The organism is uncultured Chryseobacterium sp. (genome assembly GCF_936933875.1).
Classification (GTDB): domain Bacteria; phylum Bacteroidota; class Bacteroidia; order Flavobacteriales; family Weeksellaceae; genus CAKZIK01.
This window is the reverse complement of sequence record NZ_CAKZIK010000026.1, coordinates 1-47,442: the sequence shown is the minus strand read 5'-3', so window position 1 is coordinate 47,442 and position 47,442 is coordinate 1. Positions and strand designations below refer to the sequence as shown.

The 47,442-nt window shown below is 35.7% G+C and carries 43 protein-coding genes and 1 tRNA gene; 26 read left to right on the top strand and 18 right to left on the bottom strand.

The features are described 5' to 3' along the window. From Q0252_RS04340 to Q0252_RS04275, 14 genes are all read left to right on the top strand, one after another. A partial coding sequence (locus Q0252_RS04340; RefSeq protein WP_297984181.1) for a dihydrolipoamide acetyltransferase family protein occupies positions 1 to 1,523 on the top strand: 1,523 nt, incomplete at its 5' end. A 490-nt stretch (positions 1,524 to 2,013) separates the two neighbouring features. Further along, positions 2,014 to 2,679 carry an ABC transporter ATP-binding protein gene (locus tag Q0252_RS04335; protein WP_297984179.1) on the top strand — a complete coding sequence of 222 codons (666 nt, stop codon included), beginning with the start codon at positions 2,014 to 2,016 and terminating at the stop codon, positions 2,677 to 2,679. 66 nt (positions 2,680 to 2,745) lie between these two features. Further along, on the top strand, positions 2,746 to 3,423 hold the full coding sequence (radC, locus tag Q0252_RS04330) for a DNA repair protein RadC (protein ID WP_297984177.1): 678 nt from the start codon (positions 2,746 to 2,748) through the stop codon (positions 3,421 to 3,423). Next, entirely contained in the window at positions 3,420 to 4,313 is an 894-nt protein-coding gene (locus Q0252_RS04325; RefSeq protein WP_297984175.1) for a hypothetical protein, read from the top strand. Before radC ends, Q0252_RS04325 begins: the two co-directional genes overlap by 4 nt. Next, the gene (locus tag Q0252_RS04320) at positions 4,310 to 5,248 is read left to right on the top strand and encodes a phytanoyl-CoA dioxygenase family protein (protein ID WP_297984173.1); all 939 of its coding nucleotides are present in this window, start codon (positions 4,310 to 4,312) and stop codon (positions 5,246 to 5,248) included. The genes Q0252_RS04325 and Q0252_RS04320 overlap by 4 nt, the downstream gene beginning before the upstream one ends. A gap of 38 nt (positions 5,249 to 5,286) precedes the next feature. Then, positions 5,287 to 5,796 carry a hypothetical protein gene (locus Q0252_RS04315; protein ID WP_297984171.1) on the top strand — a complete coding sequence of 170 codons (510 nt, stop codon included), beginning with the start codon at positions 5,287 to 5,289 and terminating at the stop codon, positions 5,794 to 5,796. A 9-nt stretch (positions 5,797 to 5,805) separates the two neighbouring features. Beyond that, on the top strand, positions 5,806 to 6,417 hold the full coding sequence (locus Q0252_RS04310; protein WP_297984169.1) for an inorganic pyrophosphatase: 612 nt from the start codon (positions 5,806 to 5,808) through the stop codon (positions 6,415 to 6,417). A 350-nt stretch (positions 6,418 to 6,767) separates the two neighbouring features. Further along, a complete protein-coding gene (locus Q0252_RS04305) occupies positions 6,768 to 9,524 on the top strand; it encodes a sodium-translocating pyrophosphatase (protein ID WP_297984167.1) in 2,757 nt (918 codons plus the stop codon). Positions 9,525 to 9,688: 164 nt separating this feature from the next. Beyond that, positions 9,689 to 10,780 (top strand): DNA polymerase III subunit gamma/tau, encoded by a 1,092-nt coding sequence (dnaX, locus tag Q0252_RS04300; protein WP_297984165.1) that lies wholly within the window; start codon positions 9,689 to 9,691, stop codon positions 10,778 to 10,780. Positions 10,781 to 11,061: 281 nt separating this feature from the next. After that, on the top strand, positions 11,062 to 11,400 hold the full coding sequence (locus Q0252_RS04295; protein WP_297984163.1) for a hypothetical protein: 339 nt from the start codon (positions 11,062 to 11,064) through the stop codon (positions 11,398 to 11,400). 78 nt (positions 11,401 to 11,478) lie between these two features. Beyond that, on the top strand, positions 11,479 to 12,555 hold the full coding sequence (locus Q0252_RS04290) for a chorismate mutase (protein WP_297984160.1): 1,077 nt from the start codon (positions 11,479 to 11,481) through the stop codon (positions 12,553 to 12,555). 76 nt (positions 12,556 to 12,631) lie between these two features. Next, positions 12,632 to 13,336 (top strand): Fic family protein, encoded by a 705-nt coding sequence (locus tag Q0252_RS04285; protein ID WP_297984158.1) that lies wholly within the window; start codon positions 12,632 to 12,634, stop codon positions 13,334 to 13,336. Further along, the gene (rsgA, locus tag Q0252_RS04280) at positions 13,329 to 14,261 is read left to right on the top strand and encodes a ribosome small subunit-dependent GTPase A (RefSeq protein ID WP_297984156.1); all 933 of its coding nucleotides are present in this window, start codon (positions 13,329 to 13,331) and stop codon (positions 14,259 to 14,261) included. The genes Q0252_RS04285 and rsgA overlap by 8 nt, the downstream gene beginning before the upstream one ends. Before the next feature lie 180 nt (positions 14,262 to 14,441). After that, the gene (locus tag Q0252_RS04275; RefSeq protein ID WP_297984155.1) at positions 14,442 to 14,861 is read left to right on the top strand and encodes a nucleoside-diphosphate kinase; all 420 of its coding nucleotides are present in this window, start codon (positions 14,442 to 14,444) and stop codon (positions 14,859 to 14,861) included. Between the two features lie 48 nt (positions 14,862 to 14,909). Here the strand turns inward: Q0252_RS04275 and Q0252_RS04270 are convergent, their stop codons facing one another. From Q0252_RS04270 to Q0252_RS04260, 3 genes are all read right to left on the bottom strand, one after another. Next, on the bottom strand, positions 14,910 to 15,191 hold the full coding sequence (locus tag Q0252_RS04270; protein ID WP_297984153.1) for a hypothetical protein: 282 nt from the start codon (positions 15,189 to 15,191) through the stop codon (positions 14,910 to 14,912). A gap of 18 nt (positions 15,192 to 15,209) precedes the next feature. Beyond that, complete coding sequence (gene rpe, locus Q0252_RS04265; protein ID WP_297984151.1) at positions 15,210 to 15,860, bottom strand: ribulose-phosphate 3-epimerase; 651 nt, start codon at positions 15,858 to 15,860, stop codon at positions 15,210 to 15,212. A 100-nt stretch (positions 15,861 to 15,960) separates the two neighbouring features. Next, entirely contained in the window at positions 15,961 to 17,037 is a 1,077-nt protein-coding gene (locus tag Q0252_RS04260; RefSeq protein ID WP_297984149.1) for a M42 family metallopeptidase, read from the bottom strand. A gap of 56 nt (positions 17,038 to 17,093) precedes the next feature. On the opposite strand from Q0252_RS04260, the gene Q0252_RS04255 reads away from it, so the two are divergent. Then, positions 17,094 to 17,801, top strand: a complete 708-nt coding sequence (locus Q0252_RS04255) for a DUF4294 domain-containing protein (RefSeq protein ID WP_297984147.1) — start codon at positions 17,094 to 17,096, stop codon at positions 17,799 to 17,801. A 3-nt stretch (positions 17,802 to 17,804) separates the two neighbouring features. On the opposite strand, the gene Q0252_RS04250 is transcribed toward Q0252_RS04255, so the two are convergent. Together Q0252_RS04250 and mnmD are read right to left on the bottom strand one after the other, a co-directional pair. After that, positions 17,805 to 18,224, bottom strand: coding sequence for an NUDIX domain-containing protein (locus Q0252_RS04250; protein WP_297984146.1), 420 nt, complete (start codon positions 18,222 to 18,224; stop codon positions 17,805 to 17,807). Then, positions 18,224 to 18,898, bottom strand: a complete 675-nt coding sequence (gene mnmD, locus Q0252_RS04245) for a tRNA (5-methylaminomethyl-2-thiouridine)(34)-methyltransferase MnmD (protein ID WP_297984144.1) — start codon at positions 18,896 to 18,898, stop codon at positions 18,224 to 18,226. The genes Q0252_RS04250 and mnmD overlap by 1 nt, the downstream gene beginning before the upstream one ends. A gap of 83 nt (positions 18,899 to 18,981) precedes the next feature. Between mnmD and Q0252_RS04240 the strand changes: the two genes are divergently transcribed. The 3 genes from Q0252_RS04240 to Q0252_RS04230 all read left to right on the top strand — a co-directional run bounded on the left by Q0252_RS04240 (position 18,982) and on the right by Q0252_RS04230 (position 21,719). Next, positions 18,982 to 20,055, top strand: coding sequence for a branched-chain amino acid aminotransferase (locus tag Q0252_RS04240; RefSeq protein WP_297984142.1), 1,074 nt, complete (start codon positions 18,982 to 18,984; stop codon positions 20,053 to 20,055). A gap of 73 nt (positions 20,056 to 20,128) precedes the next feature. After that, positions 20,129 to 20,641 carry a hypothetical protein gene (locus tag Q0252_RS04235; protein ID WP_297984141.1) on the top strand — a complete coding sequence of 171 codons (513 nt, stop codon included), beginning with the start codon at positions 20,129 to 20,131 and terminating at the stop codon, positions 20,639 to 20,641. 46 nt (positions 20,642 to 20,687) lie between these two features. Next, complete coding sequence (locus Q0252_RS04230; protein ID WP_297984185.1) at positions 20,688 to 21,719, top strand: peptidylprolyl isomerase; 1,032 nt, start codon at positions 20,688 to 20,690, stop codon at positions 21,717 to 21,719. A 158-nt stretch (positions 21,720 to 21,877) separates the two neighbouring features. Here Q0252_RS04230 and Q0252_RS04225 read toward each other — a convergent pair whose 3' ends face one another. The 7 genes from Q0252_RS04225 to Q0252_RS04195 all read right to left on the bottom strand — a co-directional run bounded on the left by Q0252_RS04225 (position 21,878) and on the right by Q0252_RS04195 (position 29,350). Then, positions 21,878 to 23,236: a M20/M25/M40 family metallo-hydrolase gene (locus Q0252_RS04225; protein WP_297984140.1), complete on the bottom strand. Its 1,359-nt coding sequence runs from the start codon at positions 23,234 to 23,236 to the stop codon at positions 21,878 to 21,880. A 36-nt stretch (positions 23,237 to 23,272) separates the two neighbouring features. Further along, positions 23,273 to 24,517: a DUF1015 domain-containing protein gene (locus Q0252_RS04220; protein ID WP_297984138.1), complete on the bottom strand. Its 1,245-nt coding sequence runs from the start codon at positions 24,515 to 24,517 to the stop codon at positions 23,273 to 23,275. Between the two features lie 2 nt (positions 24,518 to 24,519). Next, positions 24,520 to 25,488, bottom strand: coding sequence for a D-2-hydroxyacid dehydrogenase (locus tag Q0252_RS04215; protein ID WP_297984136.1), 969 nt, complete (start codon positions 25,486 to 25,488; stop codon positions 24,520 to 24,522). A gap of 6 nt (positions 25,489 to 25,494) precedes the next feature. Then, positions 25,495 to 26,559, bottom strand: coding sequence for a 3-phosphoserine/phosphohydroxythreonine transaminase (serC, locus tag Q0252_RS04210; RefSeq protein WP_297984135.1), 1,065 nt, complete (start codon positions 26,557 to 26,559; stop codon positions 25,495 to 25,497). A 115-nt stretch (positions 26,560 to 26,674) separates the two neighbouring features. Next, on the bottom strand, positions 26,675 to 27,025 hold the full coding sequence (locus Q0252_RS04205) for a 4Fe-4S dicluster domain-containing protein (RefSeq protein ID WP_297984133.1): 351 nt from the start codon (positions 27,023 to 27,025) through the stop codon (positions 26,675 to 26,677). Positions 27,026 to 27,121: 96 nt separating this feature from the next. Beyond that, positions 27,122 to 27,676 (bottom strand): biliverdin-producing heme oxygenase, encoded by a 555-nt coding sequence (locus tag Q0252_RS04200; RefSeq protein ID WP_297984131.1) that lies wholly within the window; start codon positions 27,674 to 27,676, stop codon positions 27,122 to 27,124. A 3-nt stretch (positions 27,677 to 27,679) separates the two neighbouring features. Beyond that, positions 27,680 to 29,350: a GAF domain-containing protein gene (locus Q0252_RS04195; RefSeq protein WP_297984130.1), complete on the bottom strand. Its 1,671-nt coding sequence runs from the start codon at positions 29,348 to 29,350 to the stop codon at positions 27,680 to 27,682. Between the two features lie 142 nt (positions 29,351 to 29,492). On the opposite strand from Q0252_RS04195, the gene Q0252_RS04190 reads away from it, so the two are divergent. Together Q0252_RS04190 and Q0252_RS04185 are read left to right on the top strand one after the other, a co-directional pair. Then, a complete protein-coding gene (locus tag Q0252_RS04190) occupies positions 29,493 to 30,530 on the top strand; it encodes an acyl-CoA reductase (RefSeq protein ID WP_297984128.1) in 1,038 nt (345 codons plus the stop codon). 10 nt (positions 30,531 to 30,540) lie between these two features. Continuing rightward, complete coding sequence (locus tag Q0252_RS04185) at positions 30,541 to 31,389, top strand: aldose 1-epimerase family protein (RefSeq protein WP_297984126.1); 849 nt, start codon at positions 30,541 to 30,543, stop codon at positions 31,387 to 31,389. 169 nt (positions 31,390 to 31,558) lie between these two features. Here Q0252_RS04185 and Q0252_RS04180 read toward each other — a convergent pair whose 3' ends face one another. Beyond that, the gene (locus Q0252_RS04180; RefSeq protein ID WP_297984124.1) at positions 31,559 to 31,873 is read right to left on the bottom strand and encodes a DUF4286 family protein; all 315 of its coding nucleotides are present in this window, start codon (positions 31,871 to 31,873) and stop codon (positions 31,559 to 31,561) included. Positions 31,874 to 32,140: 267 nt separating this feature from the next. Here Q0252_RS04180 and gyrA point away from each other — a divergent pair, with 267 nt between their 5' ends. After that, positions 32,141 to 34,816, top strand: coding sequence for a DNA gyrase subunit A (gene gyrA, locus Q0252_RS04175; protein WP_297984122.1), 2,676 nt, complete (start codon positions 32,141 to 32,143; stop codon positions 34,814 to 34,816). 25 nt (positions 34,817 to 34,841) lie between these two features. Next, positions 34,842 to 36,221, top strand: coding sequence for a tetratricopeptide repeat protein (locus Q0252_RS04170; RefSeq protein WP_297984120.1), 1,380 nt, complete (start codon positions 34,842 to 34,844; stop codon positions 36,219 to 36,221). 46 nt (positions 36,222 to 36,267) lie between these two features. Here Q0252_RS04170 and Q0252_RS04165 read toward each other — a convergent pair whose 3' ends face one another. Continuing rightward, positions 36,268 to 36,921 (bottom strand): metal-dependent transcriptional regulator, encoded by a 654-nt coding sequence (locus Q0252_RS04165; RefSeq protein WP_297984183.1) that lies wholly within the window; start codon positions 36,919 to 36,921, stop codon positions 36,268 to 36,270. Between the two features lie 244 nt (positions 36,922 to 37,165). Here Q0252_RS04165 and rsmG point away from each other — a divergent pair, with 244 nt between their 5' ends. Together rsmG and Q0252_RS04155 are read left to right on the top strand one after the other, a co-directional pair. Beyond that, positions 37,166 to 37,801: a 16S rRNA (guanine(527)-N(7))-methyltransferase RsmG gene (gene rsmG / locus Q0252_RS04160; RefSeq protein WP_297984117.1), complete on the top strand. Its 636-nt coding sequence runs from the start codon at positions 37,166 to 37,168 to the stop codon at positions 37,799 to 37,801. A gap of 57 nt (positions 37,802 to 37,858) precedes the next feature. Continuing rightward, on the top strand, positions 37,859 to 40,552 hold the full coding sequence (locus Q0252_RS04155; RefSeq protein ID WP_297984116.1) for a PD-(D/E)XK nuclease family protein: 2,694 nt from the start codon (positions 37,859 to 37,861) through the stop codon (positions 40,550 to 40,552). A 105-nt stretch (positions 40,553 to 40,657) separates the two neighbouring features. On the opposite strand, the gene Q0252_RS04150 is transcribed toward Q0252_RS04155, so the two are convergent. From Q0252_RS04150 to Q0252_RS04140, 3 genes are all read right to left on the bottom strand, one after another. Further along, a complete protein-coding gene (locus Q0252_RS04150) occupies positions 40,658 to 41,839 on the bottom strand; it encodes an acyl-CoA dehydrogenase family protein (RefSeq protein WP_297984114.1) in 1,182 nt (393 codons plus the stop codon). Positions 41,840 to 41,872: 33 nt separating this feature from the next. Beyond that, entirely contained in the window at positions 41,873 to 42,631 is a 759-nt protein-coding gene (locus Q0252_RS04145) for an NUDIX domain-containing protein (RefSeq protein ID WP_297984112.1), read from the bottom strand. 322 nt (positions 42,632 to 42,953) lie between these two features. Further along, complete coding sequence (locus Q0252_RS04140) at positions 42,954 to 43,634, bottom strand: hypothetical protein (RefSeq protein WP_297984110.1); 681 nt, start codon at positions 43,632 to 43,634, stop codon at positions 42,954 to 42,956. Positions 43,635 to 43,887: 253 nt separating this feature from the next. Between Q0252_RS04140 and Q0252_RS04135 the strand changes: the two genes are divergently transcribed. Then, positions 43,888 to 43,972 (top strand) — tRNA-Ser (locus Q0252_RS04135). 303 nt (positions 43,973 to 44,275) lie between these two features. Here the strand turns inward: Q0252_RS04135 and Q0252_RS04130 are convergent. Beyond that, positions 44,276 to 44,818, bottom strand: coding sequence for an antirestriction protein ArdA (locus Q0252_RS04130; protein ID WP_297984108.1), 543 nt, complete (start codon positions 44,816 to 44,818; stop codon positions 44,276 to 44,278). Positions 44,819 to 45,172: 354 nt separating this feature from the next. Between Q0252_RS04130 and Q0252_RS04125 the strand changes: the two genes are divergently transcribed. Then, on the top strand, positions 45,173 to 47,442 hold a 2,270-nt coding region (locus Q0252_RS04125; protein ID WP_297984106.1), incomplete at its 3' end, for a P-loop NTPase fold protein.

Below are 47,442 nucleotides of genomic sequence, written 5' to 3'. Positions count from 1 at the left end.
TTCCGATCTATAAAGCCGTTCAGGATTTTGAATCTGAAGTGAACGGAACGCTTTTATACATCGGAACTGAAGAAGGAGGTTCTTCTCCTGTAGATACGGTTTTGGCAATTATCGGTAATGAAGGTGAAGATATTTCTGCCCTTACCGAAGCAAAAGTAGATGCCGGAGTTTCAGAAAAAGTGGAAGAAGCAAAAATCGACGAAGAACATAAAACCGAAAATGAATCTACAAGTGTGGAGCAAGTAACTGCAGAAATTCCTAAAGGAGTGGAAGTGATTACAATGCCGCGTCTTTCTGATACGATGACGGAAGGTAAAGTGGCGAAATGGCACAAAAAAGTTGGCGATGCTGTAAAAGAAGGAGATATTCTTGCAGAAATTGAAACAGATAAAGCCGTTCAGGATTTTGAATCCGAAGTGAACGGAACACTTTTATACATCGGCACGGAAGAAGGAGGAGCAAGTCCTGTTGATACCGTTTTGGCTATTGTTGGTCCGGAGGGAACTGATGTTTCGGGTGTTGTTGCAGGAGGTGGCAAAGTGCAATCAGCAATCAGCAATCAGCAATCAGCACCTGTGGTTTCTGAAGCGCCTAAAGGCGAAAGCGGAGAGCCGAAAGCCAATAATTCAACAGGTGACAGGGTGGCAATTTCTCCTTTGGCTAAAAAAATGGCTGAAGACAAAGGGATTGATGTAAAAACTTTACAGGGTTCGGGAGAAAACGGAAGAATCGTTAAAAAAGATATTGAAAATTATCAACCCGGAAGTGCAGTCATGGCGAGCGAGGCGAAGCAATCTGTGCCAGCTCCGGCTGCAGCACAAGTTGCGATGAACTTTGTACAAGGTGAAGATTCGGAAACGCCAAACTCTCAGGTAAGAAATATTATTGCAAAGCGCCTTGCTGAAAGCAAATTCACGGCTCCGCATTATTATTTGATGGTGGAAATCAACATGGATAAAGCGATTGAGGCCAGAAAAGAAATTAATTCCCTACCTGATACCAAAATTTCTTTCAACGATATGGTGATTAAAGCTACCGCAATGGCATTAAGAAAGCATCCACAGGTGAATTCTACGTGGCATGCTGATAAAATTGTTCACCACGGTAATATCAATGTTGGTGTTGCAGTAGCCATTCCGGACGGTTTGGTGGTTCCTGTTCTGAAAAATGCAGACCAAATGAACTACAACCAAATTTCTGCTTCCGTAAAAGATATGGCAGGAAGAGCAAAATCAAAAGGATTAAAAGCAAACGAAATGGAAGGTTCTACTTTCTCTGTTTCCAACCTTGGAATGTTTGGAATTGAAACGTTTACGTCCATTATCAATCAGCCGAACTCCGCTATTCTTTCAGTAGGTTCAATCATTGAAAAACCGGTGGTGAAAAACGGACAGATTGTTGTTGGAAACACTATGAAACTGTCTCTTGCATGCGACCACAGAGTTATCGACGGCGCAACCGGAGCACAGTTCCTACAAACTTTAAGAACTTATCTTGAGCAGCCTTTGACTTTATTGCTGTAGAAGAGATTTTGTAATGAGCGTTGTTAGCGCTTCAAGCGCTAACAACGCGGAAAATATAAGACCTCCTTTCATTTGAAGGGAGGTTTTTCGTTTGTGTATGAGAATACAATGTCAGCCGTAGTACTTCTTTGAAATAATTTCTTTTAATTTTGATTTGTTAATACCTCAGAAAATTTTGTATAATGATTGATAAACTAAGTGGAATTCGAATTCTCAGCATAATCTAAAAGCGAAATTTTATGACGCAGATAAATCTTCCATTTAACTCAGGAAATTACGGAAAAAGATTGTTGAAAAGTATAGCTAGAAGCGTGGTACAGATCTTTAGCGTGAGTTCGGGACCATCTTAATATTGGAGAAGAAAAAGCGCAAACAGAATCTCTGTAAAAATCCAGTACATAAAATTTTGAATCATCACGGTTTGTTCAAATGTATAAACTTTTTGTTGGATTAAAGCGTTGTTTCGGTACAAATCACTATTTTTGAAGCTATGATTAGAGCGAAAAATATTCATAAATCTTACGGAGATTTAGAAGTTCTGAAAGGAGTGGATTTGCATATTAAAGAGGGAGAAGTTGTTTCTATCGTCGGAGAATCCGGTGCGGGAAAATCGACATTGCTGCAGATTTTGGGAACTTTGGATTCCCCAACAAATCCTAATCAGTACAATACCGAAATTGCTTTGGCAGGCGAATCTTTTATTAATATGAAAGACCGCGAACTCTCGAGATTCCGCAATAAAAATATTGGGTTTGTATTTCAGTATCACCAACTTTTGCCGGAATTTTCTGCTTTGGAAAACGTGCTTTTGCCCACAAGAATTTCCGGAAAAAACGAGAAAGATTCTTTGGAAAAAGCCTATTCTCTTTTCGAAGATTTGAATATTGCACACCGTCTTCACCACAAACCAAGCGAAATGTCGGGTGGAGAAGCGCAGAGAACTGCGGTAGCGAGAGCGCTAATTAATTCTCCAAAAATTATTTTCGCCGATGAACCTACCGGAAATTTAGATTCCAAAAATGCGGACGATTTGCACAAAATGTTTTTCGATTTGCGCGACAAATACAATCAAACTTTCGTCATTGTAACACACAATCCCAATCTTGCCGACGTTACAGACCGAAAATTGGTAATGAGGGACGGACTGATCATTTAATTAAGAATTAAAAATTTACCTAATTCCTATTACCTATTACCTAATTGCTAACTAATCCCTTAAAAAATGTCCATAAAATTCCTAGCTGAAGACGACAGACCGAGAGAAAAATTTTTGCTCAAAGGTAAGAATGCGGTTTCTGATGCAGAATTACTGGCAATAATTATGGGAAGCGGAAGCAGAAATGAAAGTGTGGTGGAATTGGCGAGAAGGATTTTGGATTCTGTTGGAAATAATTTTCATGAGCTTTCTAAACTTTCTCTGCAGGATTTAATGAAGTTCAAAGGAGTAGGAGAAGCCAAAGCAATTTCTATCGCAACAGCTTTGGAAATTGGCAGAAGACGCGCTTCACAGGAAGTTCCCGAAAGAGTGAAAATTAACGACAGCAAAGATTTTTATTCAGTTTTACACCCCTATTTATCAGATTTGCAGACGGAGGAATTTTGGGTTGTTTTTCTCAACCAAAACAATAAAGTTTTAGGAAAATCGAGACTTTTTTCTGGAGGAATTAACCAATCGGTTGTTGATATCCGGATTTTGTTTAAGACTGCATTGGAATGTTTCGCCACCGCAATCGGCATTGCCCACAATCACCCTTCCGGAAATCTGAAGCCCAGCCAAGAGGATTTGCGAATCACCAAACAAATCAGCGATGCAGGAAAATTACTCAATATTCAACTTTTGGATCATTTAATTATTTCACAAAATTCTTATTTCAGTTTTGCTGACGAAAATTTGTTATGATTCGAAAACTAAAATTTCATCAAGTGGACTGGAAGAAATATTCCGAATGTATAGAAAATTCTGTACAGAAGAATATATTTGCTTCTTATGAATTCATGAAAGCCGTTAATGGCGAAAATTGGGACATATTAATTTGGGGAGATTATGATGTTGTTATGCCTGTTCCTTTTGTAAGGAAGTTTGGAGTGAAATTCGTCATACGACCGTGGTCTACTCAACAACTGGGCATATTTTCAAAAACTGATATTCCTACTGTAAATCAAAAATTTTTAAATTTTTTACATAAAAATTTCAATATTAGATATTATGCTTTTAATGAGAAAAATCAATTTTTAAACGTTGAAAATAATTTGGTGAATTTCACTTTATGTCCGGAACCGTATGAAAAAATCAGGTCACGATATTCAGTTCACAGGCGACGCAATGTAAGGATTTTGAATGGTTTTAAAGATCAATTTTCTTTTGGTGAGTCCGCGGATTTTAATAAGTTTAAGTATTTTTTTTTGAGAAACCAAAAAGGAGTGCCGCGTACTAAGCTCAAATTTTTTTGGACTAAACTTGAAAACCTTTTTACAAATGGCCTGCTCAAAATCTATTATATTACTCTTTCGGATGAATATTGTAGTGTTGCTTTCATTCTTAAAAAAGATAATCAGGAGTATATGGCAGTATTTTTAAATGACAAAAAATTTTCATCCTACAATTTTTCTTCTATTATGATAGACCAAATATTACAACGTAATATTGAATATAGTAATTTCAGCATGATGGGAAGCAATATCCCTGCTGTAGCAGATTTTTATAGAAGGTTTGGGGCAGAGGAAGTGAGGTATTATACTATAATTGCTTCGTTTACTAATGTAATAAAAAATAGATTTAAAAACCGATGAGTATTATCCAGTTTATTAGAAGTTTGAAGTTTCCTTATCTTGTTTATAATTTCTTCAACCGAAAAAAATTAAAACATAATATTCCGTTATACAGAAAATTAGGGCTTAATAAGAAATATTACTCTAGTATTTCCAGCAAAGATTTTGCAAAAATCGAAACTCCTGCCCGCAAATTTGATTTAAATAAAATTAAAAATACGTTTTTTTATAAAAACTTGTCTTCCGAAAACCGTGCAAGTATTGAAGACTATGACGAAAAAGGATATTTGGTTATCAGAAATTATTTAAAGGAAGAAACTGTTGATCAAATTAATCATGAAATTAGTCGTTTGCTAGAAGAAAAGAAAATTAAATTTCGTTACAGAAACAAGTTGATGTTTGCCATTCATCATTCAGCGTTGCTTAGGAATATTGCCGAAGATAAAATATTCACAGAGTTTTTATCCTTGCTTATGGATGGGAAAACAAAATTGTTTCAAAGTATTAATTTTATAATGGGTAGTCAGCAAAAAACGCATTCAGACAGTATCCATATGACTACTTATCCACTAGGTGGACTTTTGGGTGTATGGATTGCATTGGAAGATGTAGACGAGTCTAACGGGGCTCTGCATTATATTCCGGGAAGCCACAAGTTGCCATACTTTCTTAATAGTGATTATGATAATGAAGGGACCCCTTTTAAAATAGGAGGTAAAAGCTATATCGCATACGAGGAATTCTTGGATAAGAAACTAAAGGAATTGGGGCTGAAAAAAGAAATATTTCGAGCTAAAAAAGGAGATATGTTAATATGGCACGCGAATATACTTCATGGAGGAGAGCCGCATGCTGACCCTAATAAGACAAGAAAAAGCATGGTTTTTCATTATTTTGACGAAGAGAGTATCTGTTATCATGAAGTAACACAGCGACCAGCTTTATTTGAGATATAATTCATTTTAAATTAGTAATTTTGCACCTTAAAAAAATAATGATCGAATCGCCTTATTTTCCGTATGCTTTTGCTTTGTTGGTAGCATTGCCATTTTTGGTTTTCATCAGGCAGTTTGTTTTCAGTTATATTAAACTAAAGAATCAGGAAATAAAATTATTAACAATTAAAGGCAATTCCGAACAGCGGGTTCATGCATACGAGCGGCTCACCCTTTTTTTAGAGAGGTTAAAACCCTCGAATTTAGTCACAAAATTTGATAAAAATCTTGCTCCTCACGAATTTGTTTTTCTTATCGAAAAAACGATTAATGAAGAATTTGATTATAATGCATCGCAACAGCTTTATATTACAGCTAAAACTTGGAAAAATGTAGTCAATTGCAAAAATAATATGTTGCATTTGCTTCATAAAACCTATGAAAATTTAAGCGAGAATTCATCTTTGGATGATTATAAAACAATTTTTTTGATGAGTTATATAAATGAAGAGGATTTCATCGCAATTTGTTTAGAAGAATTAAGAAAAGAAAATTTAATAGTAAATTAATATAAATAAATGATACCAAATTTTAAGGCACATCCATGGCACGGAATTTCAGCAGGACAGGATGCACCGAACGTTGTAAACGTATTTGTGGAAATTGTTCCTTCAGATACCATTAAATACGAAGTTGATAAGCAAAGCGGTTACCTAAAGGTGGACCGTCCACAGCAGTTTTCTAATATTATTCCGGCTTTGTATGGATTTATTCCAAGAACATACTGTCATGATAACGTAAAAAAATTAGCTGTTGAAAGTGGTGCAACGGACGTTACAACTGGCGACCTGGATCCGCTTGATATTTGTGTTTTGAGTTCCCACAATATTCATGCAGGTGGAATGTTAATGGAAGCTATTCCAATCGGCGGTTTCAAAATGATTGACAAAGGTGAAGCTGATGATAAAATTGTCGCAGTAATGGTGGGAGATCACGCTTTTGGACATTTCAGAGATATTGCTGAACTTCCTGAAGCTGAAGTGAGAAGATTGATGCACTATTTCCTTACATACAAAAATTTACCGGACGAACCTGCAAAATGCAGAATCGAGGAAGTTTACGGCGCAGAACACGCAAAACTAGTAATAAAAGCTTCGCAAAAGGATTATGCGGACAAATTCGGCGGATAATCTTTTTTGAATTGAATATTGAAACACTCAGATTTTCTGAGTGTTTTTTTATTCCCCTCTCTCAGAGGGGTGTCAGTTCGCTTGCGAAATGACGGGGCGTTAAAATTTTGACACAAACATTACATATATTCTCAATTATTTCCTGATTTTCAAAACTGCGGTTTCCCCTCTCTCAGAGGGGTATCTGAATCAAAGATTCAGACGGGGTATTTAAAATATTTTCAAGATTTCTATTTTCAAAACCACTGAACCCCGATTTCAAAAAACACTGACTTTACGGATTTTTTAAAGAGTTTGTATTTCTATTTTCAATAATTTATTATATTTAGAAATTATTAACAAAACTCATTATGGATTTATTTTATTTAATTCCGGTCTTTGGAATTATCGCTCTGGCTTATACTTTTGTCAAGAGCTCATGGGTAAGCAAACAGGATGCAGGTAACGAAAGAATGCGCGAAATCAGTGGTCACATCGCAGATGGAGCAATGGCTTTTTTACATGCAGAATACAAAATTTTAGCTTACTTCGTAGTCATTGTCGCTATTCTTTTAGCAGTGATGGGATTCAGTAACGCCAACTCACATTGGAGCATCGGAATCGCATTTGTTGTAGGAGCAGTATTTAGTGCTTTGGCTGGTTACATCGGGATGAAGATTGCAACCAAAGCCAATGTAAGAACTGCAGAAGCTGCAAAAAGTTCTTTGGCAAAAGCACTGAAGGTTTCTTTTACCGGAGGTTCCGTAATGGGAATGGGTGTTGCAGGATTGGCAGTGTTAGGATTAGGAGCTTTGTTTTTAATTATTAAACAGATTTTTGCACCGGATTCTGCTGTTAACAGCCACGAAATGGAAAGAGCCATTGAAATCTTAACCGGTTTCTCTTTAGGTGCTGAATCTATTGCGCTTTTCGCAAGAGTTGGAGGTGGTATTTATACAAAAGCTGCGGACGTTGGAGCAGATTTGGTTGGAAAAGTGGAAGCAGGAATTCCTGAAGATGACCCCAGAAATCCGGCTACAATTGCAGATAATGTAGGTGATAACGTAGGTGATGTTGCAGGAATGGGAGCTGACTTATTCGGTTCTTATGTAGCAACAGTTTTGGCAACAATGGTTTTGGGTAGAGAAACTTTGTCAGAAGACGCTTTTGGAGGTTTTGCTCCAATTCTTTTACCTATGTTAATTGCAGGAGCTGGAATTATTTTCTCCATCATCGGAACATTCTTCGTGAAAATTTCTGAAGATGCAGAATTGGATACTCATAAAGTACAGAATGCATTAAATCTTGGAAACTGGGGAAGTATTGTCTTAACAGCGATTGTTTCTTACTTCTTGGTTAATTATCTGCTTCCTGAACAAATGGAACTTCGTGGACATGTCTTTACAAGAACGGGTGTTTTCGGAGCAATTATCGTTGGTTTGGTAGTGGGGACTTTGATGAGTATTATTACCGAATATTATACAGCAATGGGTAAAGGTCCTGTAAAAAGTATTGTGAAACAATCTTCGACAGGTCACGCAACCAATATTATCGGTGGACTTTCTGTTGGTATGGAATCTACGTTGCTTCCGATTTTAGTTTTGGCAGCCGGAATTTATGGTTCATACCTTTGTGCCGGACTTTATGGTGTGGCAATTGCTGCTGCCGGAATGATGGCTACAACAGCAATGCAGTTAGCAATTGATGCTTTCGGACCAATTGCTGATAACGCAGGTGGAATTGCAGAAATGAGTGAACTTCCGAAAGAAGTTCGTGAAAAAACAGATATTTTGGATGCAGTTGGAAATACTACAGCTGCAACAGGAAAAGGTTTTGCAATCGCTTCTGCAGCATTAACGGCTTTAGCATTATTTGCAGCTTTCGTTGGAATTGCAGGTATCGACGGTATTGATATTTACAGAGCTGATGTTTTGGCAGGATTATTTGTTGGAGGAATGATTCCATTCATTTTCTCGTCTTTGGCAATTACAGCTGTAGGAAAAGCGGCTATGGCAATGGTAGAAGAAGTAAGAAGACAGTTCCGCGAAATTCCGGGAATTTTGGAAGGAAAAGCACAACCCGAATACGAAAAATGTGTAGCTATTTCTACTGATGCTTCCATCAGAAAAATGTTGCTTCCCGGCGCAATCGCAATTGTTGCCCCGCTTTTGGTTGGATTTATTTTTGGACCCGAAGTTTTAGGAGGTTTCTTAGCTGGAGCTACAGTTTCCGGAGTATTGATGGGAATGTTCCAGAATAATGCAGGTGGAGCTTGGGATAATGCTAAAAAATCTTTTGAAAAAGGTGTTGATATTAATGGACAAACGTATTACAAAGGTTCAGAACCGCATAAAGCATCTGTAACCGGAGATACAGTTGGAGACCCTTTCAAAGATACTTCAGGGCCATCAATGAATATTTTGATTAAACTGATGTCTATTGTTTCTTTGGTTATTGCACCAACTTTGGCAACGCTTCATAAAGATAAAATTGATGAAAACAGAAGATTAAAAATGGAAAGTCTTACAGCTAAAATGGGTGCAGTATCCTTAACAACAGCCGGAGCTGCTGCGGCAACTGACCATGCAACTGTTGGAACTTCTGCTGTAACTCCTGTTGAACCAAAAGGCGCTTTAAATGCCGATGGAGATTATGTTTACGATATGGGCGAAATTGAGGAAGTAAGGTTGGATAACAAAGTAATTGCGATTGGTAAAAACTCACAGTTATATCCAATGTTGCAGGGAATTAAAATACAGGATAAATCTGTTTTGGGAGATTCAGCTTGGTTTACTATTGAGAATCTTTTTTTCGAAAGTGGCAGCAGCGATTTGAAGCCAGGTTCTGAAACAAGTTTGAAAACTTTAGCAGATATTTTGAATGCTTATCCAAATACGAAAGTGAAGTTAGGCGGTTACACTGACAACACAGGAAACGAGCAAAACAATTTGGCTCTTTCCAATCTTAGAGCAAAAACTGCGAAGTTGAAACTAATGGAAATGGGCATTTATTCAGACAGAATTGAAACGGAAGGTTACGGCTCCCAATTCCCGGTTTGCGACGCAAACGATACTGACGAATGTAAAGCGCAAAACAGAAGAATTGATGTAAGAGTGTTGAGCTTCTAATAAATACATCCACTTTGTCAAAGTTCAAAATCTTCGACAAAGTTTAAAACAAAAGAAAAACTCCCGAAATTGTCGGGAGTTTTTTCATTTTGAAATAGAAATTTTTGTTGAGAACTTTTTATTTTTCATTTTTGAAATCATATTAATTTCCCTATTTTTGACCAATGGAAAATTTCATCGTATCTGCAAGAAAATACCGCCCACAAGAGTTTGATACTGTTGTAGGACAGGCTCACGTAACCGATACTTTGGAACATGCCATTACCAACAATCAATTGGCGCAGGCTTTATTGTTCTGCGGTCCCCGTGGTGTTGGTAAAACTACCTGTGCAAGAATTTTAGCCCGAAAAATCAATGAAATTGATGGTTCTACCAGTGAAGACGGTTTTGCCTATAATATTTTCGAGCTTGATGCTGCTTCAAACAACTCCGTTGATGATATTCGAGATTTAACGGACCAGGTTCGTTTTGCACCGCAAGTCGGAAAGTATAAGATTTATATAATCGACGAGGTTCACATGCTCAGTTCTGCGGCTTTCAACGCGTTTCTGAAAACTTTGGAAGAACCTCCTGCACACGCAATTTTCATCCTTGCAACAACGGAAAAGCATAAAATTATTCCTACCATTCTTTCGAGATGTCAGATTTATGATTTTAAAAGAATTACCATTGAAGACATTCAGGAGCATTTGAAAAAAATTGCCGAGAAGGAAGGAGTGAAATATGAAGATGACGCACTTTATTTAATTGCCCAAAAAGCAGACGGTGCACTTCGTGATGCACTTTCAATCTTCGATAGACTCATAACTTTTTCCCAGGGAAATATTACTTTGGCAAAAGCTGCTGAAGTATTAAATATTCTGGATTACGACCAATATTTTGCAGTAGTTGATTCCGCTTTCGAAAACAATATTCCGGGAACACTTTCTGCTTTCAATGAAATTGTAAAAAAAGGTTTCGACCCACATATTTTTATTGCCGGATTGGGAAGTCATTTCCGCGATTTGATGATGGCGCAGAATCCTTCAACGCTAAGTTTAATTGAAGCCGGAGAAAAAACTAAAGCAAAATATGCTGAACAAAGCAAAAAATGGACACCACAGCAACTCATTGACGCTGTTGAAATCTGTAATTTTGCCGACATCAATTATAAAAATTCAAAAAATCCACGCTTAACGGTGGAGATTGCTTTGATGCAGCTTTCGAGTCTTTCTGCGAATGGCATCGATGTTAAAAAAAAAAGTTCAGAATCTTAGCACCGTTTCTTAAAGAAGTTTCTCAACAATTAATTCCGCAAAAAACTGAAGTTTCAGTACCAAAAGTTGAAAATAGACCTGTTTTTCAGACTGAAATCAAATCAGAGCCAAAACCTGAAGTTCAGGAAGTAAAAATTGCTACAGCAACAACACCGGTTTCGAAAGAGAAAAATCATTCAAAATTCAGCATTACTGCTGCTTTAACGAAGAAAGTAGAGGTTCAGGAAGAAAAAATTGAAAAGAAAGAAGAACTTCCAAGCAATCATTTCACTGAAACCGATTTGCAGAACGAGTGGAAAAAATTCCTTGATAAAATCCGTCAGACCGATATGGTTGTTTTCAGTGCGATTAATGGTTTCAGGCTTTCAAAATGGGACGAAAATACGGTGATGGTGAACTTTCCGTCTGAGTCTGCAAAGGTGGAATTCGAAAAAGTAAGAGCCGATTTTTTTAATCATTTTATGCACAAAGTCAATCATTTCAACATTAAGGTGGATTATACCATGGATGTCGCTCTGAAAAAAGAAATCATGACGAAGCGAAAACTTTTTGAGAAAATGGTCGAGATAAATCCTTTGTTGAAAGACCTTGACGATTTGATGAAGTTTGATTTTTCATAAATAATCCCTTTATTTGTATTGTATTATCAGATTAATTAATTGCGGAGTGCCGAAAGGAATTTGCAGAAAGAAACGAAGATGGAATTAAAAGACCTAAAAAACGAATGGATTAATGAGTTTTCAAAGCCATTAATTATTGCTGGACCATGCAGTGCAGAAAGTGAATCTCAAATGCTGGAAACGGCGAAAAGAATAAAAGAATCGGGTGCAAAAATTCCTGTTTTCCGTGCTGGAATCTGGAAACCAAGAACCAAACCGAATGGTTTTGAAGGAGTAGGAGTTATCGGCTTGAACTGGCTGAAAAAAGTAAAGGAAGAATACGGTTTCAAAACAGCAACGGAGGTTGCAAACGCGCATCACGTTTTTGCTGCGTTGGAAGCCGATGTTGATATTTTGTGGATTGGAGCACGTTCTACGGTAAATCCTTTTACAGTTCAGGAAATTGCAGTAGCACTTCGCGGAACCAATAAACCGGTGCTTGTAAAAAATCCTGTAAATCCGGATTTGGCGCTTTGGATTGGTGCTTTGGAAAGACTTTTAGGACAGGGCGTTGAAAATCTGGGAGCTATTCACAGAGGATTTTCAACTTACCAAAAAACCAAATACAGAAACATCCCGAACTGGCAAATTGCTTTGGATTTTAAAAATCAGTTTCCGAATATTCCGATGATTGTTGACCCGTCTCACATTTGTGGAAACAGAACCGAACTTGCAGATATCACGCAGGAAGCCATGAATGTTGGTTACCAAGGTGCAATGATTGAAACGCACTTCAGTCCAGATGAAGCCTGGAGTGATGCAGCACAACAAATTACACCGGAAACGTTGGCAACTATGATTAACGGAATTCAGGTAAGAAATTCCGGAATTACTGGCTACGAAAACGAAATGGGACAACACAGAACTTTGATTTCTGATTTGGATTTTCAACTGATTGAACTCTTGTCACAAAGGATGAAGGTTTCTGAAAAAATAGGAACCTTGAAAAAGGAAAACAACATCGCCATTTTCCAGCCGGAACGTTGGAAAATTATTACAGAATATGCCAATCAAAAAGCTTCTGAAACAGGAATGTCGCAGGAGTTTATCGAAAAAGTTTTCAAAGCGATTCATGAGGAATCTATTGAAGTTCAGAATAATGTGATGCTAAAATAAATTTTTTGTGCAAATTCTTTCGGCTCATCTTTTAGAATCTTACAGGGAAAAAATTGATTTTTCTTTGCTTGATTCCATGAACACAAATGCCGACGAAGAAATCAGTTTTGATTATTTCGATTTCTACAGTTCAGAATCTTCTGTTTATTCCTCAAAAATTGAAGGCGAAACTATTGAAGCTGACAGCTATTTTAAATACAAGTTGCTTCATGTGGATTTTCAAGGGGATTTAACAAAAAAAATTGATGATTTGTTTAACGCTTATTCTTTTATCAAATCAAATGCACTAACGTTTGAAAATGTTATAAATGCACATGAATTACTAAGCGGAAATCTTTTGCCAAAATCCCAACAAGGAAAAATTAGAACCAATTTGATATATGTTTTCAATGAAAAATCTCAAATTGAATATTTTGCAGCAACTCCGGAAACAGCAGAAGCCGAATTAGAAAAACTTTTTTCGAATATAGATTTTCTTTTGAATAAAAACCTTTCGGCAGAAGAAGTGTTTTTTTACGCCTCACAAATTCATTTGGTTTTTGTGAAAATTCATCCATTTAACGATGGTAATGGAAGAACTGCAAGACTTCTGGAAAAATGGTTTTTAATTAGTAAATTTGGGGAAAACGCTTTCTCTGTGCCACTCGAAAGAAATTACTATCAAAATCTTCAACAATATTATTCCAACATTAAGAAACTTGGTTTAGAATATGATGAATTGGATTATTCCAAAGCTTTGGATTTTTTATTAATGACACCATTTTCTCTAAAGAATGACTAAGAAAGGTCTCATCATCAAATCCACAGGAAGTTGGTATCAAGTTTTGGAATCTGATACTTCTAAAATTTATGAGGCCCGAATTCGCGGTAAATTTAAACTGATAAAAACGAGGCTTACAAATCCTCTCGCAGTTGGAGATTATGTAGAATTCCAACTCGAGAGCGATGATGTAGCCTGGATTACAAAGATTGAACCGAGAAAAAATTATCTCATTCGTAAATCGGTAAATCTTTCGAAAGAAGCGCATATTATTGCTTCAAATATTGATATTGCAGCTTTTATTTATACGCTGAAATCTCCGGAAACTTCTTTGGGTTTCCTTGACAGATTTTTAGCCTGTTGCGAGGCTTACGACATTAAACCTTTTATATTATTCAACAAAATGGATTTGCTTTCTGAAGAGGAAGCTGAAATTGTAGAGAATATTAAGGCTTTGTACGAGAATATTTGTTATTCAACACTTGAAATTTCATCCTATTCCAAACTGAATCTTGAAAAGTTAACAGAACTTATTAAAGATAAAACCACCGTGTTTTTCGGACATTCCGGAAGTGGGAAATCTACCTTGGTCAATGCTTTGCAGCCGGGCTTAGATTTAAAAACTTCTGAAATTTCAGAATTTCACAACAAAGGAAAGCATACTACAACCTTCGCTCAAATGCATTTTTGGCATTTTGGTGGCAACGTAATCGATACACCCGGAGTTCGGGAATTTGCGATGATAGATGTGAAAAAAGAGGAAATTCAGCATTACTTTCCGGAAATTTTTCAGACAGGCAGAAACTGCAAGTTTCACAATTGTATGCACATCAACGAACCTAAATGTGCAGTTATTGAAGCTATTGAAAATGGCGAGATTGAAGAAACGCGCTACATCACTTACCTAAAACTCATGGAAGAAGCGGAAGAGATTTCTGGTAAATAAAAAACCCAGCCGAAGCTGGGTAAAAACTAATAACCATGAAAACTCAAATTAAACATGAGAATCGTTAAAATACGTTGCAACTATCGTGCCAAAAATTTCAACTGAAAATCTCTGTTAGAATTTTCTACTGCAAAGTTAAAACATTTTTGTATTTTCGCGCCACAAAATAACAACATTATAATGTCAGGTAAATTAACATTCACAATGATTAAGCCGGATGCTGTTGCAGACGGACATATTGGTGCGATTTTAGGAAAAATTGCAGAAGCAGGATTTAAAATTAAAGCAATGAAGTTAACGCAACTTACGGTTGCTGATGCTCAAAAATTTTATGCAGTTCACTCAGAGAGACCTTTCTATGGGGAATTGGTAGATTTCATGAGTTCAGGACCAATCGTTGCTGCAGTTTTGGAGAAAGACAATGCGGTAGAAGATTTCAGAACTTTAATTGGTTCAACAAATCCAGCAGATGCTGCAGAAGGCACCATCAGAAAAATGTTTGCCAGAAGCGTTGGAGAAAATGCTGTACACGGTTCAGATTCTGATGAAAATGCTTTAATTGAAGCTAATTTCCATTTTTCAGGAAGAGAGATTTTCTAAGAATTTTGATATAAGTAAAAAAGTCCGAAAATAATTTTCGGACTTTTTTTATTTTCTCAAGGCTTCATCGATATCAGGAGAAGCATCAGTTCTACTTATAAAATGGGTTGTTCCGTGTTTTTTCTTTGTTCTGTTTGCCCACAGAATTCCTACGGTAATTCCTAAAAGCAAACAAATCGCAAAAAGATAATTTCCTAGAGTTTCATTCTCAAAAGAAAATTTAAAAGCCACACCAATGATTGCAAAAAGCAGGGTTGGCGAAAGAACAATCTTAAACCAATTGATCCATTCAATTCCGTTTTCAAAATTTGAAAATTTTTCTTGTTCCATTTTTTATTTAAAGATACATTAAATTTTCAACATTTCAATCGTTTTTTGCGGATCAGAAGTGGAAAAAACAGCATTTCCAGCCACCAGAACATCTGCACCGGCTTCAAAAAGTTTAGAAGCATTTTCCAGATTAACACCACCATCAACTTCAATTAGTGCTGTTGAATTATTGGATAGAATTAAATCTTTCGTCTCCGCAATCTTTTTATAGGTGTTTTCAATAAATTTCTGTCCGCCAAATCCCGGGTTTACGCTCATCAAAAGCACCAAATCTACTACCGAAATAATATCTTCCAACATTAAAACCGGAGTAGAAGGATTCAGCACAACACCTGCTTTTGCGCCTTTGTCCTGAATTAAATTGATGGTTCTGTGAAGATGGGTACAAGCTTCGTAATGTACAGAAACCAAATCTGCTCCCATATTGATGAATTCTTCCACATATTTTTCCGGTTCCACAATCATCAAATGGACGTCTACAAATTTTTTGGCGTGTTGCTGTACCGTTTTCATCACCGGAAATCCGAAAGAAATATTCGGGACAAATCTTCCGTCCATCACATCAACGTGAATCCAATCTGCCTGCGAAGTATTCAGCATATTGATGTCTCTTTCGAGATTCCCGAAATCCGCCGACAAAAGGGAAGGAGCGATTAATTTTGTTTTCATTTACTTTTTATTGGGTTTGATTTTGTGTGATTTTGTTTGAAATTGTTTGATGAATAATAACAAGTACGAATTGTGAACATCCATCATCCATCATCCATCATCAATGGTATTTCAGGTTCATCGTTGGTTTAATCTTCAACAAGCTCTCATAAATTAACTGAATAACATTTCCCACATCTTCTTTGGCAACCATTTCCACCGTTGTGTGCATATAACGCAAAGGAAGCGAAATTAAAGCACTTGGAGTTCCGCCGTTTGAGTGGGCAAAAGCATCGGTGTCTGTTCCTGTAACTCTGCTTGAAGCCGCTCTTTGATAAGGAATTTTTTTTGTTTTTGCTGTTTCCACAATCAATTCTCTAATCGTGTGATGAACCGTTGGAGCAAAGAAAACAACCGGGCCGTTTCCGCATTTTTGGTCGCCTTCTTTTTTCTTCTCAATCATTGGGGTAGAAGTGTCGTGCGTAACATCAGTCACAATCGCGATATTAGGTTTAATGGTATCTGCAATCATATCTGCGCCGTACAAACCAACTTCTTCCTGAACGGAATTGGTAATATATAAACCGAAAGGAATTTTTTTCTTGTTTTCCTTCAAAAGTCTTGCTACTTCAGCAATCATAAATCCACCGATTCTGTTGTCCAAAGCGCGGCAAACGAAATATCGGTCATTGAGTTCAAAAAATTCGTCGGGATACGTAATCATACAACCCACTTCAATTCCTAAATCTAAAACTTCCTGTTTTGAAGTCGCTCCGCAATCAATAAAAATATTTTCGATTTTTGGAACAGGCTCATTCGCATTTACGCCTCTTGTATGAATGGCAGGCCAACCAAAAACGCCTTTTACAATGCCTTTTTCCCCGTGAATATTGACGGTTTTTGATGGTGCAATCATTTGGTCCGATCCGCCGTTACGGATGACATAAATTAATCCATCGTCGGTAATATAATTTACGTACCAGGAAATTTCATCGGCGTGGGCTTCAATAACTACTTTAAATTCTGCTTCAGGATTGATGATTCCGTAGCAGGTTCCGTAATGGTCTGTCTCGGTTTTGTCAACGTAAGGTTTAATGTAGTTCATCCAAACTTTTTGGCCTTCGTGCTCGTAACCTGTTGGAGATGATGTGTTTAAATATTGTTCTAAAAATTTCAGGGATTTTTTATCAAATTTCATAAAAAAGGAATGAATTTTGTTTGTTTTGAAAGTTGTTTTTAATGTAGGTAAAAGTAATGAATTTTAACAAAATAATATTAATCTTTCTTTTGTTTTTGGGTCTTTCTGCGCAAGCGCAGGATATGGATTCGCTGTTGTCTAAACCTTTAAGCAAGTATCCTCCTGAATTAATTAAAAAGGATGAGTTTGGAAACCAATATTATTATGACGAAAGACAGAAAGCAAAAATTTATGAGATAGATGGCGAAACCGTAATCGTTCTTGATGAACTGATTTTGGTAAGTAAGCCGCGTTTTAACAATCAGCTCGACAGGAATTATTATTTCTTTTTGAATAAGAAGTTGAACCGCGTTTATCCGCTTTTTTTAACAGCTTTAGAGCAGTACAGAGATTTGAATTCTCAAATGTTAAGCATGGATGAAGAAGGACGCAGAAAGTTTTCTAGAGACAAACAAAATCAGTTGGCTGATCAGTATGAAGCGCAACTTCGAGATTTAACGACATCTGAAGGACAGATTTTTGCAAAATTAATGTATCGCGCAACCGGAAAATCGGTTTTTGATATCATTAAGGAATTGCGTGGTGGTTGGAGTGCTTTTTGGTGGAATGTAAAAGGAAATATTGCAGATGTTGATATTAAAGAACCTTACGACCCACACAAATACAGACACGACGAATTTGTGGAATCTTTATTACAAACCAACTGGAACTTAGGTTATTTACAACCTTATGTTGGCGCAAAAGATTTTAAAGTAAAAAAATAGAAATTAAAGGAATTTTTTCCTTAGTTTTTCGTAAACAATTCTGTCGATAGGCAGTGGGAATGGGTTTTCTTCGAGTTCGAGGGAAATCCATTCTGTTTTTTCGATACACGGGTCAATGATTAGCATTTCGTTTTCATCTTCGATTTCAGCTAAGTAATATACGGTCATCAGCTGTTCGTTCTCGCGAAATCTCGAAACCAAAAAATCTTCCTGAGTGTAGAAATGCTCAACATTTTTAATCTTAAGGTTGAGCTCTTCATCAAATTCTCGTTGAAGACATTCAATTGTTCCTTCACCATATTCCAAACCTCCTCCTGGAAGTTTCATCAGATGGTCTCCTGCATATTCTTCAAAAAGCACTAATACTTTTTTGTCTTTTACACACGCTGCGTAAACTCTGATGTTAAATTTATTGATGTTCATTATTTTTTTATTGCGTTAATCATTTCCCGTTTTCCTGGAGGTCCCTGCTTTTTCTCGACTTCAAAATTTAAATCCTGTAAAATACGTCTAACAGTTCCTTTAGATGAATAAGTAGTTAGAAGTCCGCCGATTTTCATTTTGTCTGAAACCTGCTCAAAGATAGGCTGTTCCCATAAATCGGGCTGAACTCGCGCCCCAAAACAATCGTAATAAACCAAATTGATTGGTGGGATATCTAAATTTTTCAGTTCAAAAAAGTCACACTCAAATTTAGTTAAAAAGAAATTAGGGAGGATCTCTGTTTCAGAATTCCAAGGTGAGGTGTGAATTTTTTCGTTAATCAATTCAAATTCAGGGTTGTTAAAAAGAGAAGGGTAGTTTAATTCCTTGACTTCTGTAGAAGAAACGGGATATTTTTCGATGGTGAAATATCTTAAAACATGATTTTTATCAGTTTTCAAAAATTCATCAATTGTAACTAAAACATTTAAACCTGTGCCAAAACCGAGTTCTAGAATATTAATTTCATAATCATATGTTAAATTTAATCCGTTTTTTATAAATACGTGTTCAGCTTCTTGAAGTGCACCATGTGAAGAATGATATCCTTCATTTAAATCATTGATAAATAATGTTTTAGAGCCGTCGTTGGTGCTTTTAATTTCCCTTTTCATTAAAGAATTTTATCAAAATTAAATTAAATTTTTCATATTAAAAAATTATTATATATTTGTTAAAATCAATTTATATTAAAAAAATGATAATTCAGAAAACAACCAATTCCAGACTTTCGGATTTCGACCCGGAAAATTTTTCTTTCGGAAACACTTTTATCGACCATATGGTGATTTGTGAGTTCGAAAACGGAAAATGGGGAGAAGTAAAGGTCATGCCTTACGGACCACTTCCTTTTTCACCTGCTATGATGGGTGTAAATTACGGACAGGCTTGCTTCGAAGGAATGAAGGCTTATAAAGATAAGGATGGTGATGTTTTTCTTTTCAGAGTTCAAAAGAATTTTGAGCGTATTAATAAATCTGCTAAAAGACTTGCAATTCCTGAAGTTACAGAAGAAATGTTTGTGGAAGGTTTGAAAGCTTTGGTTGATATCGACCGTGGTTGGATTCCTTACGGTGAAGGAAATTCTTTGTACATCAGACCGGTACTTTTCGCAACTGAGGAAGCTTTGAAGGCACGAGTTGCTAATAAATATATGTTTGCCATTGTTGCAACTCCGGCTAAAAGTTATTATGCTGAACCGGTTTCAGTAAAGATTTCAGATTATTATTCAAGAGCAGCAAGCGGAGGTGTAGGTTTTGCTAAAGCTGCAGGGAATTACGCTGCATCTTTCTATCCAACTCAGTTAGCAAATGAAGAAGGATATGAGCAAGTAATCTGGACAGATGACGCAACCCACGAAAATTTTGAAGAAAGCGGTACCATGAACGTTTTCGTAAGAATCAACGATACGATTTACACTCCGAAAACTTCTGATAAAATTTTGGATGGTGTTACGAGAGACAGCTTCATAAAACTTGCAGAAAGAAGAGGAATTAAAGTGGTTGTAGATGACGTAAAAGTTGCTGATGTAATTGCTGCGCAGAAAGACGGTTCTTTAAAAGAAATTTGGGGTGTTGGGACTGCCGTTGTAACAAGCGTTTTTAAAGCAATTGGCTATAAAGGTGAAAGACTTGAACTTCCTGTTTTAAGTATGGAAGAAAGTTTTGCATTAACGCTCCAGAAAGATTTAGTAGATATTCAAACTAACAAAGCGGAAGACCCTTTTGGTTGGCGAGTTTTGGTAGAGAAAAAAATATTGGAAACAGTATAATTAAAACCGGGAATTTTTTCCCGGTTTTTTCTTTATAAGAGTGCATTAAAATTCTTATTTTCGCATAAATTTTATGAAAAGTTTTTTCTATTTTTCTTTAATCATCGTTTCGTCCTGTGCAAAGCAGAATGCGCATCCTCCGGTTGGTGGTGTTCTGTCTGAAAAAGATTTGGCGGTTTCTCAGAACCGTTCAAAAAATCTTAATCTTCACGAACGAGCTCAAATCCAAGATTGGATTAATGGACAGAATGAAAAGTTCTATCCAATGGGTTTAAATTATTGGATTAATAAGGAAGGAGTAGAGAAAAATCCACGTAAAGACGATGGATATAGCGTTTCTTATCAATATGAACTTTATGATTTCGATATGGTAAAACTTTATGAAAATCCTGTGGTAAATAGAAATGTGGTCTTTGGAAAATTTGATGAGTTGAAAGCAGTGGATAATGCACTTCGTTATTTGAATCCGGGTGATGAAGTCACGCTTCTTGTGCCTTCGGTTCTGGCTTTTGGAACTTACGGTGATAACGATAAAATTCCATATGACATGCCCCTTATAATTAAACTGACAGTTTTTGAAAACTAATATGATAAACAAAAAATTATTAATAGCATTGGCGGGAATTTCGCTGATGAGTTGTACACCAATTTATAAAAAAATGAACGTAGACAAAGAAACTTATGAAGGCCTGAAAGACGGTTTGTATGCAAATCTGCAAACTTCGAAAGGAAGCATGATTGTAAAATTTGAAGACGAAAAAGCACCGGTAACGGTTGCAAACTTTGTTGGTCTTGCTGAAGGTAAAATAGATAATACTGCAAAACCAAAAGGAGTTCCTTTTTACGACGGAACAATTTTCCACAGAGTTATTGAAAATTTTATGATTCAGGGAGGTGACCCGAAAGGAACGGGAATGGGAGACCCGGGTTATAAATTTGAAGACGAGAAAAACGATTTGAAACACACTGGAAAAGGGATTCTTTCTATGGCGAATTCAGGTCCTAACTCGAACGGTTCTCAGTTTTTCATTACAGAAGTTGCAACTCCTTGGTTGGATGGAAGACACACGATTTTTGGAAAAGTAGTAAAAGGTGAAGATGTTATCGATGCAATTGCTGCTGTAGAAAAAGGAGCTCAGGATAAACCAAAAACGGATGTTGTTTTGGAAAAAGTTTCTGTTTTCGGAAAAGGTGATGAATACAAAAACTATGATGCTGCTAAAATTTTCAACGATGGAAAAGGAAAAATTCAGGAGAGCAATAAAGCGTTTGTTGCAAAACAGGAAGCTGAGGCTGCAAAAGCTTTTGAATCATTAAAAGCTGGAATGCAAACAACGCCTTCAGGTTTAATGTATAAAATTACCAAAAAAGGAACAGGTGCAAAAGCAGAAAAAGGAAACACTGTTTCTGTACATTATGCCGGGAAATTAACGAATGGAAATGAGTTCGACAATTCTTTCAAAAGAGGAGAACCTATTGAGTTTCCAGTAGGAATGGGTAATGTTATCAAAGGTTGGGATGAAGGAATTCTTCTCTTAAATGAAGGTGACGAAGCAACTTTCTTGATTCCGCCAGATTTGGGTTACGGAGCAAGAGGAGCAGGTGGAGTTATTCCTCCAAATGCTTGGTTAATCTTCGATGTTCAGTTGGTGAAAGCGAAGTAATTCGAATTCAAAATAGTAAAACAGTACAAAGAGAGTTTAATTACCTCGTGAATCCGAAGCATGCCAAGTTTTCGGAAGTTAAAAAAGAAGAGAGAGAAATTCAGTTTTGTCGAAAGACTATATTAAAACAAAAGAGCAGAAATTTCTGCTCTTTTGTTTTACCAGTTCTTATCCACCATATAAATCAGCTGTCCCATCACAATTGCTCCCAGCATTAATTCCCGTCGGTTTACTTTTTCAAAAGTATCTTCTTCCGTGTGATGAATGTCGAAATATCTTTGAGATTCCGGAGCCAGTTCAGCTAAAGCTGCTCCGTTTTCTTCCAAAGGTTCAATATCAGTTCCGGCATATCTCAAATCGAAATTATAAACGCCATACGGTAAAAATAATTTCTTCCAGGATTGTACTTGCTTAATTTTTGCATCATCCATTACCAAGCCAAATCCACGTGGCTGAAAACCACCACCGTCACTTTCTATCGCGAAAATATGTTTTTCATTTTTCTCTTTGGCCACTTGTGCATATTGGTTTCCGCCGCGAACACCGTTCTCCTCATTGGCGAAACAAACTACACGAATCGTATGATTATTTTGAATTCCCAATTTCTTAAAAGTTCTCAAGATTTCAATGCTTTGGACAATTCCGGTTCCGTCATCATGTGCGCCTTCTCCAACATCCCAGGAATCCAAATGTCCACCAACAACGATAACGCTTTGGTCTTTTTTCCCTGTAATTTCTCCAATGACAGTATGCGATAATTTTTCGCCTTTCATCGTGCAGTTGGAATTCAGTTTAGCAAAAACTTTTTCTGTTTTTAATGTTTTCTCTAATTCATCGGCACTTTTGGGACCTATTGCAACTGCAGGAATTTTTTTTGTATCGTCTTTGTCATAACGCATTGCTCCTGTGTGTGGAACATCATCAAATGTTGAAGACAGAGAACGAACGATCACCGCTTTTGCACCTTTTTTTCCTGCCCAGGAAGCAGCAGAACGTCTATAAATTCCGGCATCACCATAAGCTTGTCCGGTTGATATGAAAGTTTGATTAAATGGATAATTAAAGAAAACAATTTTTCCTTTAATCTTCGCTTCAGAAAGTTGATCGAAATCTGCTTTGTTTTTTACGAAAATAATTTCACCCTCAACGTCTTTTCCTTTTGTTCCTTCGGAATTTCCTAGTGAAAGCATTTTCAAGTTTTGCCATTTTCCGCCTGAATTTTTAATCTGTAAAGATTCTTTGCCACGTTCCCACACCGGAACCATTACTTCCTGAAGCCAAACTTTATCTGCACCGGCATCACGTAAAGTTTGCGCAGCCCATCCAACAGATTTTTCGTAAGCTTTGGAACCGCTTAAACGGTGGCCTATTTTCTTGGTTAAATATCTTAAATCTTCATAGCTTTTTCCGTTCGTTAAGATTTCGTCTGAAATTTTTTTAAACTGAACAGAATCCTGAGAAGTTTGGGAAAATAAAATTCCGCCCCAAAAGAGCGGAAGTAGGAGTAATTTCTTCATTGACTGATTTTGGTCTGACGAATTTAGAAAAATTTTTTATTTCATGTCGTACATTACAAGCGCTGTGATTAATTTAGGCTCAATTAATGTACATTTTGGTGGCATTTTGATGTTTTTATCAGATACTTTTACCAAATCGTTAAAACTTACAGGGTAAATACCAAAACCGGCAGCGTATTCTCCTGAATCTACTTCTTTTTTCAGTTCCAAAATACCATCAACAGTAGAGTTTCCTTTAATATAAGTTGTTTTATCGGTTGTTTTATAATTTTCAATTCCTAAAATTTCCTGGAAGATATATTTTTCAAGTAGGAAATGGTCCAAGTCTAAATTTTCGAAGTGGGCTTCTTTTCTCAATTCATGCTTCACGTGAAGGCTGTAGAATTTTCCATCCAAATAAAGGCTGAAGTGGAATTTCTGAGAAGGGAAGTATGGAGTTTCTCCTTTTTCGTGAATCAGGAACGATTTCTCTAATTTTTTAAGAAAATCTTGAGGTGTTAATCCATTCAAATCCTTTACCAAACGGTTGTAATCGTGTATTTTAATGGATTCTTTTGAAACGATATAGCTAAATACAAAATTGTAAGGTTCAGAACCGTTATGTTTTTTATTTTTTTCTTTAAGATGCTTTGCATTGAGCGCTGTAGAACCAATTCTGTGATGTCCGTCTGCAATGTAAAACGAATCAATCTGTTCCAAGACCTCCTTAAACTGCTGCATTTTCAAACGGTTGTCGATTTTCCAGATTTTATGTCTGGTTCCGTTTTCAGATACATAATTGATGACGGGGACGTTCTTTTCCTCGTGGTTCATCAATAATTCAACTTTAGAATTTGAATTGTAAGTTAGTAGAACCGGTTCAGCCTGAATATTGACTTTCTCCAGATAATGTGCTAATTTTTCCTTTCTTTCCGTAAGAGTAGATTCGTGCTTTTTGATCTTTCCATTTTGGAAATCTTCAACAGAAACCAAGCCTAAAAGTCCTCGAAATATGGTTTTATTAGGCAAAATTTGCTGATAAAGATAATAAGAGGAAGAATCCTGAACCAACACCTTATTATCCAACAATTCCTCGTAATTAGTTCGGATTTTTCTAAGGTTACGGTCAATATCCTTTGATTTGCTCACAACATACGGCTTAATCATCTGTATGTACGACAAATCTTCCTGAGATTTTTTGTTAATTTCCTCCTGCGTAAAGTTATCTAAAGGATGCGTCGGGAATTTGTCTATAAAATCATTTTGAGGACGCACTCCTCTAAAAGGTCTAAATATCGGCATAATTAGCTAAAATTTTCTTTCTTTTTAATGTCTATAATCTGTAATGCAAGTTCTGTTCCTATTTTTTCCTGAGCATCTAATGTATTTCCACCCAAATGTGGTGAAAGTGAGAGACTTGCGTTCATCAGAAGTGGCAATTCCGGTTGTGGTTCGTTTTCGAAAACGTCTAGAGCGGCTCCTGCAACTTTTCCTTCCTCAATAAAATCGAGTAGGGTAACTTCATTGATGACGCCTCCTCTTGCTGTATTAACGATGAAGACGCCGTCTTTCATCATTTCAAACTGAGGGGTATCGATAATATATTGGCTGGTTTTTGGCGTGTTGATGCTGATGAAATCAGTATCTTTTAAAAATTCGTTCCAATTGTTGGTGGAAGTAATTTCGAAATTGACTTTCTGACCATCAAAAAACTCAAGAGAAATGGTTTGTGTGTGTGGTTTTCTGGTAAGGACTTTTACTTTCATTCCCAAAGAAATCCCGATTTTCACTACTTCCTGTCCAATTCCTCCAAAACCAATAACGCCTAAAGTTTTTCCTTCAAGCTCATAAGCTTTTGAATATGATTTTTTCAATGCATTAAACTGAGATTCTCCTTCCAAAGGCATCATTCTGTTCGATTCGTGCAGAAATCTTGCAAGGCTGAAGAAATGCCCGAAAACCAGTTCTGCAACAGACCTGGATGAAGCATTCGGAGTGTTGATGACGTACAAACCTTTTTCAATGGCATATTCAACATCAATATTGTCCATTCCAACACCGCCACGTCCAACGATTTTTAATGAAGGACAGTCGTCTATTAAATCTGCAGGAACTTGTGTTGCACTTCTAACCAAAAGCACATCAATATTATTTTCGTTAATGAAGTTGGTTAAGTGTTCCTGCGACACTTTAGCTTCTACCAATTCGATTCCGGCTTCCTGAAGTGCTTTAATACCCGATGCAGAAATTCCGTCGTTTGCTAAAACTTTCATGAATGATTATTTTAAATTCTTCATTACATCCACCAAAACCTGAACACTTTCAATAGGTAAAGCATTGTACAAACTCGCTCTGTAACCACCTAAACTTCTGTGTCCGTTCAAACCGTTGATTCCTGCAGCTTTCCAGGCAGCATCAAATTCTTCTTTTTTAGATTCATCCAATAATTTGAAAGAAACATTCATTAAAGAACGGTCTTCTTTTGAGCAGAAAGTTTCGAATAAAGGATTGCTGTCGATTTCATCATATAATAATTTTGCTTTGGCTTCATTTCTTGCTTCAGCTCCAGCAATTCCACCATTTTTTTCTAAATGCTGTAATGTTAACAACGAAGCATAAACTGGAAATACGGGAGGTGTATTAAACATCGATTCTTTTGCAATGTGCAAAGAATAATCTAAGTATGATGGAATATCTCTTCCGGTTTTCCCAAGGATATCTTTTTTAACAACAACCAGAGTCGCTCCAGCTGGACCCATATTTTTCTGAGCTCCGGCATAAATCAAATCAAATTTTGAAAAATCGAGCTGACGCGAAAATATATCAGAACTCATATCGCAAACCATCAAAGTATCCACTTCAGGAAACTCTTTCATCTGCGTTCCGTAAATGGTATTGTTAGAAGTACAGTGGAAATAATCGTATTCTGAACCTACTTTAAAATCTTTCGGAATGAAAGAATAATTCTCAGCTTTTGAAGAACCCACAACATCTACTGTTCCTAATTTTTTAGCTTCTTTAATAGCACCTGCAGCCCAAGTACCCGTATCAAGATAAGCAGCTTTTCCGTTTTCAGCTTTCATCAAATTCATCGGCGTCATCAAAAACTGAAGACTTGCGCCACCTCCCAAATAAATGACTTCGTAATCATCACCTAAATTCATCAATCGCTTTACAATTGCTCTTGCTTCTTCCATTACCGGAAGGAAATCTTTGCTTCGGTGTGAAATCTCAAGAATAGAAAGTCCGATTCCGTTAAAATCCAGGATTGCTTCTGCAGATTTTTGGAAAACTTCCTGCGGCAAAATACATGGTCCTGCGCTGAAATTGTGCTTTTTGCTCATAGCTTTTAAAATTTTCATTTACCGCAAACTGCGGCAATATTAATTAGATTTTGGATTGGTTTTGTATGGAAAAATTCTTAAAAAAAAAGCCCATCATTGATGAGCGAAGGAATTTTTATTCTCCGTGTAGAAAAGCTTTCTTGGCAAGTAAGCTTTCTTCAGATTCTACGTGATCTTCATCCGGAACACAGCAATCTACAGGACAAACTGCAGCACACTGCGGTTCTTCGTGGAAGCCTTTACACTCCGTACATTTATCAGTAACAATAAAATAAACATCATCACTTAGAGGTTCCTGTGGAGCATTTGCATCGATGGTTAAGCCGGATTTCATGACAACTATTCCGGAGAGAGCAGTTCCATCAGCAGCTTTCCAGTCTACAGCGCCTTCATAAATTGCATTATTTGGGCATTCTGGTTCGCAGGCGCCACAATTAATACATTCATCTGTTATTTTAATAGCCATTGCTAATTGTATTTTTAATTTTCACAAAGATACAAATTATGGTCGCAGCTTCAAAAAATTAGCGTGATAAAATGCTTTAAATGAAGAAAAAACATATTAGTTGGCCAACAAAAAATGATATACTTTTTCTGCACCTTTCAGGGCTTCCTCAAACTGCTTTTCTGAGATTTCAGTATTCAATAAATCTTTTAATTGCGTCCAGTTTGTGCCTGTTTCAGCACCATACCAACCTAAGAAAAGAAAATGGTAATTGCTGAATTCTTCGTTCTGCAATAAATGTTTTTTGATCATATTTCCACCTAAAGTAGAGCCTTCAAGTACGTACAATGCTCCGAAAGCCTGCTCGTTATTATCAAGAATTATTGCATCAAAATTTTTGGAGAAAGAGTGGCGGTTTAAACTAAATTCTTCAACAAGTAAATTGAGTTTTCTGCGCTTATTCCAACCAATTTTTTCTTTGTATTCCGGATTTAAATTTGAATCGATTTCGCCTTCAAAATTTTGATACAGCAAATAATTTGAGTTTAGAAATTTGAAATAATCTTCTTTGGAATAGCTTTTGTCAAATACTTTTTTGGAACTGAATTTTACTTCTGCAGCATCATGTAAATGAGCAGTTTTGTCTTTAAGAAAATCGGTTACTAATTTCATTTTTTATGAATATTTTTTCATTATGCGGTACAAATTTGCAAGTTCTTCTTTCTTTGCGTCGTAAACCTCTGAATTACTTTCCAAATTTTTGATGCCTGTAATGAGTTTCTGCATTTTCACAACATATTCTTCCAAATGATCAATGTTTCCTGTAATTTCGGTACCGGGATTTAAATCATCTCCATTCAAATTGATAAACTCATCATATTCTTCCAAAAGATCTTTAATTTTTCTGATTTTTTCTTCCGAACTTTTATCCCATGGTAAAGACTTTCCTTTAATATTTTCACTAAAAACATCAAAGGATTGTCTTGGTGAAACAGCAGTTCTCCATTCACCGTAATAATTTATCTTTTCCAAATGTTTTTCGTCTTTTCCAGCCCACGAAATTTTGTTCTGAAATTCTTTTCGGAACCAAATTATGGTTTGGTTCTTAGCAGAATCGAGCTTACATATGCAAACTCCTGCTGAGTTTTCATCCAGGTTGAGCTCTTCTCCAAAATCTTTCATAAAACTGTCGCTTATAAAAATATTTTCAACGTTGGTTTTACACCAATCCAAAATATTTTCCACAATATTATCCGAAGGTACATTTCCTATTTTGGTCCATATTCCATTGTTAAAATAAGCTATACCGTCGCTTTCTAAGAGTTGATTAAATTTTTCCGTATAAGTTTCTGTACTTTTCCTTTTATTTTGGTTTACAAAAAATTTAGATTTTAAAGCAGAAAGTTCCTTTTCAAATTTAATATTATCCTTGTACCGTGTTTTATCGTTAATAAGTTCAGCACTGTTAGTTGCCAATATCGTAAATACTCCGGCCTGAATTCTGCTGTAAAGGTCGATATGTTTTACTTCAACGTTTTGGCAGGTAATCAATCCCCAAAGTTTATTTTTAATAATAATCGAAATACTGAAACTGGAAGCTACCCCTGCATTTTTTAGGTAAACTGCATGTATAGGAGACATAGCACGAAATGAAGAGTAGGTAAGATCTAACTTTTCCTGCCTGGCAGAAATTATTTTACAAGGAATACTGTAAATATTACTGAAAATTCTTTTTGTGCTCTTTAGATAAAGCTCTCGTGCTTGTTTGGGTATATCGCTTTCCGGGTAGTATAAATTAAGATAACTGTCGAAATTATCATTTTTAGTTTCTGCAATTACTTTCCCGGAACCATCTTCAAGGAATTGATAAACCATTACACGATCATATTGCGTAATCCTGAAAATATTTTGAGTAAGATCCTGCCAAACAGAAATTTCATCATCAAAAATTTTGGTGTTCTCGATGGAATGAAAGATGTCAACATTTTTCAGTACAGAAGCCGTAAACTGTTCTATTTCTATAAAAAGATATTTTTCATGCTTAAAAATGGTAAGGTGATATTTCTTTCTGTTGATGGTAATTTCACCAATGAGTTTTCTTCCTTCATCCACTTTACCGGTAAGTTCGCTATAAATTTTAGATTCAATAATTTCGTAAAAAACATCGTAGAAATGAGAGAATGATGTGTTTAGCAATTCTTCCTCTTCAATATCAAAAATTTCAGAAAGATTTTCACTGTAGAATTCTATGCTTCGCGTTTTATAATCAAGACCAATAAGGTACCCGAAGGATTGAATGTGTTCAGGATTGTGTATCTGCTCTTTGTGGCACTCGGAATAATCCATTTATTATGTTAAATTAATACGCAAAAATAATATTATTAATTAAATCACACCAATAGCTCAGGCAATGGAGCAGAATTATTTTTTTTATCTTCCATTTGCTTTGTTTTTAATTGCTTTATTTTGCACAAACATTTTCCAAAATATGGACAGAGCAAAACAAATTACAGGATTGGCAAAATTGGGAAACTTCTTTAAGTCTTTTCTGGATAAAAATCCTGAACAATTTGATAACGACCAAGAAGAACTTTCGGCAATACTACGACGTTCAGAAACAGAAAATCCATGGTTTACACAGGAAAATCAAAGATTTGCTTTGAAACAGTGGGCTAATTTGTTAACCGAAGAAAATTTAGAAAATTGGCTTCAACATTATCAGGTTTCAAAGTTTTCAAAAAAAGTAGGTTTAATTTTAGCTGGAAATATTCCGATGGTGGGTTTTCACGATGTTATTTCTGTGGTTTTCAGCAATCATATTCCTGTGATTAAACTTTCATCAAAAGACCGCTGGATTTTACCTTTTATTCTTAAAAAATGGAATGAACTTTCAGAAGGAAATGTCGATTATGAACTGGTTGAAAAATTAGAAATTTTTGATGCTGTAATCGCAACAGGAAGCAATAATACTGCGCGTTATCTGGAATATTATTTTAAAAATAAATTGAGCATCATCCGTAAAAACAGAACATCCATTGCAGTTTTGAAAGGTGATGAAACGGATGAAGAATTACAACTTTTGTCTGAAGATATTTTCCGTTATTTTGGATTGGGTTGTAGAAATGTGACGCGAATTTTAATTCCTGAAGATTTTAAAATTGACAGACTTTTTGAGAATTTTTTGCATTTTAAAGACATCATTAATCACCACAAATATGCCAACAATTACGATTATAACCGCGCTGTTTATCTGTTGAATATGGAGCAGTTTTGGGACAATAATTTTGTGATGCTGAAAGAGGATGAAAAGCTATTCAGTCCGCTTTCTGTGATTAATTTTTCGAGGTATAAAAATATCGAAGAAGTTCAGAAATTTATTGAAGAAAATGAACAGGATATTCAGGCTGTAGTTGCAAAACCGGATTTGGTAATTGAAGGTTCAGTGGGTTTAGGAGAAGCGCAAAATCCTTCTTTGGATACTTATGCAGATCACGTGGATACGATGAAATTTTTGGAAGTTATTTAATTTTTTTTAGATGAAAACAACCATTCAGAATCAGTTTTTAAGAGCTGAAATCAAACATAAAGGAGCTGAACTTTCTTCTTTAATCAAAGAAGGAAAAAATTATATCTGGGATATTGATACCCAGTTTTGGGACAAAACTTCACCTGTACTTTTTCCGATTATTGGTGGTTTAAAAGACGATACTTTTGAATTTGAAGGTCAGAAATATCAGTTGCCTCGTCATGGTTTTGCTCGGGAAATGGATTTTGAAGTAACTGAAAAATCTGAAAACTCAGTTGTTTTTTCATTGAAATATTCGGATGAAACTTTGAAGATTTTTCCTTTTGATTTTGAGCTTATTATTGGTTATTATTTGAATGAGAATTCCATCACCATAAAATATTCCGTTATCAATCATTCTGATAAGAAAATGTATTATTCCATTGGAGCACATCCAGCTTTTAGAATTGATGGAAATTTCGAAGATTACGCATTGAAATTTGATGATTCTACGTCACTAACTACTCATAAACTCTGTGATAATTTATTTTCGGGAGAAACAGTTCAGATTGATTTGAATGATAAAATTTTGCCTTTAAATTATGACTTATTCGCCAAAGATGCGATTGTTCTAAAAAATTCGACAACGAAATCTTTGACGATTTTGAGAGACAGTCAGCCTTTGTTTAAAGTTAATTTTCCTGATTTTACTTATCTCGGAATTTGGACAAAAAAAGACGCACCGTTTATCTGTATCGAACCTTGGTTGGGAATTGCGGATAATCACAATCATTCCGGAAAAATTGAAGAAAAAGAAGGAATTCAGGTTTTGGATGGAAAAGCAAGTGCTGTTTCTGAATGGAAGGTTGAAATTTTCTAAAAATTCTGGCAGATTAGGCAAATTTGGTAGATTTTTTTTGAATAACGCTTTTGAAAAGGTAAATTCAGCGTAAAATATTGTATAAAATTTCGGCGGCACTAAAGGTGTTACCGAAATTTATTTTATTTGAAAAAAAATCCGCTCAATCTGCTTAATCTGCGAGAGCATTCTAAAATCTCGAACTATTAGGGTTCAAAAAAGTTTTGAAAATCATCACTTCATTTCCAAATTTCCCTTCGATTCTTTCCGTAATATTTTTCAATTCGATTCCAATAAAATCTTCACGTTTGTCTTCATCATCAAAAACAAGCAAAAGATTGGTGTTTTTACCTTCGTTAATCATTTCGCTTTCGACTTCAGAAAGGATGTATTTTTCAACATCCATTAGGTTTTCAACCATTAGTTTCAGCTCATCGTTCATGTAATTTTCCCATTCTTTTGTGGCAGATGCTGTGGAGTGGAAAGTAAGGCTTAAAACGCTCATAATTTTTTTAGTTTGAAATTATTAGAAAAGGTTTGATGTCGTTTGAAAATTGGCTTCGTTTTTTGCTTGAAAAGAGAGTTTTCTCACCATTATCAAACTATATCAAAACCACTTCAAACTTTATCAAATTTTTAAGTGTTTTGTGGATAAGTTCCGGGGCAAAAATCGGTAATTTTTTCGTAAATTAGCACGTTATTAAAAATTGTAATTAAAGAAATCTCAGATTAGGATTTAATAGTCTGATTTTCAATTTGTTAAAAGCTATATATGAATAAAGAAGGAGAAAGGTTAATTCCTATTAACATCGTTGATGAAATGAAGTCTTCTTACATCGATTATTCGATGTCGGTAATTGTTTCCAGAGCATTACCGGATGTAAGAGACGGTCTTAAGCCAGTTCACAGAAGAGTTTTATACGGCATGTATGGACTTGGCGTTTTTTCAAACAGAAAATATTTAAAATCGGCGAGAATCGTTGGTGATGTTCTTGGTAAATATCACCCGCACGGAGATTCATCGGTTTACGATGCCATGGTTCGTATGGCGCAGCCTTGGAGTTTGCGTTATCCGCAAGTTGACGGACAGGGTAACTTCGGTTCGATGGATGGAGATCCACCTGCAGCAATGCGTTATACCGAAGCAAGACTGAAAAAAATCTCTGACGAAATTCTTGCAGATCTAGACAAAGAAACGGTAGATTTCCAAAATAACTTTGATGATTCCTTAACGGAACCTACGGTACTTCCTACAAAAATTCCAAATCTTTTGGTGAACGGAGCTTCCGGAATCGCGGTTGGTATGGCGACAAATATGGCGCCTCACAACCTTTCTGAAGTCGTGGACGGAATCTGTGCATACATCGACGACAGAGAAGTTACGATTGATGATTTAATGAAACACATCATCGCGCCGGATTTCCCAACAGGTGGAATTATCTACGGTTACGACGGTGTTCGCGATGCTTTCCACACAGGTCGCGGTAGAATTGTGCTACGTGCGAAAGTAAATTTCGAAGAAATTGGAAACCGAAGCGCAATTATCGTTACCGAAGTTCCTTACCAAGTGAACAAGGCAGAAATGATTGCCAGAACTGCGGAACTCGTTAAGGAAGAAAAAATTCCTGGAATCCACGAAATCCGTGACGAGTCGGACAGAAGAGGTCTTCGTGTTGTTTACGAACTGAAAAACGACGCAATTCCAAACGTAGTTCTGAACTTATTGTATAAATATACAGCGCTTCAGACTTCTTTCAGTGTGAACAATATCGCATTGGTAAAAGGAAGACCGGAACAGCTAAATTTAAAGCAAATTATTCATCATTTTGTTGACCACCGTCATGAAGTGATTGTTCGCAGAACAGAATACGAACTGAAAAAAGCCAAAGAAAGAGCGCATATTTTAGAGGGATTCATGAAGGTGATTGCTTCACAAGATACTCTTGACAAAGCAATCGCTATTATCCGTAAAGCCGCAACACCGCAGGAAGCGAAGGAAGGTTTGATGGAAGAATTCGAACTTTCGGATATTCAGGCACAGGCCATTTTGGATTTAAGATTGGCGAGACTAACCGGAATGGAGCTCGACAAAATCCGTGCAGAATATGAAGAAATTATGGCGTTAATTAAAGATTTGGAAGATATTTTGAGCAACGAGCCAAGACGGTACCAAATCATTAAAGACGAATTGCTTGAAGTAAAAGAAAAATACGGCGACGAAAGAAGAACTGAAATCGATTATGCAGGTGGAGATATGTCTATCGAAGATTTCATTCCAAACGAAACCGTTGTTTTAACGATTTCTCACGCCGGTTATATCAAGAGAACTTCGCTTTCAGAATATAAAATTCAAAGCAGAGGGGGAGTTGGAAATCGTGCTGCAACAACAAGGGACGAGGATTTCTTGGAGTACATCGTTTCCGCAACCAACCACCAATATATGTTATTCTTCACTGAAAAAGGAAAATGTTACTGGTTAAGAGTTTTCGAAATTCCTGAAGGTTCCAAAACTGCAAAAGGAAGAGCTGTTCAAAACTTAATTAATATTGAACCGGACGATAAAATCAAAGCCTACATCAGAACGAATGATTTGAAGGATGTTGATTACGTAAATTCAATGTCTGTCGTGATGATTACCAAAAACGGAACGGTGAAGAAAACTTCTCTGGAAGCGTATTCAAGACCGAGAACAAATGGTATTAACGCGATTGAAATCCGTGATAACGACCAATTATTGGGAGCAAAATTAACGAACGGCGATTCTCAAATCATGATTGCTACGAAAAACGGAAAATGTATCCGTTTTGAGGAAGAAAAAGTTCGTGAAGTTGGTCGTGGTTCTATTGGTGTTCGAGGAATTACGCTTGAGGACAACGACGAGGTTATTGGTATGATTGTTGTGAATGATGTGCAGAATGAAACCGTTTTGGTAGTTTCTGAGCGTGGCTACGGCAAGAGAACTGCTGTTGAAGATTACAGAATTACCAACAGAGGTGGAAAAGGAGTTATCACGCTAAATATCACTGAAAAAACGGGTAATCTAATCGCTATTCAGACGGTAACAGACGAAGATGGCTTGATGATTATCAACAAATCGGGAGTTGCCATCAGAATGGGAATGGATTCAATGCGTGTGATGGGTAGAAATACTCAGGGTGTGAAAGTTATCAACCTGAAAAATAACGACGAAATTGCAGCGATTGCCAAAGTTGAGATGGATAAAGAAGTAGAAGAAGAGGAAACTGAAGGCGAAGAAGGAGCTGAAAATCTTCTTGGAGCTGTAAATTCCGATGTAATTGATTTTAAAGATTCACCACAAACCGGAGATAATTCTGTAAGCAACATGGGCGATGCTGAATATTTGAAGAAGGTGGAACTTGAAGAAGAAAAAGAAAACAAAAAGTTAGAACAGGAAAAAGATAAAGAGGAAAGTTCTGACGAAGAATAAAGACAAAATATTAATTTAATAAAAAATGAAAAAATTAATTTTAAGCATGGCTTTGTTATCCGTAACAATTGCTTTTGCGCAGAAAAAGGAAGTTACAGCGGCTTTTAAAGCAGCTCAGTCCGGAGATGTTGCTACTGCAAATACACAATTGGCAGCTGCAGAATCTGTAATGGGTGGCAAAACCGAACTTTTGGAACCTGCTGTTTTGGAACAGTATTATTATGCTAAAGGAATGTCTCTTGTGAAAGCTGGTAAAACGGCTGAAGGTGCACAATATCTTGCTAAAATTTCCGATCTGGGTAAAACTAAAATTTACTCTGGTAAAGACGGAAAAAATAAAGTGTACTATGTTGGGAAAGCCGCAGCAGATGCTTCCGGTATTGCTGGTTTGAAAGAAGAAACTTACGCACCAGCTTTGTCAGGTTCATTTGGAACAATTTTAAATACACCAATTCAGGATGCTAACAAAGCAGCAATGGCAGCTTATGAAGCTAAGAATTACGATGTAGCAGGACCAAAATTCCGTGAAGTTTATGATTTGTTGAAAGCTGTTGGGCAGGATAACAAACAATATTTGTACTACTCAGCAATTACTTATGCAATGTCTAATGACAAAGCTAAAGCAATTGCAACATACAATGATTTGATTAATTCCGGGTATACAGGAGTTGAAACAACTTATACAGCTAAAAATTCAACAGGAACTGTAGAACAGATTGATAAAACACAGTGGGAACTGTTGAAGAAATCTCCTAACTCAGGTTACACAGATTTTAAAACAGAAACTTCCAAAAGTGTTGAGCAGGAATTATACGAAACAAACGTTGCTTTAATGTATGACGCTGCAAAATATGATGATGCAATCGCTTTGGCAGACAAAGGTTTGAATAAATTTCCTTCCAGTGCAAAGCTTTCTGAAATTAAAGGTTTGGCGTTCTACAAATCTGGAAAAACAGATCAGTTCATTAATGCTTTGAAAGAAAGTGTTGCTAAAAATCCTAAAGATAAAGACGCTTGGTACAACCTGGGTGTTTTGGCAAGCAAAGATCCTGCTAAATTGGCTGAAGCTGAAGGTTATTTCAAAAAAGCTATCGAAATCGATCCTAATTATACCAATGCTTACCAGAATTTGACTTATCTGACAATGGATTTGGATAATGATGGTAAAGTTATTGAGCAGTTTAATTCATTAAGAAAAGCGGGTAAAGCATCAGAAGCTAACAAACTTATGGAAGCAAGAAGAGCAAGGTTTGCTAAAGCTTTGCCTTACGCGGAAAAATGGTATGCTTTGGATTCCAATAATATCGATGCAGTATCTTTATTAAAGGGACTTTATCAAACGACGCACAACGATGCTAAGTTTAACGAATTTAAAGCTAAAGAGGCTGCAATGCAGAAGAAATAGTTTTGAGTTCTGTCAATATAAAACCGGAGTTTTTGCTCCGGTTTTTTTATGCTTTTTCTACAAGAAGTTTTTCACAAACCATTTGACTTAAAATTTCTTCACGACCTAGATATTTTACTTTCATACTTTTATCGAAAGGTTCGGTTTCTAGGATAGAAATTTCAGTATTGAGGCTTAATTTTTTTTGATTCAAATATTTCAGAAAATCGTTCGGAGACTCCGTTAATGCCGAAAAAATAACTTTTTGTCCTGGTTTGCATTCGCTTAGTTTATGGTATTGGTTTTCTATAATTTTTCCATTTTTATCGGGAATAGGAGAACCATGAGGATCAGTTTTAGGATAATCCAGAAGTTCGTCAATTTTTTCAAAAAAAATCTGAGATTTAATGTGCTCAATCTGTTCGGCGATTTCGTGAACTTCTTCCCAGCCAAAACCCATTTTTTCCACCAAAAACATTTCTGTCAAACGGTGTTTCCTTACCACCAAAGACGCTTCTTTTAAGCCTTTTTCGGTAATTTTTAAAGGCATGTATTTCTCATAAATCACCCAGTTTTTAGCATCAAATTTCTTCATCATATTGTTAACAGAAGGCATTTTGATGTTCAAAAACTTGCTGAGTTCATTAATCGTTACAGTATTTTCATCAGAATTTAAATGAAAAATAGCTTTCAAATAATTTTCTTCGGTAAGAGAATTCATAATTGTTAGAATCAGTTTCATGCAAATCTAACAATTTTAAAACTAAAAGCGCATCAATGAGATAATGCGCTTTCAATCAAAAATAAACTACTATGAATATCTGGGATTTATTGGATTTTCTATAGCAAAGATGTACAGAAATTGATACAAATTCATCAGGAAATCAACTCCAAACGAAAGGGTTTTTTCACTGTTTTTTGTCTTTGCACGTTAGAAACATTATTTTTGCTGAAATTTTCACGCAATGTCGGTAGCATTAATCCTCAAATATTTCCCGGACCTTACAGAAAAACAGAAAGAGCAGTTCACAAAACTGGAATCGCTTTATGGAGAATGGAACGAAAAAATCAATGTTATTTCCCGTAAAGACATGGATTCACTTTATGAAAAACATATTCTTCACTCCTTAGGAATTGCAAAAGTGATGGAATTTGCACCGGACACAAAAGTTCTGGACATCGGAACTGGAGGCGGTTTTCCGGGAATTCCGTTGGCGATTTTATTTCCTGAAACGCAGTTTACATTAATCGATTCAATTGGTAAAAAAATTACGGTAGTCAACGCAGTTGCTGAAGGAATTGGTTTAACAAATCTTACTGCAATCCACGGAAGAGCCGAAAAACTCAAAGAAAAATTTCATTTCGTTGTAAGTCGTGCCGTTACCCAAATGCCGGAATTTTTGCGTTGGCTGAAGGGAAAATTCGAGAAAGAACAGTTTAATCCAAAGCATAACGGTGTTTTGTACCTGAAGGGTGGAGATTTGGCAGAAGAATTGGCCGGAATAAAAGCTGAAATTTATAATCTGAATAAATATTTTGAAGAAGAGTTCTTCGAAACCAAAAAAGTCGTTTATTTATCAAAAGGAAACTTTAATTCATAAGGTTTCAATCTAAAATATTCCGAAATTCTTTGCTAAATTTAGCAGAGAATTTTTTTTATGTCGTTTTTACACAAAATCGTTTCAGAACTGCTTTCGCAAACCGCTGATCTTTCAGAATTTAACATTGTTTTGCCCGGAAAAAGACCTGTGGTTTTTATCCGCAGAATTTTAGCTGAAAAAAAATATTCCGGCCTTCTGCCGAATTTTTATACGGTAGAAGAAATGATTAAGGATATTTCCGGAAAGCAGCAGCTTCAGGGAATAGCGCTGTGGTTGTTTGCTTACGAAGTCTATGCAGAACTTTTTCCGTCCGAAGAATTTTCTGAATTTTTGAAATGGTTCCCGACTTTGCAGAAAGACTGGGACGATATTCTGAAGTTTTCTGAATCCGACACCGCGGTTTTACAGTATATGCTGGACGAAGAACGCATTAAAAATTGGGGTGAAAGTCTTGGGAATGAAGAAGATAATGCAAGAAAGCGAAACCTGAACTTCTGGAAAAAAATGAACGTTTATTTGCCTGTTCTCAAACAAAAACTGAATGAGAAGAACTGGGCAACTTCCGGAATGATACATGAATCGGCGAAAAAACTGGTTCAAAATTTTGCACAGAATACCAACGAAAAATTTGTGTTTTGTGGCTTCAATGCATTTACTCCCGTTGAAGAACTATTGGTAAAAAACCTTTTACAGTGGGACAAAGCACAGTGTTTCTTTCAGGCGGATGATTATTATATGAATGATGAAAAACAGGAAGCCGGAAAATTTCTTCGTTCGCATAAAACCTGGAAGGAATTCAATGAAAGTCGAGATTTCAACTGGATTGAAAATCATTTTTCTAAAAAGAAAAACATCAAAGTTTTTGAAGTGTCGGGAAATATTACCCAAACCAAAATTTTGCCTGAAATTTTTAACGAAATAGATGATTCTAAGCTCAATAATACAGCTGTAGTTTTGTTGGATGAAAACTTGCTTCCGGCAAGTTTGGATGCGCTCGGAACAGTAGAAAAACTGAACATTACGATGGGTTTTCCACTGAAAAATTTGGGTTTTAGCAATGCAGTAAAGCAATTTTTCTATATCCAAAAACATTTGGAAAAGGGCAGTAGTTCTTATTATTACAACGATATTCTTTCCGTTTTGGAGTCGCTTCCCAATCAGAATAATGATGTTGAAATTATCGAAAATTTCAACAGAACTATTCAGGAAAGAAACATGGTGTATCTTTCTTACAACCGTTTGCAGGAACTTTTGGGCGGACTTACGTATTTCAATTTATTTGAAAAAGCAAAAGATGTAAATGAATATCTGGATCTGCTGACGAATTTCTGCTTCCAGCTGAAGTTTGCAGAGTTGGATGATATTCAGTTTGAAAATATCTCACATTTCGAAAAGAGTTTTAAAATCATTAAAAATCAAACGGCTTCCTATCGTTTTCCAATCAAGATGGAAACGTTGGAAGTGCTTGTTAATCAATTAGTAAACTCAGAAACCATTGACTTCCAGGGAGAACCTTTGCAAGGTTTGCAAATTATGGGATTGCTCGAAACGCGTTTGCTGAATTTTAAAAACACCATTATGCTTTCCGTTAATGAAGGTAAATTGCCACTCGGAAATACGCAGAACACTTATCTTCCTTTCGATGTGCGCAAAACTTACGGAATGCACACTTTCCTTGAAAATGACAGTATTTATGCGTATCATTTCTACAGATTATTGCAGGAAAGTGAGAATATTTATCTCCTTTTCAATGCTTTAACTTCGGGTGTAAATACCGGCGAAAAGTCAAGGTTTATTGCTCAACTCGAAATGGAAAGTCCACACCAAATTGAGGAAATCGTTATTGAAAATTCTTCAGAACCCATTGAATCGGCTCCAATTCACATTGATAAAACACCCGCAGTTTTACAATTACTGGAAGAATGGAAAGGCAGAATTTCGGCTTCACATTTAACCAATTATCTGTACGACCCGGCTCAGTTTTATTTTAATTATGTGCTGAAAACGAAAGAAGCAGACGAAATTGAAGAAGAACTTTCGCAAAGAAATTACGGAAATTTAGTGCATTATTCACTTCAATTTCTTTATGAAGTAGTGAAAGGTAAAATTCTAAAAATAAGTGATTTAGAAAATTTACTTCAACAAACAGATGAAGCTTTAAATTTTGCCATTGAAAAGCTCAAACATCAACCGGAATTCTATTCGAAAGGAATGAACTACGTTCATATGTCCATCGCAAAACGGGTTGTGGAAAATATTATTTCCTACGATTTGGAACTCTTGAAAAATGGTCACGCTTTGGAAATTATAGACCTTGAAAGAAAGATTGAAGATGTAGAATTTTTCCTGGATGAGGAAAAACAAAATCCTGTAAAATTCTTCGGGTATATTGACAGAATCGACCGTCTCGATGGAGAACTTCGTGTTATCGATTACAAAACCGGAAAAGCTAAATATTTGGTTTTAAAACCAAAACGTGGAGAAACAGATTTCTACATGACTGATAATCATAAAATGGCGCTTCAGCTGTGCATTTACCTGTATTACATCAAAACTTCTTCAGAATTTAAAAATGCAGATGCTGTCGCAGGAATCTGGAGTTTTGCAGAAGTAAATTCCGGAGTTCAGCCTTTAAATTTGGATGTTGTGGATTTGGACAGCGCAATGAATGCCATTAAAGAACTTATTTTAGAAATTCTGAATCCGGAAATTGGGTTTGAGGAAAATGTGAAGGAGGAGTTTTTGTACTGATTTAATCAAAATCTGGAGCACATCCTTGATTTTTTGTTGACGGAACTATAAATCTCCAAAAAGCTTCTCCTGCACTGTTCAAATTTTTTTTTTACATTAATTTTTCTACCCAAACGCATTAAGCCCCGTCACATCCAATCCCGTAATCAGCAGATGTATATCGTGAGTTCCTTCATAAGTAATAACAGATTCTAAATTGGCTGCGTGACGCATCATCGGGAATTCTCCCATAATTCCCATTCCACCTAAAATCTGGCGGGATTCTCTGGCAATGTCAATGGCCATTTTCACGTTGTTGCGTTTCGCCATAGAGATTTGTGATGGAATAGCTTTATGGTCGTTTTTCAGGTTTCCAAGCTGCCAAGAAAGCAATTGGGCTTTGGTAATTTCAGTAACAAATTCTGCTAATTTTTTCTGCTGAAGCTGGAAGGAAGCAATGGGTTTTCCGAACTGTTTTCTTTCTTTGGAATATTGTAGAGCAGTACAATAACAGTCAATCGCAGCACCAATAACGCCCCAGGAAATTCCGTAACGAGCAGAATTCAAGCAGGAAAGCGGTCCTTTCAAACCGGTTACGCCCGGAAGAAGATTTTCCTTTGGAACTTTCACATTGCTGAACACCAATTCTCCAGTTTTAGACGCACGAAGAGACCATTTGTTGTGCGTTTCGGGAGTTGTAAAGCCTTCAAAACTTCTTTCAACAATTAATCCCTGAACTTTTCCTTCTTCATTTTTTGCCCAAACCACGGCGATATCGCACAATGGAGCATTGGTAATCCACATTTTGGCGCCGTTCAGTAAATAATGGTCGCCGTTATCTTTAAAATGCGTTTCCATCGAACTGGGGTCAGAACCATGATTAGGCTCGGTTAAACCAAAAGAACCAATCATTTCACCGGATGCAAGTTTTGGTAAAAATTTTCTTTTCTGTTCTTCCGAACCATATTCGTTAATAGGGAACATCACGAGAGAACTTTGGACAGAAGCGGCAGAGCGAACTGCTGAATCACCGCGTTCTAACTCCTGCATAATAATTCCGTACGAAATTTGGTCTAATCCGGAACCGCCGTATTCCACAGGAATATATGGACCTAAAGCGCCAATTTTCCCCAATTCCTGCATGAGGTTGGGTAAATCCGTGTGGTTTTGTGCAGCTTCGTCGATCTGTGGCATCACAAAACTTTCAACCCAGTCTCTTACAGACTGTCGAATAAGTTTGTGTTCTTCTGTTAAAAGGCTGTCGAGCGCGAAATAATCGGGAATAGTTTGTAGCGGATAATAAGACATGCAAAAAATTTTCCCTAAATTAAACTTTTCCGCTTAATCTAAAAAATTAATTTCGCTTGGTTTAAACTTGTATAAATATGGCGCTTTATTAGCAGAACCGTCGAAGAATTTTTCGAGTCTTTCCAAGGTTTTTAGGCTCAACATTTTCCGCTGAAAATTATTTCTTCTAAATTTTTCTCCCAGAACGCTTTCATATACGGTTTGAAGATCATTCATAGTAAATTTCTCCGGCAAAAGATTGTAGGCAACAATTTGAGTATCAAGGTTTTTACGTAAATGTTCCAAACCAACTTTAATGATTCTATCATGATCGAAAGCCATTTTGGGAAGCTGATCTACATCGAACCATTCGCAGCTTTCGTTCAAGGTATCTGGAAATGTTTCAGCCAAAGAATAATCAATCAAACTGCAGTATCCAACAGTGATGAAACGCTGAAAAATCCAGTGGTCTTTCGGAACTTCAATACCTTTGTTTTTTAAAAGGATTTGATGAACGTTATTTTGAGTACGGTCAATTCTTCCAAAAGTATGAAACTGATCAAGAAATAAATCTTGCAGACGCGTACGCTCAAAAAGCACACGTACTGCAGCTTCGCGCAAATCTTCATCATTAAAAACAAAACCTCCAGGAAGCGACCATAAATCAAGATCATGATACTTCAGCAAAAGAACCTTCATGGAGTCTTTATGGAAGCCGAAAATAGCACAATCCACAGAAATATGCTCAACAAAATTTTTGGTGTCGATGAGATCCTGAAGAGATTGTTTGTTCTTAAAGGCATTTTGTTTCATAGCGCTCCAAAATTAATTATTTTCTTTTTTTGAGACAATATCTTTAAAGAAAAATATTGTTATGCATAAAATAAGTAGAATAGGAACTAAAGCGAATAATGTGTAATTATTACTCCAACATTGTTGAAAAATAAAAGCCATTGACAATGAACCAATAGAACTTCACAAGGAAGAAAATATTACAATAATAGAAACCAAACGTCAATCTCTGGATTGAAGGTAAAGCAACGAAACTTTCGGCTCCTGCACATTCAATTCAGACTGTTTTATTATAGTTTACTTTTTTGTAAAACAGGAGAGCAACCTTTTGGGTTGCTCTTTTTTATTTCTTTTTAGCAACTGTTTTTGATGCTGCTTTCTTTCGTGCTTCCGTTTCTTGCAGTGTTTCTGCTTCCTTAGCTTCAGTGGTAGTTTTTACTTCCTTTTTGGGTTCTGCAGGTTTTGCAGCTGAAGTATTTTCAGCTTTTGTATCAGAAGGTTGAGCAACAGGCGGTGGTGCAACATTTGTTTTAGCTAATGCTTTTTCTACAACATTACATTCTGCCTCATCCAAAACATGTCCACCGTCGAATTTAATCTTTTTATAATCCGCATATCTTGTTCCGGAAGCGTCTAGATTTCCAATTCCTTCCAACAATTTGCCGTCTTTTTTAAGGAACCAAATTTCTCTGGTAGAAGTCGCTCCTTCCGTTTGGAAAGTGTAATCCACTTTAATGGTATCGCCATTTGAAGAACCTACAACATCCCCAAAAGAACTGTCTTTTTGATGGTTTTTGTAATACATTCTTCCGGAAACCGTCCCAAGATTGTCATCCAAACTTACATACAAGGTATCGTTACCAGTTCCTTGGATATAACATTTTTTTGCACCGATAGATTCGTCTTCAACAGTATAGTTGTCTTCAACAGGTGTATTCGTATTGTTTGAAACCGTTTCAGTTTGTTTTTTTTCGCAACTTAAAAATGCAACTGCTACAGATGCAGCTAGAATTATTTTTTTCATAAAGCTAAATTAGTGACTTTTCCAAAATTAGAAAAAATAATCATTAACAGACCAAGAGTAGAGGTTTTTATTGGTTTTTAGGAATTTTTGAAGTATGAACTAACTAAAATAACAGATTACAACAAGTAAATGGTGTTTGTTTTCAGTAACATAGAGCAACAGCGCATAAAAATTACAAAATTTTGAAAATTTTATTTGGTCAAAAGCCAAAACAGTTTTATATTTGCACCACTGAAAACGAAACATCGTTTTTGGAGAGATGGCAGAGTGGTCGATTGCGGCAGTCTTGAAAACTGTTGACTGTAACAGGTCCGGGGGTTCGAATCCCTCTCTCTCCGCAATAAATTAAGGTAATAAGCAGATTTACAGCTTGTTGCCTTTTTTTTATTTTAATAATTTACGACATTTATCCAACATTGGATTTTTTTATTTCAAAGAACACCTTCCAGCTAATATACTAATATATAGAGTATAATCCCATTTTATACATATAGAATAATAAAGAGGTAAAACTTTGTGTCAGTCATTTTCGAATGAATATTCAGGCATTTATATTTCCTTAATCGCTTTTTTATAATTTTTGATAGTGGATAACCCCCATCATTGAAAATAAAAAAGCACCGTTTTTCAGGTGCAATTTTCTAAAGACTTCTAAAATAATATCCGTTTGAACTCGAAAAATCAAACATTAAATCTCTTGCAGTTCTTTCCCAATCTATATAAATATAGCTTGGTAGATTTTTAGGTATATCACCTGTTTCCTCTAAAAGATTTTCAGCAAAATGTATATCAGAATCATATTCCCCATAATAGCTTTCAGAAACCTTTTCAAAAAGTTCATCTATATCTGAGTACTGTCCGAAACAGTCGGAAAAGGCTTCTATCACTTCAAAACCATAATCAAACTCATTGATTTTATCGGCTAAATGGTAGATTTCTCTTGATAAATAGCCTTCACAGATTAAATTTTGATTAATAAAAAATGAACTGCACTCATAATCTGATAGCATAAACTCAGGCTCATCTTCATCTGAGTGAAGTTCAAGCATTGCTTTTTTAAGCTCATCATAATTTGAATAGTCAATAAGTTTCAGCCATCTACCAAAAAGGTTTCCCTCATTATATTTTTTGTAAGTGGACACAAAGATTTGGAAATCATCCAAACAATTTTCTAATTTTGTCATTGTAAAGGTTTTAATTAGCGTTAGAATTTTTCACACTTTCCCCGCTCAATATTCTAGTGTTGACGGGGTTTTTTATTAGAATAAATTGCCCAGATATCGTGCCATAAACGACAAAAAAATTACTTATTTTTTGTAAAATAAAATCTTTGTAAACCATTTACAATCAGCACTTTAAAATATTCAAAAAGTTCAAATCTGATAAACTTATAGAGAAAATAAAAGAGCTCACTTTTTAGAGCTAAGGGGGTACCTAGAAAACTGAGTTTTGTCTATGGGGGTTTTGGTTTAGATACTCTCTCACTCTCAACATATAGAATAGTCGATAAATTCTTAATAGATTTGTAAAAATAGAATATGAAACAACTCTACAAGTACCGACATTTTGGATTAATAATTCTCCTGTTTTTCTTATTTAAAGATTACTTTTTACCACTTTACCAAAAATATATCGTAGAAGTTTTTTTAAGAAAATTCAATCAATCAGCTATTTCTGACATTATTATAGGCGGATGTGCAATTTTGATAATTATTTGGGCTTGTCAAAAAATCCGAAACAGATTTTATTTTAAGCCCGAATTCGTTGTTTATTCTGCAATTTTTTTTATCGTGTACATTTGGGTAAACAAGAATTATTCTGATGACTTACTCAATACGCACTTTAGCTCGAATTTATTTTATGCTGACATAATCTATTTAATCACGATTGTTCCATTTGTTATAAAGCTAGGTTTTTGGGCTTCAAGTAAGGATAAAAGGGTCATTAAGTCGAACCTTTATAATGATTCTCCTATTTCAAACCCATCGGATGATATTTTGAATCGAAAACAGAATGCTTTGCAGGTTTCAAGGTTGATAAGAAATAATAAATCTGAATCCTCATTGGCTGTTGGGATAGTTGGAGAATGGGGAAATGGAAAGACATCGTTTATGAATTTTGTGGAAGATTCCTTTAAAGATGATAAAGATTACATTATTGTTCATTTTAATAGTTGGTTAAATATTTCGGTACATTCCATTATCAGTGATTTCTTTAGTACAGTTGAGAAAAAAATCCGAACTCATAGTGTGGATATTTCTAAGGATATAAAAAAGTACGGGAATAATGTACTATCAATAAGCAAAACATCTACTGCGGAAACACTCTTAAACGCTGTTAAAATCATACCTGATAGCAACTTATCAGACGATTTTGATAATATTAATCAACTGTTGAACAAATTGGATAAAAAAGTGATTGTTTTTTTTGATGATTTGGATAGATTACAACCCAACGAAGTATTTGAAGTTTTGAAACTCATAAGAAATACAGCATCCTTTGATGTTTTTAATTATGTTGTTGGATACGACAAAGATTATCTAATTAAGGCGTTGGAAAAAAACAATATTCCTTATCCTGAGAAGTATTGTGAGAAGATATTTTTAAAGGAATTTCCGCTTCCACCTATTAGAACGAGAGAAATTAATAATTTCATCAAAACAGGTGTACAAAACATTATCGAGGGCAACAGTAAGGAAGTTGAGGAATTTTTCGAGTACGAGGAATCCTACAGATTCTACAATAATGAGAACTTGTTTGAATCAATAAACAATATCAGAAATGCCAAACGCTTTTTGAACGAATTTATAGTCAGTATTGAAAAAGTAAAAGACGAAGTTTTTATCCCTGATTTTGTTTTAGTAAAATTACTAAAGTTTTCATATTATGAAGTTTACAAACTTTTATTCAACAAAAGTAATTACATTGAAACCAAAGATGATGGATTTAGTGGTGCTGCTAAATACACGCACTATCGACTTAAAAAAATGGAGGGTAAAAATGAATCGTTTGGATTTGCAACGAAAAATTTTGACAATTCTATAATTAAAGATGATATCACTTCATTGGAAATTTATAGTGAAAAGGAGATAAAATCTATCGGCAGGATTTTAGAGAGGTTATTTAATCCACAAATGAATAAAACCAATCATAATGCAATTTCCTATGGTCAAAATTATTACAGATATTTTCAGGATGAAATTTCCGATTCTGCATTTACAAATTCAGAATTTACGAAATTTATGAATGGCTCGTATGCTGAAAAAACCGCAATTATTGATGAAGCGGCTATTTCTGACAGATTGGGAGGATTGATGCTTTTCATTTATAAAGTGAATATTTTGGAACATATTCAAGGTAGACAGAAATACGAAGATTTCATCAAAGCATTGTTCTACATAACGGGGACTAAACCTAGCACGAACTATCTAAACTATAACGGATTGGATTTTGAATTCTTAGATGGCTGTATTCATAACCACAAAAATATCATCGTTTCAAAATTCAATTATAGAGATGTTGATGAGCTGAAATCATTTTACAATTCTGTATTTTACCAAGAAAAGAAAAATTATGATTTTGAAGCAGACTACGTTAAGCATTTATATGATAGAAGCGGTACAAGTAGTAATGTAATTATTCCTTTTACAAGGGAAGAAATGGAGGAGTATCTACGTTTTTGCTTTGATAAAAAAGCAGCATTAGTTACTGGAATTGATGACGATTTTTGGAACTGTTATAGACTGTGTACTGTGAAGGATTGGATTAAGACTAATTCAAATTCATGGTCTGGCTCTAAAAAAGTAAT

Bases quoted from the DNA above. Each gene is read 5' to 3' on its own strand.
- Q0252_RS04335 (WP_297984179.1), top strand. From the start codon at position 2,014: ATGATTAGAGCGAAAAATATTCATAAATCTTACGGAGATTTAGAAGTT.
- radC (WP_297984177.1), top strand. From the start codon at position 2,746: ATGTCCATAAAATTCCTAGCTGAAGACGACAGACCGAGAGAAAAATTT.
- Q0252_RS04325 (WP_297984175.1), top strand. From the start codon at position 3,420: ATGATTCGAAAACTAAAATTTCATCAAGTGGACTGGAAGAAATATTCC.
- Q0252_RS04320 (WP_297984173.1), top strand. From the start codon at position 4,310: ATGAGTATTATCCAGTTTATTAGAAGTTTGAAGTTTCCTTATCTTGTT.
- Q0252_RS04315 (WP_297984171.1), top strand. From the start codon at position 5,287: ATGATCGAATCGCCTTATTTTCCGTATGCTTTTGCTTTGTTGGTAGCA.
- Q0252_RS04310 (WP_297984169.1), top strand. From the start codon at position 5,806: ATGATACCAAATTTTAAGGCACATCCATGGCACGGAATTTCAGCAGGA.
- Q0252_RS04305 (WP_297984167.1), top strand. From the start codon at position 6,768: ATGGATTTATTTTATTTAATTCCGGTCTTTGGAATTATCGCTCTGGCT.
- dnaX (WP_297984165.1), top strand. From the start codon at position 9,689: ATGGAAAATTTCATCGTATCTGCAAGAAAATACCGCCCACAAGAGTTT.
- Q0252_RS04290 (WP_297984160.1), top strand. From the start codon at position 11,479: ATGGAATTAAAAGACCTAAAAAACGAATGGATTAATGAGTTTTCAAAG.
- Q0252_RS04285 (WP_297984158.1), top strand. From the start codon at position 12,632: ATGAACACAAATGCCGACGAAGAAATCAGTTTTGATTATTTCGATTTC.
- rsgA (WP_297984156.1), top strand. From the start codon at position 13,329: ATGACTAAGAAAGGTCTCATCATCAAATCCACAGGAAGTTGGTATCAA.
- Q0252_RS04275 (WP_297984155.1), top strand. From the start codon at position 14,442: ATGTCAGGTAAATTAACATTCACAATGATTAAGCCGGATGCTGTTGCA.
- Q0252_RS04270 (WP_297984153.1), bottom strand. From the start codon at position 15,191: ATGGAACAAGAAAAATTTTCAAATTTTGAAAACGGAATTGAATGGATC.
- rpe (WP_297984151.1), bottom strand. From the start codon at position 15,860: ATGAAAACAAAATTAATCGCTCCTTCCCTTTTGTCGGCGGATTTCGGG.
- Q0252_RS04260 (WP_297984149.1), bottom strand. From the start codon at position 17,037: ATGAAATTTGATAAAAAATCCCTGAAATTTTTAGAACAATATTTAAAC.
- Q0252_RS04255 (WP_297984147.1), top strand. From the start codon at position 17,094: ATGAATTTTAACAAAATAATATTAATCTTTCTTTTGTTTTTGGGTCTT.
- Q0252_RS04250 (WP_297984146.1), bottom strand. From the start codon at position 18,224: ATGAACATCAATAAATTTAACATCAGAGTTTACGCAGCGTGTGTAAAA.
- mnmD (WP_297984144.1), bottom strand. From the start codon at position 18,898: ATGAAAAGGGAAATTAAAAGCACCAACGACGGCTCTAAAACATTATTT.
- Q0252_RS04240 (WP_297984142.1), top strand. From the start codon at position 18,982: ATGATAATTCAGAAAACAACCAATTCCAGACTTTCGGATTTCGACCCG.
- Q0252_RS04235 (WP_297984141.1), top strand. From the start codon at position 20,129: ATGAAAAGTTTTTTCTATTTTTCTTTAATCATCGTTTCGTCCTGTGCA.
- Q0252_RS04230 (WP_297984185.1), top strand. From the start codon at position 20,688: ATGAGTTGTACACCAATTTATAAAAAAATGAACGTAGACAAAGAAACT.
- Q0252_RS04225 (WP_297984140.1), bottom strand. From the start codon at position 23,236: ATGAAGAAATTACTCCTACTTCCGCTCTTTTGGGGCGGAATTTTATTT.
- Q0252_RS04220 (WP_297984138.1), bottom strand. From the start codon at position 24,517: ATGCCGATATTTAGACCTTTTAGAGGAGTGCGTCCTCAAAATGATTTT.
- Q0252_RS04215 (WP_297984136.1), bottom strand. From the start codon at position 25,488: ATGAAAGTTTTAGCAAACGACGGAATTTCTGCATCGGGTATTAAAGCA.
- serC (WP_297984135.1), bottom strand. From the start codon at position 26,559: ATGAGCAAAAAGCACAATTTCAGCGCAGGACCATGTATTTTGCCGCAG.
- Q0252_RS04205 (WP_297984133.1), bottom strand. From the start codon at position 27,025: ATGGCTATTAAAATAACAGATGAATGTATTAATTGTGGCGCCTGCGAA.
- Q0252_RS04200 (WP_297984131.1), bottom strand. From the start codon at position 27,676: ATGAAATTAGTAACCGATTTTCTTAAAGACAAAACTGCTCATTTACAT.
- Q0252_RS04195 (WP_297984130.1), bottom strand. From the start codon at position 29,350: ATGGATTATTCCGAGTGCCACAAAGAGCAGATACACAATCCTGAACAC.
- Q0252_RS04190 (WP_297984128.1), top strand. From the start codon at position 29,493: ATGGACAGAGCAAAACAAATTACAGGATTGGCAAAATTGGGAAACTTC.
- Q0252_RS04185 (WP_297984126.1), top strand. From the start codon at position 30,541: ATGAAAACAACCATTCAGAATCAGTTTTTAAGAGCTGAAATCAAACAT.
- Q0252_RS04180 (WP_297984124.1), bottom strand. From the start codon at position 31,873: ATGAGCGTTTTAAGCCTTACTTTCCACTCCACAGCATCTGCCACAAAA.
- gyrA (WP_297984122.1), top strand. From the start codon at position 32,141: ATGAATAAAGAAGGAGAAAGGTTAATTCCTATTAACATCGTTGATGAA.
- Q0252_RS04170 (WP_297984120.1), top strand. From the start codon at position 34,842: ATGAAAAAATTAATTTTAAGCATGGCTTTGTTATCCGTAACAATTGCT.
- Q0252_RS04165 (WP_297984183.1), bottom strand. From the start codon at position 36,921: ATGAATTCTCTTACCGAAGAAAATTATTTGAAAGCTATTTTTCATTTA.
- rsmG (WP_297984117.1), top strand. From the start codon at position 37,166: ATGTCGGTAGCATTAATCCTCAAATATTTCCCGGACCTTACAGAAAAA.
- Q0252_RS04155 (WP_297984116.1), top strand. From the start codon at position 37,859: ATGTCGTTTTTACACAAAATCGTTTCAGAACTGCTTTCGCAAACCGCT.
- Q0252_RS04150 (WP_297984114.1), bottom strand. From the start codon at position 41,839: ATGTCTTATTATCCGCTACAAACTATTCCCGATTATTTCGCGCTCGAC.
- Q0252_RS04145 (WP_297984112.1), bottom strand. From the start codon at position 42,631: ATGAAACAAAATGCCTTTAAGAACAAACAATCTCTTCAGGATCTCATC.
- Q0252_RS04140 (WP_297984110.1), bottom strand. From the start codon at position 43,634: ATGAAAAAAATAATTCTAGCTGCATCTGTAGCAGTTGCATTTTTAAGT.
- Q0252_RS04130 (WP_297984108.1), bottom strand. From the start codon at position 44,818: ATGACAAAATTAGAAAATTGTTTGGATGATTTCCAAATCTTTGTGTCC.